Genomic DNA, 54,405 nt, shown 5'->3' on the forward strand with positions numbered 1-54,405 from the left:
ATTTACAAGGAGGACCGGTACTTCCGCTACCATTTCGGGGTGAACCCGGTGGCCATCGTGCAGGCGGCGGGGCGCAACTTGTTCGGGCGCGGGCGCACCACGGGGGCCAGCACCATCACCATGCAGGTGGCCCGCCTGCTGGAGCCCAAGGAGCGCACCTTCGGCAACAAAATGCTCGAAATGCTGCGCGCCGTGCAGCTGGAGGCCCACTACAGCAAGGCCGAAATCCTCCAGCTCTACCTCAACCTGGTGCCCTACGGCAGCAACATTGAGGGCGTGAAATCGGCCGCGCTGCTCTATTTCCAGCAGCCGCCCGACTACCTCTCCCTGGCCCAGACCGTGGCGCTGGCCGTCATCCCCAACCAGCCGCGCGTGCTGGTGCTGGGCCGAAACAACGCGCAAATATTGGCCAAGCGCAACCACTGGCTGCGCCAAATGCAGGCCGCCCACCTCTTTCCCAATCAAGACATCGAGGATGCCCTGGCCGAGCCGCTCGACGCCCGGCGCCACGGGGCCCCCGCCCTGGCCCCGCACCTGGCGCGGCGGCTCGTGTCGCAGTTTCCCGGCCAGGCCATCATCCGCTCCACGCTGCGCCGGGGCCCCCAGGCCAAGGCCGAAGACCTGACGCTGAACTACGTGCGCCGGCTGCGCGAGCTGGGCATCACGCAGGCCGCCGTGCTGGTCGTGAACAACCACACCCGCGCCGTGGAAGCCTACGTGGGCTCGGCCAACTTCCGCGACGCGGCTACCCAGGGCCAGGTGGACGGCGTGCGGGCCGTGCGCTCGCCGGGCAGCACCCTCAAGCCGCTGCTCTACGGCCTGGCCTTCGACCGGGGCCTGGCCACGCCCAAGCTGAAGCTGCCCGACGTGCCCACCAACTTCAACGGCTTTCGGCCCGAAAACTTCGACAAGAACTGCCAGGGCGAAGTCACCGTGGAGCGGGCCCTGGTATACTCGCTCAACATCCCCGCCGTGCGCGTGCTGGCTGAAATGGGTGTGCCGGCCCTCACCGACAAGCTGCGCCAGGCCGGCTTCCGCACCGTGGCCCGCGCCGCCCCGCGCCTGGGCCTGAGCACGATACTGGGCGGCTGCGGGGCCACGCTGGAGGAGCTGACGGGCCTGTACGTGGCGCTGGCCAACGGCGGGCGGTACGGGGCGCTGCGGTTGGCCTCACCCCCCCGGCCCCCCTCTCCGGCGGAGAGGGGGGAGACAACCGGCAGCCGAACGGAATCGTCCTTCTCCCCCCTCTCCGCCGGAGAGGGGGGCCGGGGGGGTGAGGTTTCGTTGCTCTCCCCCGCCGCCGCCTTCCTCGTCAACGAAACCCTGGCCCAGCGCACCCGCCCCGACCTGCCCCTGGGCTACGAGAACGGCCTCCACCTGCCCCGCATCGCCTGGAAGACCGGCACCAGCTACGGCCGCCGCGACGCCTGGAGCCTGGGCTACAACCGCGACTACACCATCGGCGTGTGGGTGGGCAACTTCGACGGCCAGGGCAGCCCGGCCCTCACGGGGGCCGACGTGGCCACGCCGCTGCTGTTCGACTTGTTCAACGCGCTGGCCTACAACTCGCCCAACACCTGGGCCACGCCCCCGGCCAGCCTCGACTTCCGGCTGGTCTGCGCCGAAAGCGGGCTGGTACCGGGCGAGCACTGCCCCAACCAAATCCTGGACTACTACCTGCCGGGCGTGTCGTCGGCCCGGCGCTGCGCGCACCAGCAGGAGGTGCTGGTTTCGGCCGACGGGGCCCTGAGCTACTGCCGGGCCTGCGTGCCGGCCCGCGGCTACCGCCGGCAGCTGTTCCCCAACCCGCTGCCCGAGGTGCTGGCGTTTCGGGCGGCGCAGGGGCTGCCCGCCCCGCGCCTGCCGCCGCACAACCCCGCCTGCCGCCTCGTGCGGGGCCCCGACGACGGCGCGGCCCCGCCCCTGGCCATCACCTCGCCCCTACCCAATGCCGAATACCTGCTCAACCGCGGCGAAAAACAGCAATTACTACTCAGCTGCGCGGCGGGCCCCGAAGTGCGGCGGGTGTTCTGGTACGTGAACGACCGGTTTGTGCAAGCGGCCGGGGCCACCGAGCGGGTGTTTTTCCAGCCACTCCCGGGCCCCGTGAAGGTGTCGTGCGCCGACGACCACGGCCGCAACGTGGACGTGCAGCTGCTCGTGGCCGAGCAGTAGCGGCGGTTGACCGGGGCCCAGGCCCGGCCGGGCGGGCAGCGGCAAACCCCGCCGCAATGGTTCCCGTACTTTGGGGCGCTGGCACGGTGCTTGTAAACGCATTGCCCAGCGGCTACTCTTTCACCAATCCTACACCTTATTTCAAATGAAAAATACGAGCTGGTTATTCCTGATTCCCCTGCTGTTGTTCAGCCTGCTATACAGCCCCCGTGCCCAGGCGCAGCAGCGCAAAGGTTGGAGCCCACAGGCCAAAGACGCCGCCATTGGCGGGGCCGCCGGCATCCTGGGCGGGGCCCTCATCAACAAGCGCAACCGGGCCGTGGGCGGCCTGATTGGCGGCGCAGTGGGCGCGGGCGCGGGCTACGCCATTGGCAAGCACACCGACAACAAGCGCAAGCAGGCCGCCGCCCTGGCCAACGAGCGGGCCGCCGCTAACGAGCGCCTCGCCGCCGCCAACGCCCGCGCCAATGCCGCCGAGCACGCCGCCGCCGAGCGCCACGCGGTGGCCCGCACGCCGGGCAGCCTGGGCCGCGTGGCCGGGGCCTCCACCGCCGTGGCCGCCGCTACGGTCCTGGCTGCCAGCCCGGCGGGCATCACCCCCGCCTCGGGCTACTTCCCCAACCCCGACTACGGCAACGCGCTGACGGCCTACCCGGCCTCGGCCGTGCGCCGCAAGAGCTGGTAGCCTCCTGCCGCACTTTACACCGAACCCCAGGCCCCCAGGCCCCCAGGCCCGGGGTTCACCCGTTTTACTTCACCAAACTTCTTTCGCACCTTCGCTTATCGTGTCATGAAAAATTACCTGTTCGCCCTGGGCACCGCCGCCCTGTTGGCTTCGTGCTCCGGCAACAACGCCCCGGCCGCCACCGGCGCGGCCCCCGCCACCGCTACGGCCAATACCAGCGGCAACGTGAGCGTGTCGGACCTCAACCAACAGTTTCTCAGCGCCTGGAACAGCAAGGACGCTTCCAAAGCCGCTTCTTTCCTGGCCGACGATGCGCAATTTTTGCAGGGCGAAACCCGCTTCAGTGGTAAAAGCGAAATCACCAACAAGTGGATTACGCCCACCATCGGCACCGTTACCAACCTGAAAACCAGCACCGCTAGCACCGGCACCGACGCCAACATGGCCTATGAGGCCGGCACCTTCTCGGTGGACGTGCTGCCCACGGCCACCGAAAAGGAAGCCGGCATTGGCGAAGGCAACTTCCTGCTACTTTGGAAAAAAGGCTCCGACGGCACCTGGAAGCTCAGCTACGCCCAACTCGAAGACCTGCCCGTGCAAGTGAAGAAATAACCGCTGCTTTACAAACGCAAAAAGCCCCGGCAACCGAGTTGCCGGGGCTTTTTGCGTGCGGGGCCCTACGCGGTTTCCAGGTATTCTTCGCCGTTCAGCACCGCGGCCATGTCCTTGGATTCGGCTTCGGTGAACAGCCGCGAGCGGATGAGGAAGCGCACGCCCAGCGGAATTTCCAGCGAGAAGCTGGCCCCCCGGCCCTTCGTGACGTCGATGGTAAGCTGCGTGTGCTGCCAGTACTCAAACTGACTGGTGCTCATGAAGAAGTCGCAGCCGTGAATCTGGCCCAGCCACACGTCGTTGCCCCCAATCCGGAACTCGCCCTTGGTGAAGCACATCGGCGAGGAGCCGTCGCAGCACCCGCCACTCTGGTGAAACATCAGGGGCCCGTGCTCGTCGCGCAGCAAATCAATGGTGGCTTCGGCGGCTTGGGTGGCCAGAACGCGGGGCGTGGGCATGGGCGGGAGTGTAATTATTTAATGGGTTTGATGGGCCGCCACAAGCGGGATTTGGGCGGCGCAGTAGCCCGGCGGTACGTGTAAACGGTGCCGGTGCGCTCGTCGCGCACGGCCACCGACTGGCCGGGGGCCTCGCTGCCGGGGCGGCTCAGCCATTCGTAGGCCAACTGCCGGTCGGCGTCCCACTGGTAATGGCGGTTGCCTGTACTCGAAACGCTCTGCTGGGCAGCGTTGGGCATCCGGTCGTTGCTCAGCAGCGCGGTGGACGGGCCCGCGGTTGGCCGGGCCTCGGTCTTTTCGAGGGACCAATCCGGGTTGCGGGGACCGGGCACGGGCAGGGCCTGAGCCTGGGCCCCGCCGGCAAACCCGGCTATGCCCAGCACCAGCAGGAGCCCGGGCAGCCCTTTTATCGCATTTCGCATGATCATGAAAGAGACTAATGAGATGACCACCGAATATACGGAGCCCGTGGCAACGGGCCGTTAGCAGTCAAGTCGCAACGCAAAAATGGTCCGGCGACCAAGCAGCCACCGGACCATTCCTTCATTCAACCATTGCCCTAAAAGAAGCCTAATTTCTGCTGGCTGTACGAAATCAGCATGTTCTTGGTCTGGCGGTAGTGGGCCAGCATCATCTTGTGGTTTTCGCGGCCGAAGCCCGAGGCTTTGTAGCCGCCGAAGGGGGCCCCGGCCGGGTAGTCGTGGTAGCAGTTCACCCACACGCGGCCGGCCTGGATGGCGCGGGGCATCTGGTACAGCTCGTGGGCGTCGCGGCTCCACACGGCGGCCCCAAGGCCGTAGAGCGTGTCGTTGGCGATTTCGATAGCCTCGGCGCTGTCCTTGAACGTCGTCACCGACAGCACCGGGCCGAAGATTTCCTCCTGGAAAATCCGCATCTTGTTGTGGCCCCGGAACACGGTGGGCTGGATGTAGTAGCCCTCGGCCAGGGCCCCGTCTTCCTGGTGGTAGGCCTCGCCGCCCACCAGTACCTCGGCCCCTTCGGCCTTGCCGATTTCGAGGTAGCTCAGGATTTTTTCGAACTGGTCGTTGCTGGCCTGGGCCCCCATCATGGTTTCGGGGTCCATCGGGTTGCCCAGCTTGATGGCTTTCACCCGCTCAATCACGCGCTCGATGAACTTGTCGTAGATGTCTTCGTGCACGAGCAGGCGCGAGGGACAGGTGCAGATTTCGCCCTGGTTCAGGGCAAACATCACCGCCCCCTCGATGCACTTGTCGAGGAAGTCGTCGTCGTGGTCCATCACCGATTTGGTGAAGATGTTGGGCGACTTGCCGCCCAGCTCCATCGTGACGGGGATGATGTTTTCGGCGGCGTATTGCAGGATGAGGCGGCCGGTGGTGGTTTCCCCGGTGAAGGCCACTTTCTGCACGCGCTTGTTGCTGGCCAGGGGCTTGCCGGCTTCCAGGCCGAAGCCGTTCACCACGTTCAGCACCCCGGGCGGGATGACGTCTTGCAGCAGCTCCATGAGGCACATGATGCTGGCCGGGGTTTGCTCGGCGGGCTTCACCACCACGCAGCAGCCGGCGGCCAGGGCCGGGGCAATCTTCCAGGTGGCCATCAGCAGGGGGAAGTTCCAGGGAATAATCTGGCCCACCACGCCCAGCGGCTCCTGAATCACCAGCGACAGGGTGGTCTCGTTCAGCTCGGTGGCCGAGCCTTCCTCGGCCCGAATGACGCCCGCGAAGTAGCGGAAGTGGTCGATGGCCAGCGGCAAGTCGGCCGCCATCGTCTCGCGAATGGCCTTGCCGTTCTCCACCGTTTCCACCGCCGCCAGGTAGGCCAGGTTGGCTTCCATGATGTCGGCAATTTTCAGCAGCACGTTGCTACGCGTGGTGGCCGAGGCCTTGCTCCAGGTTTTGAAGGCTTCGTGGGCCGCGTCGAGGGCCAGCTCGATGTCTTCCTTGGTGCTGCGGGCCACTTTGCAGAAAGCCTGGCCGTCGATGGGCGACGGGTTGTCGAAGTACTGGCCCTTGACGGGGGCCACCCATTTGCCGCCGATGAAGTTGTCGTAATGCGATTTGAATTGGGGGCGGGCCACGACGGTGGTGGCTTTTTCGAGCACTTCGGCCATAACGGAGGGGGTGGGATTGGTGGAGATTGACGAACGGCCAAAGGTCACATATTAGTAAAACAACCGTTTGCGTTATCGTCGCAGAAAGTGCTGGAATTGTCGCAACTTGCGCCCGCCGGGCGGCGCTTCCTGGCCTTCGTCATTCGCTTCGCTCATGAATCCCCGCATCCATTTGCCCGCCGCCGTGGCCCCGCTGCCAACCGACCAGCTGCTCAGCCTGGTCGAAAACCGGACCACGTTTGCCCTCGACACCTTTGAGCTGAGCATCTTTGAAACCCACCAAAAGGCCCTGCGCGTGCCCCTGCGCCTCGACGGCCTGGCCCTGACCACCATGCTGCGCGGCAAAAAGGTGATGCACCTGCCCGGCCGCCCGGCCTTCGACTACCTGCCCGGCGAGTCGGTGGTGGTGGGCGAGGCCGAGCGGATGGAAATCGACTTCCCCGAAGCCTGCGCCTGCCGGCCTACGCAGTGCCTGGCCGTGGCCATCGCCCCCGATACCATCCGCCACACCGTGGACCTGCTCAACGAGCGCTACCCCCGCGCCGAGGCCCACACCCCCTGGGCCCTGGCCGGCCCCGAGCACGCCCACCTCACCAACACCCCCGAGCTGACCGGGGCCCTGGAGCGCCTCGTGGCCGTGGCCCGCACCCCCGACGCGGCCAAGGACGTGCTGGCCGGCTTCACCCTGCAAGAGCTGCTGGTACGCCTGATGCAGACCCAGGCCCGCGAGCTTATTTTCCACGACTACGCCCGCCACCTCACCACCCACCGCTTCGCCGCCGTGGTGGCCTATATCAAGCAGCACCTGGCCGAGAACCTGTCGGTGGACAAGCTCAGCGCTGTGGCCTGCATGAGCAAGGCCACATTTTTCCGGGTGTTCAAGCGCGAGTTCGGCCTCACGCCGGTCGAGTACATCATCCGCGAGCGGCTGGGCGAGGCCAAGCGCCTGCTCCGCCAGCCCCTGGCCAGCGTGGCCGAGGTGTGCCTGCGGGCCGGCTTCAACAACCTCTCGCACTTCCAGGCGTTATTCAAGAAATACGAGGGCGTGACGCCGGGGACGTATAAGCGGCAGCCGTATTAGGGGGCTGTTCTTGCCCCGGCCCGCCCCGCTCCAACCGCATGAGCAGATTAGTGAGCGTGGGGATGTTGTGGCTGCTGGGCCGCGCCGCGCTGGCGCAAGCGCCGGTACAGGAAGTGATTGTACTGGCCCCGGCCCGCGCCGCCGGGCAGCCGGTGCACGCGGCCTGCTACCAAAAAGTAGAGCTGGCCGTGGCCCTGGCGCCGGCCGTGCAGCGCGAAGTGGCCGGCGGCACCCTCAACCCCTACGACCCGCGCCAGGTCGACCTGACGGCCAAGCTGTACGACGCCGACTCGGGGCAGCCGGTGCAGCCGCCGGTGCTGGGCTTTTACACCGAGCGCTTCCGCACCGATGCCGACGGGCAAGCGGTGGGGCAGCCCCTGGCCAGCGCCCACCCTTGGCACCTGCGCTTCGTGCTGGCCCGGCCGGGGCGCTACCGGCTGCGGCTGCACTGCGCGGTGCGCCAGGCCCCCGACCCCGGCCCCGGCCAGGAAGCCGGCTTCGACGTGGTGGCCACGGCCGCCCGGCCCGGCCAGCACGGGCCCCTGGGGTTTCCGCCGGGCCAGCCCTACCTGCGGTTTGCCGACGGCGCGCCATTTTTTGCCATCGGCGAAAACCTGGCCGACTACTCGGGCACGTCGTCGTTCACCCCCGACGACATCCCGCGCCTGGGCACCAACACCTACCCGCCCTACGCGGTGCGGGCCTACCGCCAGGTGCTGGACTCGCTGCACCGCCAGGGGGGCAACTTCGCCCGCCTGCTGCTGAGCCCGGCCAGCTTCGAGGTGGAGTGGGACTCGGCGGGCTACTACGGGGCCCAGCAAAACCGCGCCCAGGACCTCGACCAGGTGCTGGCCCTGGCCGAGCAGCGCCGGGTGTACTTGCAGCTGGGCGCGTTCCACTACATCGACTACCGCCTGCAAGTGGAGGCGGACCCCACCACGCGGCTGCTGCTCTGGGACCACAACCCCTACCGCCGCCTGCCCGGGGTGCGGCTGCCCATCGACGTGTTCCGGCAGGTGCAGGGCGACAGCTGCGGCCTCAACCCCGACGCCGAGCAGCTCTTTGCCAACAAGCTCCGCTACCTGGTGGCGCGCTGGGGCTACTCGCCCAACCTGGCGGCCCTGGAAATCTTTGCCGAATTCGACAACCTCGACCGCGACCCGGCCCTGGCCCCGGAGGGCTTCTACTGGAGCTGGCGCGGCTGCCCCCGGCCGAACTACTACTACGTCGAGCTGATGCAGCGCCGGCTGGCCGCCCGCCTGCGGGCCTGGTGCCCGCGGCTACTGCTCACTTCGAGCCCGGCCACGTACATCGCCGGGGCGTCGCTGTTCCAGGACTCGGCCATCGCCTTCACGAGCTTCCACTTCTACAGCGACTTGCAAAATTACGGGCAGCTCTACAACTACGTGGTGCGCTGGGCCCAGCACGCGTACCAGAAGCCCGTGCAGGGCGGCGAGTGCGGGTTTTCGGGCGCCTGGTACCAGTCCGACAACCACAGCGAGTTCCGCAACCTGCTGTGGTCGTCGTCGTTTTCGGGCTCGTTCGGCACCGGACTCAACTGGTGGAGCTGGGGCTACCTGCACCACCACTGGCCCGGTTGGCCCCAAGGCGTCGATTACATGAAGTCCGTGGCCCGCTTCTTTGCCCAGAAAGACCTCACGCGCTACGCCTACGAGCCCGTGCGCACGCCGCTGGTGCCCGACTCGGCCGCGCTGCGCCCCTGCCTGCCCGGCGGCGTGGGGCCGCCCGAATGCCTGGAAGCCGGCCGCGCCAACCGCGTCATGCCCGACCCCAACAACGACCCCGCCCTGGCCGCGCCCGCCAGCCTGCTCCCCTCCGACCGCCGCCTCGAAGCCTTCGCCCTGCGCAGCCCCGGGCGGGTGCTGGGCTGGGTGCACCACCGCGACGACTACTGGTACAACCGGCCCCACCAAACCGACCCCGCCCAGCGGGCCCGCTACCTGCACCCCGACGCGGCGGGCCAGGTGCCCGCCACCCGCCAGACGGTGCGCTACGTCACCGACCTGTGCGGGGCCCGGCTCACCGTGGCGGGGCTGCCGCCGGGGGCCCGCTACCGGCTGGAGTGGTGGCAAACGCTGGGCCCCGGGGGCCCCCGGCCGCGCTACGCCTACCCGGTAGCTGCCGACGCGCAGGGCGAAGTGCAGCTGCCCGTGCCCGATTTGGTGGCCGCCGACGCCCGCGGCAACGGCCCCGACTACGCCTTCAAATTGCTGGCGCGGCCGTAGGGGCCGCACACCAAAATTCCGCGGGGCCCCAGGGCGGTGCCGGCCTCCGTTTTTGTGTCGGCAACGGCCCGGGCAGGCCTGCACGCAACCATTGGCCGGCGCGGATGGTTAACGGCACTCGCTCCACAAAGCGTTAAGTGCTCTGCCTGCCTTTGCTATGAATCCATCTTCAGCGGCCACCGCGCCGCTTCCCAAAGCCACTGCCGCTCCCCAACTAGACAACGCGCTGGTTTGGCTCATGGCCCTTACCTGCGGGCTGGTGGTGGCCAACATCTACTACAACCAGCCGCTGCTGGCCGCCATCGGCCGCACGTTTCACGTGCCCGACAGCCAGGCCAGCCTCGTGGCCACGGCCACCCAGGTGGGCTACACGCTGTGCATGCTGCTGGTGGTGCCGCTGGGCGACATGCTGGAGCGCAAGCGCCTGATGCTCGTCATGCTGCTGGGGGCCGCCGCCTGCCTGGGCGGGGCGGCCCTGGCCCCCACCTTCGCCGTGCTGGCCGGGGCCAGCGTGCTGATTGGCGTGTGCTCGGCGGTGCCGCAACTGCTGCTGCCCATGGCCGCCCACCTGGCCCCCGACGCCGACCGGGGCCGCATCGTGGGCCGCATCATGAGCGGCCTGCTCGTCGGCATCCTGCTCTCGCGCACGGCCAGCGGCTACGTGGGGGCCCACTACGGCTGGCGCACGGTGTTCGGGGGCGCGGCCGGGCTGATGGTGCTGCTCATCGGCCTGCTGGCCTGGCGCTTGCCCACCGACCGGCCCCATTTCACCGGCACCTACGCCTCGCTCATGCGCTCGCTGCTGACGCTGGTGCGCGAGCAGCCGGCCCTGCGCCGCTCGGCCCTGGTGGGGGGCGGCGTGTTCGCCGCGTTCAGCGTGTTCTGGACGGCCTTGGTGTTTTACCTGGAGAGCCCGGTCTACGGCTACGGCAGCGACGTGGCCGGTTTTTTCGGGCTGGTCGGGGCTTTCGGGGCCCTGGCCGCGCCGTGGGCGGGCAAAACCGCCGATGCCAAGGGCCCCCGCTTCGCCATCACCGTGGGCCTGCTGCTGGCCCTCAGCGCCTACCTGGTGCTGGGCCTGGGCGGCGGCCACCTGGCCGGCCTGGTGGTGGGCATCCTGCTGCTCGACGTGGGCGTGCAGTCGGCCCATATCTCCAACCAGACCCTGATATTTTCGCTGGTGCCCGAGGCCCGCAGCCGCCTCAACACCGTGTACATGACCGGCTACTTCACGGGCGGCTCGCTGGGCTCCATCGCCGGCGGCCTGGCCTGGACGCACTTCGGCTGGGCCGGCGTGTGCCTGGTAGGCGGGGCTTTTGTAGGGCTGGCCCTGGCGCTGCACCGGTATTACGGGCGGTAATTGCTATTTATTCGCTCAAAATGGGCCGAATAGCTATAATTAACCACTGCCCTTGTTTTCGAGCTAAAATGAAAGATAAGTCTGGACCTTCACTCATTTCACTTTCTTGCCAGTGATAAACCACACGTGCCGTGTCGCCTTTCACTACTACACTTGCCGGCCTACTGCGCAACAATAATTGCACTTGGCTTTCAGCATCTTGAGTATAAAGTATCCGGTCGTAATCTAAGCCAAAGGGCGGACCATCTGTCTGCAAACGAGTTTGCAAGGAGTCTTGGCAGTGTTTAAAATAATCACGTTGTGTCAGTAGGAAAGCAGGTGATAAACTACCGCTACTTTGCAGTTGATGCAAATAGCTCTCAACAACTGCGAAGTCAATAGCATATATATTAACGGTGTCCTTATCATTAGCAGCAGGCACTAATGGCATCGTGTTTAGTTGCTCCTCATGCTGTTTATACCAGCCAAGAAACTGGTGTACGGTGTTAATTGGCGGGGCAGTAACTGGTGCAGCTATAGAAGCTGGTTGATTTTTCGTTTGTTCAGAAGCTACCGGCTCAGTTGAACAAGCGGTAAGCCATAAAAGGCTTCCGTAAAAAGCGTAGTGGCATGTTTTCATAAGTAATTTGAAACGAAAGCATTACTCTAACCGCCCGACACACACCGCCAAACTCGCCCGCCAGTGCGGAATGGCCACCCCAAGCACCGTTTTGGCTTTGGTTTTGTCCATTACTGAGTAAGCGGGGCGGGTGGCTTTGGTGGGGTACTCGGCGGTGCGGATGGGCACGGTTTTCACCGGCGTGCCGCTTAGCTCGAAGATGGCCGTGGCAAAATCGTACCACGAGGTTACGCCTTCGTTGCTGTAATGGTAGATGCCGTGGTGCTGGTTTTGCGTTTCGATGATGGTGAGGACGCAGCCGGCCAAGTCGATGGCGTAGCAGGGCGTGCCGGTCTGGTCCCAGATGATGCGCAGCTCGTCGCGCTCCCGGCCCAGCTTCAGCATCGTTTTCACGAAGTTGTTGGCGTATTCAGAGTACAGCCAACTGGTGCGCAGGATGAAGAACTGGCCCGTGTGGGCCGCAATCACCTGCTCGCCTTCCAGCTTGGTGAGGCCGTAGACGCTGATGGGCGCGGCCTCGTCGGTTTCCACCAGGGGCGTGTTGCCGGTGCCGGCGAACACAAAATCGGTTGAAATCTGGATGAGCGTGGTGCCGAATTCGCCGCAGAGCCGGGCCAGGTTTTCCACCCCGTCGCGGTTGATTTTGCGGGCCAGGTCCAGCTCGTCCTCGGCCTTGTCCACGGCCGTGTAGGCGGCGCAGTTGACGACGTAGGCCGGGCGGTGCTGCTCGAACAGGGCCCGCAGCTTGGCGGGGTTTAGGATGTTGGCCTCGGCCTCGGGCGGAAACACCAGGCCCGGCGTATTTCTTTCCTTGGCCACGTGCGCCAGGCACTGCCCCAATTGCCCGGAGGCCCCAAAAATCAGCGTATTACCCATTAATTGCCTTGTTCGTTGCGGCCGCAAGTTAGCCCCCCCGGCCCGGAGCGGCGGGGCCGGCCCGGCTACTCGGGGCCCGCGGCGGGGCCGGCCAGGGCCCCCGCCGCGCCCGGCGGCCGCTTGTTTTGAATGGGCTGGAAGGGCTGGGCGCGGGGCTGCTTCTCGCTCAGGTACTTCCAGTAGCGCAGGGGCATGTGGCGGCGGTGCAGCTTCAGGTTGCGGCGCTCGGGGATGTTCACATGGTCGAAATACGCCTGCCAGAGCACCTGGAACAGGGGTTCCCGCTCGTCGAGCACGGTGGCGGCCACGGCCCCGGTGGCGTGCGCCGGGGCCCCGGCTTCCTCGAACTGCACCACGTCGGTGCGCGTCAGGTCGTAGTAGAGGCCGTAGCGGCGGCGGCGGTCGTAAATCAGCCAGCGCTGGTCGGCGTAGCGCTTGGTGAAGTGCGCGGCGATGAGCGGCAGCACGTCGTAGTCGGGCTCGACGGTGGCGTGGAACAAGCCGTCCCGGGTTTTCTCGAACCGCACGAAGGCTTCCATGCGGTGCTTCTCGCGGAACATCTGCTGGGCCAGGCGCTGCACCCGGCGCACGGTGGCTTCAACGTAATTTTCGGCAATGTCGCGGCCGGCCCGCAGGGCCAGGTCCACGTAGCGGAAAATCAGCAACTCCCGCTCGGCGTCTTCGCTCAGAAACACGTGGTAGAGGCGGGCGCGGGCCTCGGCGTCCATCGTGCGCAGCAGGCCGTCCCACACCCGGGCGGCCTGGGCCTCGTCGGTTTCGCGGTGGGCCGGCTGGGCAAACAGGCCCGCCTGGGCCGTGGCCGCGGGCTGGATGGAGTTGGGGGCCGCCCGCCAGTCGTACACCGTGAACAGCACCGTCAGCAGGCCCTCAAACGTGCCGTCGTAGGTATAGTCGCGCGGGGCGGCGGTGAGGGCCGGGGCCCCCGCGGGCCGGGCCCCGGCGGGGCTCACGGCGGTGGCCCGGCGGCGCATCAGGGGTTGGCTCATGGGGGGGGGAAGGCTACGGAAACCCGGGAAATACGGCGCGGGCACCCGGCCCTACGCGGCCTGCTGGGCCAGCTGCACGCGGGCCTCGGCCTGGGCGCGGGCCACATCGTGCAGCTGGCGCACCAGCGGCATCAGCTCGCTGATGCGGCAGCAGCACGAGAGGCGCGGGGCTTTGTCGGAACCAGTCGAGGCGAGGCGTTGGGCAACGTTTTGGCGGTGGGAAACTTTCATAACCAAGGCGTTATATGAAGAAAAACTTAGCTGGCTTGGGCAAACAAGTCGAGCTGCTGCGTGACGAGGGCCGAGCGCACCGAGCCGGCCCCGAACAAAATCTGGCGGCGCACCTGCTGCTCGGTCAGCTCGCCGAGGGCGGCCGGCTGCCCGCCGCGGCAGGTGAGGAAATATTTGGCCCGCTTCAGCACCACGCCGAAGCTGTGCAGCAGCTCCATCGTGAGCGGGGCGAAGCGCCGGGCGGCCACGATGCGCTTGGCCGAGCGGGCCCCTACGCCGGGAATCCGCAAAATCATCTCAAACTCGGCCGTGTTCACGTCCACCGGAAACACGTGGCGGTTGCGCAGGGCCCAGGCCAGCTTGGGGTCAATCTCCAGGTCGAGGTGCGGGTGGGCGGGGTCGAGAATCTCGTCGGCGTGGAAGCCGTAAAAGCGCATCAGCCAGTCGGTTTGGTACAGTCGGTGCTCGCGGATAACGGGCGGCTGCGTCACCTGCGGCAGGCGGGCGTCGTCGGTCACGGGCACGTAGCCCGAGTAGTACACGCGCTTCAGCCCGTAGCCCTGGTAGAGCGAGTCGGAGAGCTTGATGATTTCCAGGTCCGTTTCGCCGCTGGCCCCCACGATGAGCTGGGTGGTCTGGCCGGCCGTGGCGAAAGCGGGCACTTTCTTGAACAGCGCCTTCTCCTCTTTATTCTGGATGATGCCGTCCCGAATCTGCGCCATCGGGGTCAGAATCTCCTGATAATTTTTCTCCGGGGCCAGCGTTGTCAGGGCCAGCTCCGAGGGCAGCTCGATGTTCACGCTCAGGCGGTCGGCGTACAGGCCGGCTTCCTGGATGAGTTCTTCGGAGGCCCCGGGGATGGTTTTGACGTGGATGTAGCCGTTGAACTTGTGCTCGGTCCGCAGCTTTTTCACGATGCGCACCAGCCGCTCCATGGTGTAGTCGGGGCTGCTGAAAATGCCGGAACTCAAGAACAGGCCTTCGATGTAGTTGCGGCGGTAGAAGTTGATGGTCAGGTCCACCACTTCGTCCACCGTGAAGGCGGCGCGTTTCACGTCGTTCGAGCGGCGCGACACGCAGTAGGCGCAATCAAAAATGCAGTGGTTGGTGAGCAGGATCTTGAGCAGGCTCACGCACCGGCCGTCCTCGGTGTAGCTGTGGCAGATGCCCATGCCTTCGGCGTTGCCGAGGCCCTTGCCTTCGTTTTTGCGCTTGCCGCCGCTGCTGCTGCACGAAGCGTCGTACTTCGCGGCATCAGCTAATATGCTTAGTTTCTCCTGAATCCGCTCGTTCATCGGGCAAGGCTGCTTTTCGGTGTTAAAAGTACTACGAATCCCGCTAACGGGCAATACTTACTAAGCTAATTTTATTAGAAAAAGTTTCTAAAATTGCTCTTTTAACCTGGCCACAGTTTAGCGCAACGAAGTGCAGCGTAACTGTAGGCCGGCAAACGGGGTGAGTCTGCGACGCACGGCCGCGCAGCGGCCATTGGGGGGGGTGGACTCCCGCGCTGGCCCACGGGGTGCGGCACCGCCAGGCCGCTGCGCAGCCGTGCGTCGCAGACTCACCCCGTTTGCCGGGCCAGCAGTTACGCGCTTCGCGCTAAACTGCGGCCAGCGCGGCGGCGCGTGCCCCCGGACTGGGGGCCTCATCCTGTCCTTCTCTTTTGTAACTTGCCCCTGGCCGCCCACGGCCCCATTATGTCGTCGCGCTTCCTTTTTTTCATCCTATCGATACTGCTGGGGCTGGGCGGCGCGGCGCGGGCGCAGTCGTTCGACCCGCGCTCGGCGGTGCCGCCCGACTCGCTGCGCACCGGCCCGGCGCGCCGCAACGAGCAGCCCGACTCGCTGCGGCGCGACTTCGACGAGCAGCGCCTGCGCCAGCGGCTGCAAGCCTACACGCGCCGCAAAACCATTGCCGGGCGGGCGGCGTCGGCGGTGCTGCGCCTTACCCGGCCCAAGGAGGAAAACGCCGGCCTCGACGCGGCGCTGCTCGACCGGCAGTTCGACCGGCACACGTTCAAAATCGTGCGCCACGTCACCATCCGGCCCTTCGATGCCTTCGGCTACAGCCTCACCGACTCGACGCGGCAGCCCCGCTCGTTCCTCGACCGGACGGGCAATTTTATGCACATCCGCACGGCCCCCTCGCGCATCCGGCAGGTGCTGCTGTTCCGGCCGGGCCAGCCGTTGGCCCCGCAGGCCCTGGCCGAATCGGAGCGCCTGCTGCGCCAGACCGACGAAATCCTCGACGCCCGGGTGCTGGTGAACGAACGCACGGCCACCGCCGACAGCATCGACATCATCGTGCTCACCACCGACGTGTTCAGCATCACGGGCAGCTTCGAGGTGGGGGGGCCCGCCGCGGGCCGCGTCGATTTGAGCGACCAAAACTTCCTGGGCCTGGGCCACCACTTCAACAACACCTACCAGTACGGGCGCAACCTCGACCAGCGCTGGCGCTACGCCGGCGATTACTCGGTGCCGTTCCGCAACTTCCTGCTGGCCCAGGCCCGCTACAACAACGAGTTCCGCGACCGGCACGGGGGCGTGTCGTTGCAGCGCGACTTCTACTCCGTGAACACGCGCTACGCCGGGGCCCTGTCCTTGGACAGCTACGACCAGCAGATTAACCTTACCATCCAGCAGCCCGGCGAAATCCTGCCCTACTACGCGCTGCGCTACAACCGGCAGGACTTGTGGGTGGGCCGCGCCCTGCGCCTGCGCTCCTACGACCTGGGCTACGAAAACCCGGGCCGGCTCATCGTGGCCACCCGCTTCACGCGCACCAATTACACCACCAGCCCCACCCCCGATTACCGCAACACCAACCTCATCCTGGGCACGGTGGGCTACTCGGTGCGCCGCTACTACAAGGACCGCTACCTGTTCGGCTTCGGCCGCACCGAGGACGTGCCCACCGGCACGCTGCTCAGCCTCACGATGGGCCTCGACGCCAACGCCGTGGTGCCGCGCCGCTACTTCGACGTGCGCCTGGCGGCGGCCGTGTTCAGCCAGCGCCACGGCTACCTGTTCGGCAACCTGGAGTTTGGCTCGTTCCAGCGCCTGGCCGATGCCAGCGCCTGGGAGCAGGGCCTGCTCAACGCCCAAACCACGTACTTCACCCGCCTCTACCACGTGGGCAACTACCAGTACCGGCACTTCATCGGCACCACCACCACGGCGGGCTTCAACCGCCGCCCGGGCGAGCTGCTGCAAGGCATTTCCGACGACCGCGGCATCCTGGGCTTTTCGCCCAACGTGCCCATCCTGGCCACCAGCCGCTTTGCCTTCAACTACGAGGCCACCGTGTTCACGCCCCTCTCGCTGCTGGGCTTCCGGGTGGCCGGCGTGGCCTTCGCCGACGCCGCCTGGGTGGGCGAGCACGTGGGCGGCGGCACGCCCTTCGGCAACACCCCGTACACGGGCTTCGGCCTGGGCCTGCGCCTGCGCAACGAGTTCACGGCCCTGCGCACGTTCCAGATTTTGCTCGGCTACTACCCGCGCGGCCTCGTGTCGGCCAGCGGCCTGCGCCTGTTCGAAACGGCCCGCGAAACCGTCCAGTTCACCGACTTCGGCCTCGGGGCCCCCGGCGTCACCATTTACCAGTAGGGCCAGCCGCAGGCACAAAAAAGGGCGAGCCGCAATGGCCCGCCCTTTTCGTATAGTTTTTATAGTTCTGTAATTTTTATAGTTTTGATAACGAATAAAATAGCTCTATTTGCTTTCCTGATAAGGGGTGCCCGGGCGAGCGTAAAGGCCAACGGCTAGCGTTGCGTATCGAAGTTGATGGGGATAGTGCAGGCCGTGCGCACGGGCTGGCCCTGTTGCAAAGCGGGCTGCCAGTTGGGCATCAGCCACACCAGGCGCAGGGCCTCGTCGTTGAGGCCGTAGCCGGGGCCGCGCACCACGTGGGCGTCGGTCACGCGGCCGGTGCGGTCCAGCACGAACGACACGTACACGCGGCCCGACACTTGCTGCCGCAGGGCCGCCTCGGGGTAGTGAATGTTTTTGCGCAGGTAGGCCGTCAGGGCGGCGTCGCCGCCGGCAAAGGCCGGGCGGCTGTCGGTGTTGACGTAGATGGAATCGGGCGAGACGGCCGCGGCCGGGGCCAGGCCGGCCCCGCCGCCGGCGTGCGTGCCCCCGGCCACCACGTCCTGGGCCTGCAGGCGGCTCGCGCCCAGCAGCAAACCCGTCATCAAAAGCAAAAATTGAGTAAAGTTTTTCATGGCGATAGTACTTTGTTGTGAATTACTTGGCCGCTTTTAAATACCATTTCACCAAAGCTACAGCGCATTACACGAACAATCAATACCATAAAATTATATTTTTAGCCAGTCCTGTTTGCCCTTGGAAAATTGCACTTGCGCCGGCCGTAGCTTTGCGCCCCGGGCCTGCCCCGGGCCCTTCCCCCCTTGCCCCCGCCCATGAACCTCGGCGATTACAACGACCTCGAAGTAGCCCGCGAAACCAGCGTCGGCCTCTACCTCACCTCCGACGACGGCGACCTGCTGCTGCCCAACAAGTACATCCCCGAGGGCACCCGGGTGGGCGATGTGCTGCGCGTGTTCGTGTACCGCGACTCGGAAGACCGCCTCATCGCCACCACGCTGCGGCCGCTGGCCCTGGTCAACTCCTTCGCCGCGCTGGCCGTGCGCGACCACGGCCCGGCCGGCTCCTTCCTGGAGTGGGGCCTGGAAAAAGACCTGCTCCTGCCCTTCGACAACCAGCGCCGCGACCTGCGCGTGGGCGAGCGGGTGCTGGTGTACGTGTACCTCGACAAGGAAAGCGACCGGCTGGTGGCCTCCGCCAAGTGGAAGAAGTTCTTGTCCCAGGAGCCGTTCGCCGGCCAGCCCGGCGACGCGGTGCGCCTGCTGGTGGCCGACGAAACCGACCTGGGCTACCCCGTCATCGTGAACGGCACCCACCAGGGCCTCTTGTTCCACAACGAGGTGTTCCGGCCCCTGCGGCTGGGCGAGGCCATCCCCGGCTTCCTGCGCCAGGTGCGGCCCGACGGCAAGCTCGACGTGCGCCTCCAGCGCGAGGGCTACGACGAGGTGGAAACCGCCGCCGCCACGCTGCTCGTGGCCCTGCGGGCGGCCCCCGGCGGCCGGCTGCCCATCGGCGACAAAAGCGAGGCCGACGACGTGTACCGCCGCGTGGGCATGAGCAAAAAAGTATTCAAGAAGGCCCTGGGCACACTGTTCCGGCAGGGGCTGGTGCTATTGGAGCCAACGGCATCGGTGCTCAAATAGCGCAGAGTCCAATGCGGCAGAAAACGGCGATGGATAATTTTTGGGGCATGGAGTTCGACTGGTTTGCCGTTGATGCAGCGGGCAACATCGGAATCTTCAGTTTCGGCGGCTTCGGCTTCATACCCGACGAAGTGTTGGCAAATCACGAGGCCCACACTCAAATTGCTCAGGAAATAGAATTGCCGCACTGGGGCAGTGAGCAGGTTTATGATGACTATGCTGAGTACGGATTATTTGTCTACGACTGGCAGATATATCCTGGGCCGTACCGCCGAATGGCCCTACCCAACTCGCCGCTGAGTGAGGTATCAAGGAACAGAATTTTATGCATCGAAGGACTGCCAACCCTCTGCTACAACTTTTACGATAATGTGACAGTAAGCGAAGCGGAATTAGACCCTTCTTTTATGCCCAAAACTGCCCTCCTGGCTGGGGCCACCGGCCTCATCGGCGCGGCGCTGCTGCCGCTGCTGCTCGCCGATGCCCGCTACGCCAAGGTGGTGGCGGTGGGCCGCCGGCCGGTGGCCCTGGCCCACCCCAAGCTGGTACAGGTCGTCACGGAACTGGACGAGTTGGAAAGTCACCGCCTCCAGCTCATTGCCGACGACGTATTTTGCTGCCTCGGCACCACCCAGAAGCAAGCCGGCTCGAAAGAAGCCTTTTACCGGGTTGATTTCCTGTACGTGGTGCAGCTGGCCGCGCTGGCCGCCAGCAACTTCGCCGGGCAATTCCTGGTGGTATCGAGCCTGGGGGCCGACGCCGCCAGCCGCGTGTACTACCCCCGGGTGAAGGGCGAGATGGAAGCCGCCGTGCGGAAATTGCCGTTTCGGGCCACGCACATTTTCCGGCCCTCGCTGCTGCTCGGGTCCCGGGCCCGGCCGCGCCTGGGCGAGCGGGTAGCGGCCGCCGCGCTGGCCCTGGCGGGCCCCCTGCTGCGCGGCGGCTGGGCCAAGTACCGGCCGGTGGCGGCCAGCGCCGTGGCCGCCGCTATGCTGCACGCGGCTAAAAGCGACGCCACGGGCGTGCGGGTGCACGAGGCCGCCGGCGCGTAGCCCCGGGGCCCCGGCCCGGGCGGGCGGCCCACAAAAAACCCCGGCCGCGAGGGCCAGGGTTTTTCTTTCATAGCATAACCAATAGAAGGGATTCACTAATAGCGCCGACCGTAGTAGCCACGGTACCGGGGCGCGTAGTAGCGGGGGGCGTAATAGGGGCGGCCGTAGTACGGGCGGGCGTAGTACGGGGCCACCACCGGGCCGTAGTACACCGGGGGAGCAATTACCACGGCGGGCCGGGGGTAGTAGCCGCCGCCGTAATAAGGACGGCCGTAGTAGCCCCCGCCGAGCTGCACGCCCACGCGAATCTGGGCGGAAGCCGCGCCGCTGCTCAGCAGCAATAAGAAGAAGGCCGAAGCGAATATCAAAAGCTTGTTACGCATGGGGTTGGAGCGCCGGAGCGCATCGGTTAAAGGTGAAAGTAACGGACCAACGACTGAACAATTTACAAATAGGGTGCCAGATAATACGTCCTTTTGAGGGCTTTTTTTTCGGCGGGTTTAATCGGGAATTGATATTTCCTTTAACGAGGCGGCCACAAAAAAAGTGGCGCACTCGGGAGGTACGCCACTTTTCAGCAATTTGCAGCGCCTTACTTCTTGTACGTCTGGTTGAGGTAGGCGAGCACGGGCGTGGTCAGGTCCAGGTCTTTGCGGCCGTAGGCGATGGTGCCGCTGGGCGCGGCGATGAGGATGAGCTTGTAGCCGTGGGCCTTGCCGTAGGCCTCCACTTTTTTGTTGACGGCCCCGAGCACGGTTTGCGTCAGCTTGGCTTCTTCCTGCTGGGCCTGGGCCTGGAGCTTCTGCTGCTGCTCGCCGGACTGCTGCTGCTGGGCCTGGAGCTTCTGCTCGGTGGCGGCCCGCTGCTCGGGCGTGAGGGTGGGGGCCTGCTTCTGGTAGGCCTCCACGGCCGTGCGGAAACTGGCGACCAGCGCCTGGTTCTGGCCCTCCCAGCCCTTGGCCTTTACCCCAAAGGCCCGGCGGGCGTCCTTCATGCCCTGGTAGCCGTCGAGCAGCTTCGCTTCTTCGATGTAGGCAATCTGGTCGGCGTTGGCGGCGGCTTCGGCGGCGGGCACCACGGGCGGCACCACGGGCTGCTCGGCCACGGCGGGCGCGGCGGTGGCCGTATCGGCGGGGGTGGCGGCAGCGGCCGGGGCTTCGGTGGCGGCGGCCACGGGGGCGGTGGCGGGGGTGGGCTGGCGGAAGTGCAGCAGGTAGAGCACGGCCACGGCCAGCAGCAGCACGGCATTAAAAACTATTTGGAGCGTATTTTTCATGGAAGCGCAAAGTGAAACGATGGGCAAAAGTACGGCCCCGGGGCCCTCAGCCGGGCAGGGCCAGGTGCAGCAGGGCATCGCCCTGGTTTACGACCGGCATGTGATTGAGGCCCACCACGTAGCCGCTCACCGGCGACTCCAGCCGCACGGCCCGCTCGCCGTAGGGGTCGGCCACGGAGCCGTACACCTGGCCTTTTTCCAGGAACACGCCGTTCTGCACGTGGGCCCGGAACAGGCCCGCGAACCGGGCCCGCAGCCAGGTGTGGCGGCGGCACACGATGCTGGGCTGCGCCGGCCCGGGCACCGCCGGGCCCATGCCCAGGTGGTGCAGCACGCGCAGCGTGCCGGCCACGGCCAGCTCAATGCCGGGCTCGTCGAGGCGCAGGCTCTCGCCGGTTTCGAACACCAGCAGGCGCTTGCCCAGCCGCTGGGCGGCCTCGCGCACGGAGCCCGGCCGCAGGCCCGCGTGCAGCGTGAAGGGGGCCCCGAAGGCGGCGGCCAGCGCGTCGGTTTCGGGGTCCACGCCCAGCTCGCAGCGCACCTGCGGGTAGTTGGCCCGGGCCGCGCCGCCGGTGTGGAAATCCACGGCGTAGTCGAGCAGGGGCATGATTTCGCGCATGAAGCGGTGGGCCACCCGGCTGGCCAGCGACCCGCGCGGCGAGCCCGGAAACGCCCGGTTCACGTCCTTGCCGTCGGGCACTTCGCGGCTGAAGTTCAGGAACCCGTAGATGTTGAGGATGGGAATGGCCACTACCGTGCCGCGGGTGGGCATCAGCAGGTCGCGCCGCAGCATGCGCCGGATGATTTCGATGCCGTTCACCTCGTCGCCGTGCATGCCGGCCATCAGCAGCAGCGTGGGGCCGGGCGCGGGGGCCCGCAGCACGTGCACCGGCACGTCGATGAGGGTGCCCGAGGGCAGGCGCGACACCACGAGCCGCGTGAGCACCCGCTCGCCGGGCCAGATGGTGAGGCCGTTGAGGTACAGCGGGTCGGTCGGGGCCATCGGGCAAAGGTAGCCGCCGGGGCCCTAGGGGACGGGCGCGTCGGAGGCTTTTTTGGCCTTGCCCTTGCCCCGCTTCTTGCTCACGAGCGCGGCGGTGTAGTCGATGATGCGGCCGGCGATGTCGAGCTGGGTGGCTTTTTCGATGCCTTCCAGGCCGGGCGAGGAGTTCACTTCCAGCACCAGGGGGCCCCGCTTGCTTTGCAGCATGTCCACGCCCGCAATGCCCAGGCCCAGGGCCTTGGCGGCGAGCAGGGCGGCGGCTTTTTCGGCCCGGCTGAGCTTGACGAGGGTGCCCACGCCGCCGCGGTGCAGGTTCGAGCGGAACTCGCCCTCTTTGCCCTGGCGCTTCATGGCCCCCACCACCTGGCCGTCCACCACGAAGGCCCGCAAATCGGCCCCTTTGCTTTCGGCGATGAACTCCTGCACGATGATGCGGGCCTTGAGGTTGTGGAAGGCCTCGATGACCGACTGCGCGGCCTTGGCGCTTTCGGCCAGCACCACGCCCAGGCCCTGGGTGCCTTCGAGCAGCTTGATGATGACGGGGGCCCCGCCCACTTGCTCAATCATGGCGGGCACGTCCTGCGAGAAGTTGGTGAAGGCCGTTTTGGGCATGCCCAGGCCGGCGCGGCTCAGGATTTGCATCGAGCGCAGCTTGTCGCGCGAGCGCACGATGGCTTGGCTGTCCACGGCGGTGCGCACCTTCATCATCTCGAACTGCCGCACCACGGCCGTGCCGTAAAACGTGACCGAGGCCCCGATGCGCGGCACAACGGCGTCGAAGTGCTCGAGCGGCTGGCCGTGGTAGAGGATGCTGGGCCGGCCCTTTTCCAGCACCAGGTTGCACTGCAAGTGGTCGACCACCACGGCCGCGTAGCCGCGGGCCACCGCCGCTTCGACCAGGCGCTGGGTAGAGTACGATTTGGGTTCCCGCGAGAGGATGGCCAGTTTCATGAGCGGAGGGTTGGGCGGGGCAGCACAAACAGCGGGCGGCGGCTTTGGTTACCGCCCGGGCCGGCGCGGCCCCAAAGCGGGCGCAAAATACACCCTACCCGGCGGGGCGCGCGGCCCGGCGGGCGGCGGCCCGCGCTTCGGCCTTGTGCGAGAGGTTGCGCCGGGCCACGTCCACCACGAAGCGGCCCTGCCGCAGCAGGCTGCGGCCCAGCAGCACGGGGTACTTCATGTCGGAGCGGTCGGAGAGCGAAAATTCCACCAAAAATTCCTGGCCGTACAGCCGCACCGCCGCCCGAATGACGTAGCGCTCCTGCACCTCGCCGTTGGAGGAGCGGATGTCGCGCCGCCCAAACTCCGCGAAGAACAGGTCCTGGCCGTCGAAGCCGGGGTGGTCGGGGTCGAGCAGGCGGCCGTGCAGCCCGGGCTGGCCGCCCGGGCCGGGCCCCACCCGGATGTCGGTGCAGTGCAGGGCGCTGGTGTAGGCCCCGGTATCGACCTTGGCTTCGACGCCGCGCAGGGCAAAAGCCGGAAAATCAACCAGCTCGCGCCGGCCGAGCAAACGCTTGGGAGGGCGGGTTTTCATGGCGGCTAAGGTAGAACGAAATACGCCCTTCCCGGCAGGCGGGAAGGGCGTAGCACGGGCGGAGAAGGCACGGACGGGCTAATAGCGGCCGTCCTGCTGGCGCACCAGCCGCTCGTATTCGCGCTGGGTGCGCTCGGGCCGACCGTGGCCCGCGTAGGCGGCCAGGCCCTGCGTGAGCAGGCCGAAGCCCCAGAAGGCCGACGTCCAGAGGGGCCAGGGCAGCAGCTCGCGGCCGTGGGGCGTGAGGGCCCACAGCAGCCACAGGCCCCCGTTGACGAGGCCGTACACGAGCAGATGCGATTGAAACTTGGTGCGGGCCTTGGCTTTCTGCCAGAGGTAGGGGTCGCGGGGCTGGGTTTGCATGGCGGGGCGAAGGTTAGGGGGAGGCGGTGGATGGATTTGATGCTCAAAACTATCCCGGGGCCCCGGGGCCCACAATTGCCCGTGGCCGAAGCGGCGGCTTCGGTGGACCAAGCGTCGGAAATGACTGCCGAAGCGTGGGGCCCGGCAGCTTTCTGGCCTACATTTCCGTTGGCTTCTATGCCCTTCCGCCCCATGCCCACTCCCCTCGCCGACCTCGCCGCCCGCATTCGCCTCGTGCAGGGCGACATCACCCGCCAGCCCGTGGCGGCCATCGTCAACGCCGCCAACTCCAGCCTGCTAGGCGGCGGCGGGGTCGACGGAGCCATTCACCGCGCCGGGGGCCCCCAGATTTTGGAAGAATGCCGGCATTTGCGCGAACGGCTTTACCCATCCGGCCTTCCGATGGGCCAAGCAGTGGCAACCACTGGAGGAAATTTGCCTGCGAAATACGTCATCCACACCGCGGGGCCAGTTTGGCACGGTGGAAAACAGCACGAGGCAGAGCAATTAGCAGCTTGCTACCAAAGTTGCCTCAAGATTGCTTCCGCGCGGCAACTCGACAGCGTAGCCTTTCCCGGCATCAGCACGGGCATTTACGGCTACCCGAAGGCCGAGGCGGCGGCCGTAGCCGTGCGCGAAGTGCGGGCATTTCTGTCCCAACATCCGGTGCCGGCCACGGTCACGTTCGTGGTGTTTGACGACGAGAGCCGGCGGCTGTACGAGCAGGCGCTGGCCGGGGCGTAGGGCCCCGGGGCCCTACACTAGTTCCCCCATCGACTCCACGCCTTCCGCCACCTGGCGCATCAGCCACAGCGGGGTGCTGGTGGCCCCGCAGATGCCCACGGTAGCGGCCCCCGCAAACCATTCGTCTTGCAGCTCGCCTTCGTTTTCGATGAAGTAGCTGCGCGGATTCACGGCGTTCACCACCGAAAACAGGGCCTTGCCGTTGGAGCTTTTGCGGCCGCTCACGAACAGCACCACGTCGTGCTGGGCAGCGAAAATGGCCAGTTGCGGCTCGCGGTTGCTCACCTGCCGGCAGATGCTGTCGTTGGCATCGAAGCTATCCAGCGTGCCGCCGGCGGCCGCGATGCGGGCCTCCATCAGGGCCTTCATCTTGTAAAAGCCGGCCGTGCTCTTGGTGGTTTGGCTGAAGAGCGTGACGGGCCGCGCGAAGTCAACCTGGTCGAGGTCGGCTTCCGTCATCACGATGAGGGCGCGGTTGCCCGTCTGGCCCGCGAGGCCGGCTACTTCGGCGTGGCCGGGCTGGCCGTATATCACAATCTGGCCGTCCTGGCGCTGGCTCAGGTCGAAGGCGTGCTTCACGCGGTTTTGCAGCTTCAGCACCACCGGGCACGAAGCGTCAATCAGCTCCAAGTTGTTGCGCAGGGCCAGGGCGTAGGTTTCGGGCGGCTCGCCGTGGGCTCGGATGAGCACCTTGCAGTCGTGCAGCAGCTCCAGCTGCTCGCGGTCGATGACGCGCAAGCCCTTCTGGTTCAGACGCTCCACTTCCATGCGGTTGTGCACAATGTCGCCCAGGCAATAGAGCATACCGCCGTGCGCTAATTCGTCCTCGGCCATCTGAATGGCAAACTCGACGCCGAAGCAGTAACCAGAGTTCTTATCGATCGTGACTTGCATATGCTACAATAAAACACCGCGGATAGACCGGAGGTTCGCCGGCCCGGCAAAGGTACGGTGGGCCGGAACGCAGATGCACCGGGCTTGCTCCCACAAGCCGGAACCGTGCCAAACGTGTGCGTTGGATTAAGTTCGGCCCGCCGCGAACAGCGCCGCCGACACTTGGTCGAGCACGAAGTCGACCTGCTCACTGATGGTGATGTGAGTGGTGTCGAGCAGCACGGCGTCGGCGGCGCGGCGCAGGGGGCTTTCGGCACGGGTCGAGTCGATGTGGTCGCGCTTGCGCAGGTTTTCGATAATGTCGGCCAGAGCCACGTGCTCGCCTTTAGCGGCCAGCTCGGCCTGTCGGCGCAGGGCCCGCAGCTCCATGTCGGCGGTCATGAAAATTTTCACCTCCGCGTCGGGAAACACGGTGGTGCCGATGTCGCGGCCGTCCATCACCACGCCGCGCCGGTGGCCCATGCGCTGCTGCTGGGCCACCATGGCGTGGCGCACCTGCGGGATGACCGACACCTCGCTCACGGAGTTGGAAATCCGCATCTGGCGGATGTCGTCCTCGCGGTTCGCGCCGTCGAGAAACAGTTCGTTGCGGCCGGTGGTGGGGTGCCGGCGGAAGCTGACGGTGAGGGCCTTGAGGGCCCGCTCCACGGCGGGCAGGTCGTCGAACGCAATGCCGTGCTCCAGTAGGTAGAGCGTCACGCCCCGGTACATGGCCCCGGTATCGACGTAGGCGTAGTGCAGCAGGTGGGCCACGGCCTTAGCGGTGGTGCTTTTGCCGCACGAGGAGTAACCATCAATGGCGATGACGAGCTGTTTCATAACAAAGCGGGCGGCCATTGGCCCCGCAAGATTACGAAATCCAGCGCTTACGCTCGGGCGGCGGGGCCGCCAGCCGGCCCGGCACCGACGCAAAGAACGCCGCCACCGACGCCGCGTCGCCCCTATCCAACTGCTGGCTAACCAAATAAAACGGGTTGAAAAAAAGCCGCTCCGCCAGCCCCACGCCGGTGCTGCCGTCGGGCCCGGTGGCCCACTCGCCGCCGTAGGTGCGCACCAGGCATTGGCCCAGGTAGCACCCAAACGCCTGCACCACGCCCTGGCGCTGGCTGGCCCCCACCTGCCCCCGCTGGGCGGTGAGAAAATGGTCGAGCCCGGCCACGCCCGCGGCGTCGAAGGCCGCCAGGCCCAGCTGCCGGCGCACGGCTTCGGCGGCGGCTTCGAGGGCGGGCACGGGGTTGGGGGCGGGTTGGTCGGGCATCCTGGGGGTCGAAAAAAGAATGCCGCGCCTGCGCAGCATCGTTCCTAGTTTATTGGCTGATAAGCTAGAAGGCGGCCTTGCCACGCCGGCGGCAATCGGCGTATTCTTGAACAATCTGTACTACCTCTTCGCGACGCAGCGACCCGTCCGTTATCTGCTCGGTCAGGGCTGGGCAATCCTTTACCACCTCCAGCATCGCGGCTTTGAAGCGGGCCTTGCCGGTGGGCAGCAATAACGGCGCGGCATCGGGGCGGCTCAAGATGTAGGTCGCTTTGCTGTTGCGCGGGTATTGGGCCAACAAGCGCACCCCCCGCAGGTTGACGCACGACTGGTAAAAGGCGGGGCCCTCGGCCAGCGACTGGCCCGGCAGCCCCGCCATTACAATGAACGTATCGGCTTTTACTTCCAGCTGGCGAATGGCGTTTGCATCGAAACGCAGCTTGCCAGCCGCGCCGTCTTTAATCACCAGTTTGCTGCCGTCAAACACCATCTTTTCGGACCGCTGCCAACTGCCGTCGGCAAGCTGGTAGCTTCCGGCTCCTTCCCGGTGGGCCAGGTTTTCTCCGTTGCCGAAAGGCCCGTATGGCAGGGGCATGTTGGGCATTGCGGGCGGTGGACTGTAGTGGTAGCTGGGCATTCCTTGCCCGTAACCAGCTGGGCTTAGGCATACCAATCCCAGAGCACTCAACAACAGTAAATAATTGCGCATAAAAGCAGTTATAGTGGGTATAGATACTTGATAACCTAGTGGCCCTCGCAGGGGCAGGGCACGTGCTTGCCGCCGCTGTGGTGCTTGTACCAGCTGGTTTTCTTCTGCATGGCGCTGCGCTGAGCGCAGCCGCCGCTGGCCAGCAGCAGCGGGGCCAGCAGGAGGATAGTGATAATTTTTTTCACGGTATAAGGGCTTGTTTGCCAAATATAAGGTTCTTTGCCGGCCTAAACCCAATTTCCCGGCTCGTCCGTTCCCGCCCATGCCCCCCGATTTTTCCCTGCTCGCCAACGTCGTCGATGTCTTTGCCCGCACCGTGCGCCCCGCCACCCTCCGGGTGGCCGGCGGGCGCGTGGCGGCCATCGAGCCCACGGGGGCCCCGGGCCCCGACGCGGCCCTGCCCTACGCCCTGCCGGGCTTCGTGGACGCGCACGTGCACGTGGAAAGCTCGCTGCTGGTGCCCACCGAGTTTGCCCGGCTGGCGGTGGCCCACGGCACGGTGGCCACCGTGTCGGACCCCCACGAAATCGGCAACGTGCTGGGCGTGGCCGGCGTGCAGTACATGCTGGACAACGCCGCCGCCTCGCCGTTCAAGTTTTGCTTCGGGGCCCCCAGCTGCGTGCCGGCCACGCCCTTCGAGACGGCCGGGGCCGAAATCACGGCCGCCGACATCGCGCAGCTGTTCCAAAACCCCAAAATCGGCTACCTGGCCGAGATGATGAACTGGCCCGGCGTGCTGGGCCGGGACGCCGGCGTGATGGAGAAAATTGCTTTGGCCCAGACAGCCGGCCGGCCCGTGGATGGCCACGCGCCCGGCCTGCGGGGCCCCGACGCGGCCCGCTACGCCAGCGCCGGCATCGCCACCGACCACGAGTGCTTCACCGCCGACGAGGCCCGCGACAAGCTGGCCGCGGGCATGAAAATCCTGATTCGCGAGGGCTCCGCGGCCCGCAACTTCGACGCCCTCATCGAGCTGCTGCCGGCGCACCACGCCAACCTGATGTTCTGCTCCGACGACAAGCACCCCGACACGCTCGTGCTCGGCCACATCGACCAGCTGGTGCGCCGGGCCCTGGCCCTGGGCCACGACGTGTTCGACGTGCTGCAAGTGGCTTGCGTGAACCCCGTGCAGCACTACCGCCTGCCGGTGGGCCTGCTGCGCGTGGGCGACCCGGCCGACTTCATCGTGGTGGACAACCTCACCGATTGCCGGGTGCGGCAAACCTACCTCGACGGCCAGCTGGTGGCCGAAAACGGCCGTTCCCTGTTGCCCGCCGCGCCCATCGCCGCCGCCAACAACTTCCACGCCCAGCCCGTGCAGGCCGCCGATTTCCGGGTGGCCGCGCCCACCGGCCCCCCCACCCTGCGCGTCATCGAGTGCTTCGACGGCCAGCTCATCACCGCCCGCCGCGACCTGCCGGCGCGGGTGGAAAACGGCGAAATCGTGGCCGACCCGGCCCGCGACGTGCTCAAGCTGGCCGTGGTGAACCGCTACCGGGCCCACGTGCCGCCGGCCGTGGCCTTCATCCAGGGCTTCGGGCTGAGGGGCGGGGCCCTGGCCAGCAGCGTGGGCCACGACTCGCACAACATCACCGCCGTGGGCGGCGACGACGCCAGCCTGGCGCGGGCCGTCAACCTGGTCGTCGGGGCCCGGGGCGGCTTAGCGGCCGTGGGCCCCGGCGGCGAAGAGCTGCTGCTGCCGCTGCCCGTGGCCGGCCTCATGTCGGACCAGCCGGGCGCGGACGTGGCGGCGGCCTACGCCGCCCTCGATGCCTTCGCCAAGCGCCTGGGCTCGCCGCTGGGGGCCCCGTTCATGACGCTCTCCTTCATGGCTTTGCTGGTCATTCCCAGCCTCAAGCTCAGCGACAAAGGACTGTTCGACGGCGAGGCCTTCCGGTTTGTAGAGGCGGTGGGGTGAGCGGAAGTTTACGAAACCAGTTATTCTTAAAAACGGTCATGCTTCACTTCGTTCAGCATGACCGTTTCTCTAATGAGGCTTCAAACCGCTCTAAAAGCGCTTTTCCAGCAGCTTTTGCATCTTTTCTTCGGTCAGGGGCTTGGTGAGGTATTCCACGTTGGGATACTCGGCCACGCGGGCGGTGTCGGCTTGGTGCATGGAGGTGGTGAGCACGGCCAGCACCGTTTTGTCCTGCACGAGCTGGGGCAGCTTGCTGTACATTTTCAGGAATTCGAACCCCGACACGCCGGGCATCTTCAGGTCCACGAACACCAGGTCGGGGGCCTCGGCCCCGTCGGCCCACAGCTGCGCAAAGGCTTCGTCGGCGCGGGTGTAGGTGGTCACCTGCCCGGCCAGCGCCAACCGCCCCAGCAGGCGGTTGTTGAGGAAGCTGGTAGTTTCGTTATCGTCTACTAGCACGATGTGATTGAGGGAGGCAGGCATGTGATAAGCGGTGTGCGTAAGCGTTATTTCCACGAAACTACAGCCCTGGGCCCCACGGCACAACCTCGACGGTGGGGCCCGGGGCGGGCCAGTTGCGACCCCCGGCTACAGCCAGCCCTGGGCCCGCATCCAGTCGTCGTTGTAGATTTTGCCCAGGTAGCGGGTGCCGTGGTCGGGCAGGACGACAACCATCGTGTCGGTTTCCTTTAAATGCTCGCGGGCATATTCAAGGGCCCCGAATACGGCCGAGCCGCAGCTCCAGCCCACGAACAGGCCTTCTTCCTTGGCCAGGCGGCGCGTCATCAGGGCGGCGTCCTTGTCGGTCACTTTAATAAATTCATCGATGACATCGAAATTCACGTTTTTCGGCAGAATATCCTCGCCGATGCCCTCCGTTTTGTAGGGGTAAATTTCGTTGGTGTCGAAGACGCCGGTTTCCTTGTACTTCTTGAACACCGAGCCGTAGGTGTCGATGCCGAGCGTGAAAATGGCCGGGTTCTGCTCCTTCAGGTACTTGCTCACGCCGCAGATGGTGCCGCCCGTGCCCACGCCGGCCGCCCAGTGCGTGATTTTGCCCTCGGTACCTTCCCAGATTTCGGGGCCCGTGTTTTCGTAGTGCGCCGCCGTGTTCGACATATTGTCGTACTGGTTGGGGTAGAACGAGTTGGGCGTTTCGGCGTTGAGGCGGCGGGCCACCGAGTAGTAGGAGCGCGGGTCGTCGGGGGCCACGTCCACGGGGCAGACCACCACCTGGGCCCCCACGGCCCGCAGAATGTCTTGTTTCTCCTTGCTTTGCTTGTCGCTCATCACGAAGATGGTACTGTAGCCTTTGGCGATGGCGGCCAGCGCCAGGCCCATACCGGTGTTGCCGCTGGTGCCTTCGATAATGGTGCCGCCGGGCTTGAGCAGGCCGGCCTTTTCGGCGTCCTCCACCATGCGGATGGCCATGCGGTCCTTCACCGAGTTGCCGGGGTTCATATACTCGACTTTGGCCAGAATAGTGCCTTTGATGCCTTCGGTAACCTTGTTGAGCTTAACGAGCGGGGTGCGGCCAACGGCCTCGATGATGTGGTTGTAGTGCATTGCCAACGGTTGGTAGAACGGCCGCAAAGGTACGGCCCCGGGGCCCCCACGCCGGGCGAATGAACGGCGGGCCCGGGATATTTCTGTGCCGCCGCCCGCCGAATTAGCCCTACTTTTGCGGCGGCGCAGGCCACCCCCTTCCCATCGTTTTCATCCCCCAAATCCCCAAGAATGAGCGTTCTGGTCAATAAAAACTCCAAGGTTATCGTGCAGGGCTTCACCGGCTCCGAGGGCTCGTTCCACGCCGGGCAAATGATTGACTACGGCACCCACGTGGTGGGCGGCGTGACGCCGGGCAAGGGCGGCACCCAGCACCTCGACCTGCCGGTGTTCAACACCGTGGCCGACGCCGTGGCCGCCACCCAGGCCGACACCAGCATCATTTTCGTGCCCCCGGCCTTCGCCGCCGATGCCATCCTCGAAGCCGCCCAGGCCGGCATCAAAGTCATCGTGACCATCACCGAGGGCATCCCGACCAAGGACATGATTGCCGTGAAGCACTACCTGAAGGACCGCCCCGAAATCACGATGATCGGGCCGAACTGCCCCGGCGTGATGACCGCCGGCGAGTGCAAGGTGGGCATCATGCCCGGCTTCATTTTCACGAAGGGCCGCGTGGGCATCGTGTCCAAGTCGGGCACGCTCACCTACGAAGCCGTGGACCAGCTCACCAAGGCCGGCCTGGGCCAGACCACGGCCATCGGCATCGGCGGCGACCCCATCATCGGCACCACCACCAAGCAGGCGGTGGAAATGCTGATGAACGACCCCGAAACCGAAGGCATCGTGATGATCGGCGAAATCGGCGGCGGCATGGAAGCCGAAGCCGCCCGCTGGATTAAGGCGACCGGCAACAAGAAGCCCGTCGTGGGCTTCATCGCCGGCCAAACCGCGCCTCCCGGCCGCCGCATGGGCCACGCCGGCGCCATCGTGGGCGGCGCCGACGACACCGCCGCCGCCAAAATGGCCATCATGCGCGAGTGCGGCATCCACGTCGTGGACTCGCCCGCCGAAATCGGCGACACGATGCTGCGCGTATTGGGCGCGAAGTAGAAACATTCAGATACTTTTTGAGCAAAGGAAAAGCGCTTTCATTCGGAAGCGCTTTTCTTTTGCTCAAAAAGTATTCTTGCTGATAAATTACATGGCATTTACTATCTCAACAACTATGAACCGGACGCTGCTTTTCGTTTTTTTACTCGTCGCCTCTTCATTGGCTGCCTGTAAAAAAGAGGTGGAAATTCAAATCAAAGAGGTCGATAAAACGTATAGCTGGGCGGAAATAAAGAGGCTGTACGGTACGGATAAGGTGATTTTAAACACGGGGAAAGATGCTAACTCCGTCTTCATGCAGACCCCGAGCCTACTGGGCATCCTCTCACCCCTAAAAAATCCGCCTGTTAAAAACCGCTTCGGCTATTACATCACGGCGTTTGCGGCTTTGCCCAACGACGTCAGCCTCAAAGTACCCATCGGGCCTGTTTTTCTGACTTTTCCCGCCCGGGACACCCTATTGCAGCTGACCAGAACGACAGAACCCGTCACCAGCAGCTATAATGCGTACATCAACCTGCGACAACTCGACCCGCGGGCTACAAGTATCATCCGAACTTCAACGTCGTGGCTACCCTTCGGGGCCATTAATCGCAACAATACCTTGTTGTTCGGCTACCGTACCCCTACCTTCAACGACTTACGCTTTGTGCTGGCCAAAGTCAATGTCACGGCTGGGGGACCGTTGCAAGCCCAGTCGCGCACCGTCATAATTTCCGCACCCGCCGGGCGGGCATACAGCAGTATCCGATGGATAAAAGCCGTTGATGACTACTTTCTGGTTAATTGCGACGGAGGCTTGTACAAGATTCGGGAAGACGGTTCGGCCAAGCAAGTATTTGGAGCCAACTCAACGGACGATTGCTATAAATGGCAAGGAGTACTTTACGCAGTAGAAGAGTATAATTCCATTTTAATATCCAAAGACGATGGCGAAACCTGGCAGCGTTCCACAGGGGCCCCCGATGCATTCACCTTTACAAGCTACCACGTCATCGGTGACAGTCTGATAGGTGCCGCGCACGGAGCAGGCAGCAATTACTTATTCACGCTGCGCTGGAATGGCCCTAATTACCGCATCCGGGCCCTTAAAAACGATGGCCTGGGCCAGGGTTCCATCAGCGGCATCGAGCAGCTGGGCGATACGGTGTACGTAGGCACCACGAGCGGGCTTTTTAAACGGCCACTGAATGCATTTTTTGAAACCAAGCTGTAATCTGCTTAGCTTTTTATGAAAAAGAGTTAGGCTATTAGTATAGCACGCCGTAGGAGCAGGCGGCGAAGGATTGGGTGTGCCGGGCACGCAGTAGATTCGCGCTTCATCTTCAGTTTAGTAAAAGCTCCGGTACTTACCGGAGCTTTTTTTGAGTCCTTTCCGGCTTCGCATCTACCAAAAATTTAATTCATGCGCCTCACCACCAAATTAATGTTCGCAAGCGCCGTTCTGGCCCTGGCAACGGCCTGCAAAAAGGAAATAGACACCGTTACGGTGCAGGTGGACAAGGTGTACAGCTGGGCGGAAGTGAAGTACCTCATTAACTACCAGCGCAACGTCATCCAGGTAACAACGGGGACGAACACGCTCAACTTGCAGGAAACGGGGAGGTTTGAGGTGCTTTCGCCTATTGCTGGCTCTGCCGAGAAGGCTGCCAATGGCTACTACACGGGCTTCGGCCACACCCTATCCCGTACCTGGGGATTCGACCCGCTACCCTTCGATGTGCGCGATGCCGTTCCGATGAACGCGAATTTCTACGCCAACCCCGGTGGGTACCGGGATGCGAGTTCGGACACGGTTTTAACTATTTACCCCACTGCGTATTTTGACGGCCCTGCTTACCTGCACCTGCGCAAACTTGACCCCCATGCGGTTCAGTTCGAAAATTTTCCGGTTGGTACCATGCATCCATTTGGAGTCATCAATCGAAATGATTACCTGCTATGCAGCTATTACACGGATAATCCCTTCGCAAACACCGGGTTTAATTTGGTGCTGAGTAAGCTCAGTACCGGCCCCGTTAAGCCACCAGTGCCGCAAAGTGGTCCAAATTCGCGAACCCTGGTAGACTCCCGAGTTATCCGCATACCTACTCTTGGTCTAAGTGAGCGCGACTTTAAGGAGTTTTGGGCAATTGACGACTACTTTTTGGTTTGGTGCAATAATGCCGGTCTTTATAAAGTGCGGCAGGACGGCAGCGTGAAACAAATAAACGGCCCGCCCAACTTCACCAGCGGCCCGGTGGCCCCCACCACCATTTATAAATGGAAAGGGACAGTGTATTCCATTCAGCAGAGTTCCGGCGGCGACGCCATTTTTTACACTTCAACAAACGACGGCGAAACCTGGCAGCAAATCAGTGGCTTTAATCAAGCACTTATTTTCTCCACCTTTTATCCAGTGGGCGACAGCCTGGTAGGCATTTCGCATGGCGTCATCACCAACAGCATCTACACCCTGCGGTGGTTAAATGCCAATACTATTCGCCTGCGGGAGTTGAAAAACGACGGCCTGGGCTACGCCGACTTTGCCGACCTTGCCCAGCTCGGCGATACCGTGTACCTGGGCACCACCAGCGGCCTGTTCAAGCGGCCGTTAAATAAATTCTTTGAGGGCAAATAGGTAAGCCGGCGTTAGGGCTGCGGCACCGCGGCCTTGCGGCGGAAGAGCCGGTTGGGGTCAACCGCTATTCCGAGGTTGCACAGGGTGGTGAAGGGGGCGAGGTTTTCGTTGTCGTCGCGCTGGAAATTCTTGTGGACGGGGGCCGAGCACCCCACCGCGCCCAGCACCTGAAATGCCCCGCGGCCCAGAGCTGCCCGCATGAAAACGGTGGGCTCCAGAAAAAACTGGTTGCGCAGGGCCACCGGCTTGCCGGCAAGCACGAGCGAGCGGTAATCTACCCAGGTGCCGCGCACCGACAGCCCGTAGCTGTGCCTGGCGGCCAGGTGCGCCGCGTACACTTGCCCGTAGTAGCGCCGGTAGCTGGCTTCGTAGTGAACATCAGGCCCCGGCAGCGGCAGAATGAACGCCACGACCAGGCTGGGGTAGTACAGGTCGGCGGTGGCGAAGCCCACGCCGCCGATGGCCCCCAGGTACGTCGCTTTGTTTTTGCCCAACAACTGGTACGTGCCGATGCCCAGGCCGCCCTGCCGGTGCCGGCTTTCGTGCGTGGTGGTGACGTTGTTGCGGGTTTGGCTGTCGCTGCTGGCCCGCAGCGCCGCCTCGCCGGTTACCAGCAGGTGGGGCAGCGGAACCCACGCCACGCTGGTTTCCAGGGTGTTGGGGTTGCCCACCGCGGCCGTCACCTCCACGTCGCCCTTGTTGCGCAGCAGCGGCGTGCTGGGCACCGTGGGCACGTACACGGCGCAGCCGCCCAGCAAAGCGGCGCTGGCAACAGCGCTAGCAAAAAAGCAGTGCGACTTCTTCATTACAAAACTGATTAGTAGGCTATTGCGCTACCGCGCAGGCTCAGCTGCGGGGCCTGAGTGCCCTGCTGACACAAAGGAGGCCTACCCGTCCGCCTTCCCAAAACCAATTTTTCGCTTTCGCGGACTTTTCAATCGGTTGGTTTCAGTCCCTCAACTGCTTGGAAAGGCCCTTGCCGTGCATTCTTCCCAACAGCCACCCGCGTTTTAGGGGACTTTACTACCGGCCACAAAAAAGCGGAGGCTCCCGGTGCCGTGGCACCGGAAACCTCCGCTTTCTGCTGACGCGAACAGGCCTTGGCTTAGGCGTTGGTCGTCGTGGTCAGGCTCACTTCGATGTTGCCGCGCGTGGCACGCGAGTAGGGGCACACCTGGTGGGCCTTGGCGACCAGCTCCTCGGCCTGCTTTTGGTCCATGTTAGGGATGTTCACGGTCAGGTCCACGGCCAGGCCGTAGTTCTCGCCGTCTTTGCCGAAGCTCACGGCGGCGGCCACGGTGCTGCCGGTGATGGGGGTTTTGGCCAGGCGGGCCACCAGGTTCAGGGCCCCGTCGAAGCAGGCGGCGTAGCCGGCGGCGAAGAGCTGCTCGGGGTTGGTGGTGTCGGCTTTGCCGGGGCCGCCCATCTCTTTGGGCGTGCTCAGGGGCAGGTCGATGACGTGGTCGGACGAAACGGCGCGGCCGTCGCGGCCCCCGGTGGCTTTGGCGTGGGCGGTGTACAGGCGTTCGATGCTCATGGTATTGGCGACTAAAGTAGGAATTTTGAACACCAAACTGACACAAGTTGCGCAATGTTTAATTGCATACAACCAAACTTTTACCGAATTTAAATACTTTACTTTATCTTCTTGAAAATCAACGTATTTTATTTTTCACCGTCCGCTTACTGCGTACCAGCTTTCCAGGAATTGCTACCCCCCAGGCTCACAATCACGCCCAGCTGAAACACCGAATTGGCGGCTTTCAGGTAAGCGTTGGGGTGAAAGCCGAAGGCCTGGCCGCTCATTAGCTGGAGCTGGAAAGGCCCCGCCAGCTGCACCCGGGTGAAGGTGACGGGCTCAAAAATGACGTTGCCGATGGGGGCCTGGCCCTGGCCGTCGATGCGGAAGTTGTTGAGCTGCACGTAGCTCAGGCGCAGGGCCGTGCCGTAGCTCAGGGGGAAGTCGTGGTGGCCCAGGTGGAGGCTTTTCTTCTTTTTACTGGCGTAGTTCACCTGCACGAATACCTTGGCCAGGCTGCCTTCGAGCCGGCGGGCGGGCACCTGGTCGTCGCTGCGCTCGGTGCGGTCGGTGCTGCCGCCGCCCAGGCCGGCGTACACTTCCAGCACGCGCCGGTCGGGCAGGCGGGTGAAGTAGCCCACGCTGGCCTCGCCAAAGTCAAAGTTTTCGGTTTTGTCGCTCTTGAAGCGGTGCAGCGACGAGAACGTGCCCGCCGCCGCCAGGTGGTCGGCGAAGGCGTAGGCCCCCTGGAAAGCAAAGTTGTTCTGCTGGTTGGTGCTGACGCTGCCGTAAAACTCGCTTTTCTGGGTGAGCAGCGGCGCGTGGGGCGGCGGCGGAAAGTAGAGCGACGTGCAGCCGGCCAAGCCGGCCGCGGCGGGTACACCGCCGCGCAACAAGGCACGGCGCAGGAAACGAAGCGTTTTTTGGGGCGGCACCATGGGTCAACGACGAAGGTAGGGTTTTGTTATTCATCCCCGGCGGGGCCCGGCCCGTATGCCTACCCAAACTCATCCGTTTATGCCCGCTTCCACTAAGTTCGACGCCATTATCATCGGTTCCGGCCAAGCCGGCAACCCGCTGGCCACCGCCCTGGCCGCGGCCGGCCGCAAGGTGGCCCTCATCGAAAAAGCCCAGTTCGGCGGCTCCTGCGTCAACTACGGCTGCGTGCCCACCAAAACCCTGCTGGCCACGGCCGAGCGCCTGCACTTGCTGCGCACCGCCCCCGAAGTGGCCGCCCCGGCCGTGCTTGGCGCGGCCGGCCTGCGGGCAGACCTGGCCGCCGCCGTGGCCCGCAAAGACGCGCTGCTGGCCCAGTCGCGGCAGGGCCTGGAAGCAAGCCTCACCGGGGCGGGGGTGGCGCTGTTCCGGGGCCACGCAGCCTTCACGGGGCCCCGCACCGTGCGCGTGGCGCCGAACGAGGCCCCGCACGCCCCCCGGGACCTCACCGCTCCGCTCGTCTTCATCAACACCGGCACCCGGCCGGCCGTGCCCGACGTGCCCGGCCTGGCCGATGTGCCGTACCTCACCACCACGCAGCTGCTCGACCTCAAGGAGCTGCCCGAACACCTCGTCATTCTGGGCGGTGGCTACATCGGCCTGGAGTTCAGCCAGATGTTCCGGCGCTTTGGTAGCCGCGTCACCATCGTCGAGCACAGCCCCCAGCTACTGGAGCGCGAAGACGACGACGTGTGCGAAGCCCTAAAAGCTGGCCTGGCGGCCGATGGCGTCGAGTTCGTGCTGGGGGCCGAGGCGCACCGCGTAAGCCGGGGCCCCGACGGCCACCTCACCCTCACGGCCCACACCCACCAGGGCGAGCGGCGCGTGCGGGGCACCCACTTGCTGGTGGCCACCGGCCGCCTCCCCAACACCGACGACCTGGGCCTGGGTTTCGCCGGCATTGCCACCGACGAGAAAGGCTTCGTGCAGGTCAACGACTTTCTGCAAACCAACGTGCGCGGCGTGTACGCGCTGGGCGACGTGCACGGCGGCCCCCAATTCACGCACATTTCCTACGACGACTACCGCGTGGTGCGCGACGCCCTGCTGCACGGCAAGCGCCGCTCGGCCCGGCGGCGGCCCCTGCCCTACGGCATCTTCACCGAGCCGCAGGTGGCCCGCATCGGCCTGAGCGAAGGCCAGGCCCGGGAGCAGCAGCAGCCGTACCGGGTGGCCAAAATGCCGGTGGCCAGCATCGGCCGCGCCCAGCAAACGGGCGAGTGCACCGGCTTCTGGAAAGTACTGGTGGGGCCCGACGACCGCATCCTCGGGGCCGCCATCGTGGGGGCCGCCGCGGCCGAAGTCATGGCCATGCTCGAAATTGCCATGGCCGGCCGCTTGAAATACCCGGTGCTGCAAGAAATGATTTTTGCCCACCCCACGTGGTCCGAAGCGCTGAACACCGTGTTCCGGCACCTGAAAACAGCCCGCTGAGCCAGGGCGCGGCCCACCCGCCCCGTTCTACAAGTATTTCTTGTAGAGGCTGTACAGAATCCGCCGGTCGTCGTGGGTCAGCACGGCGTTCACGTCGCTCGGAATGAAGTGCCGCTTAAAGGCTGTGATGGCCGCGTTCAAATCCCGGGTGTCGTAGCCGATGATGCGCAGCGCCGTGCGCGGGTCGAGGGCATCGGCGGGACTCAGGGGGGCCCGGGCGGTGCTGTCGGCCGGGGCAAGCCCGGGCAAGGGCGCAACCTTTAGCACCGGGGTGGCCCGGGGCACGGGCGCGGCCGGAAACACGACGGCCGACGGGGCCACTACGATGGTATCGAGCAGGGCCGTTTCGTCGTACCACAAGCCAAAACCGCTGTCGGCCAGCCGCTTCCAGGGAAAGCTGGCGCTGGGGTCGTTTTTGCGCGTGGGGGCGATGTCGGCGTGGCCGACGAAGTTGGCGGTGGGGATGTTGTAGGTTTTTTTCAGGTACTTCAGCACCACCAGCAGGCTCTGGATTTGGGGCTCGGCGAAGGGCTCGGTGCCGTCGTTGTCCAGCTCGATGCCGATGGACGACGAGTTGATGTCGCTGTCGTTGCCCCAGCGGGCCGCGCCGCCGTGCCAGGCCCGCAGGTAGTCGTTCAGCAGGTGAAACGTGCGGCCGTCGCGCCCGATTACGTAGTGCGCACTCACCTGCGTGCGCGGCAGCGTGAAAGTTTTCAGCGTTTCGTCCGTCGAGTGCTGGGCCGTGTGGTGGAGGACGACCAAGTTGGGCTTGCGCAGGCCGAAATTGGTGGTGCCCACCCAGTACGGGGCCTGGGGCAGGCTGTCGGGCCCCGCGCTCAGCCGGGGTTGGGCCCGCAGGGTGCGGGCGTAGGCCCTGGCCTGCCGCTGGTACGATTGGTTGGTGGCGCGGTACGGGTTGGTGGCGCAGGAAGTGGCCAGGACGGCCGCCAACAGCAGCCTTGGCAGAGAAGAAAACTGTTTCATGGCAAACGAAAAGCGGGAACCGCCCCGCTGTCCGTCAGGGCCGCCGGAACAGGGCGTGCGGGAAGAACCCCAAGCCCACCGTAAAGTAACCGCGCCCCTGCAACACTTCGGCTTCCGGGCTGCCTGCTTGCTGGCCCGCCCCGCTCGGGTTGAGGAGGCGCGAGGCCCCAAAACCAAACTGCGCGTACAGGGGCCGCTCGCCGCGGGGCCCGCTGCCAAACGCGCCCCGCACAAAAAACATGGATTCGCCGCGCAGCATGCGGCGCAAATCAAGCGGTTGCCCCAAGTCGGTCAGGCCGACGAATTGCACCTGGGTGAGCCGATACGCCGCGCCCGCGCTGAAACCCGGGCTGAACTGCACCGCCGCGTAGGCTTCGCCAAAAAATTTGTTGTACCGGGCGTCGAACTGGTACTGCCTCTGATACCCGTAATAGTTGCTGACGCTGTAGCGGGCTTGGCTGCGCGCCCGGCCCGCGCCGCCCAGGGCCCCCACCAGCACCCGCTTGCCCAACGGCCAGTAGGTGCCCACGGCCACTTCGTACTGGCTGCTGCGGTAGTAAGTGCTGTCGTTCTTGTCCTGCTTGCCGTCGGCGGCGGCGCGCACCACCAAGTGCCGCACGGGCGAATAGTTAACGCCCGCATTTAGGCGGCTGTTGAAGTACGCGCTGGCCGTCGCTTCCACCTGCCCCTTGTCCTGCACGGCCGGCGCGGCGCACTGCATGGGCATGTACACGGCGCAGCCCGTGGGCCCCAGGGCCCCGGCCAGCAGCCAGACCAGTTTCGTGAATAGCCGTGTCTTCATGTGGGCAGCGCACCGGCGTGCAGGGTTCAGCAGCAAGATTGGCCTTGGCCAGCGGAAGGTTGCACCCGTCAGTCCTAAAAGTAAAACAAAGGCCCCTCGCAGCCGCAGCTGCAAGGGGCCTTTTTGGGACCAGTAAAAACCGCTACTTGGCGTAGGCCACGGCCCGCATCTCCCGAATCACGGTGATTTTGATTTGGCCGGGGTACTGCATTTCCTTCTCGATTTTCTGCGAAATCTCGAAGCTCAGCTCGGCGGCGCGCTCGTCGGTCACGTTCTCGGCGTCCACCATCACCCGCAGCTCGCGGCCGGCCTGGATGGCGAAGCACTGGTTCACGCCCTTGAAGGCGCTGGCCGTTTCCTCCAGCTGCTTGAGGCGTTTGATGTAGCTCTCCATCATCTCGCGGCGGGCCCCCGGGCGCGAGCCCGAAATGGCGTCGCAGGCCTGCACAAGCGGCGAAATCATGGCCGTCATCTCCATTTCGTCGTGGTGGGCCCCGATGGCGTTCACCACGTCGGGGTGCTCTTTGTACTTCTTGGCCATCTCCATGCCCAGGATGGCGTGGGGCAGCTCGGGTTCCTCGCTGCTCACCTTGCCGATGTCGTGGAGCAGGCCGGCCCGCTTGGCCTTCTTCACGTCGAGGCCCATCTCGGCGGCCATCGTGGCGCAGAGGTTGGCCACTTCGCGGCTGTGTTGCAGCAGGTTCTGGCCGTAGCTGCTGCGGAAGCGCATCCGGCCCACCATGCGCACCAGCTCGGGGTGCAGCCCGTGGATGCCGAGGTCGATGATGGTTTTCTCCCCAATCTCGATGATTTCCTCCTCGATTTTCTTGGTCGTCTTGGCCACGATTTCCTCCACCCGGGCGGGGTGGATGCGGCCGTCCTTCACGAGCAGGTGCAGCGAGAGGCGGGCAATTTCGCGGCGCACCGGGTCGAAGCCCGAGATGATGATGGCCTCCGGGGTGTCGTCCACAATCACTTCCACGCCCGTGGCCGCTTCCAGGGCCCGGATGTTGCGCCCCTCCCGGCCGATGATTTTGCCCTTGATGTCGTCGCTTTCGATGTTGAACACCGACACGCAGTTCTCGATGGCGTGCTCCGAGGCCGTGCGCTGAATGGTTTCGAGCACAATCTTTTTGGCGTCCTTGGTGGCCGTGAGCTTGGCCTGGGCCACGGTGTCCTTCACGAAGGAGCTCGCCTGAATCTGGGCCTCGTTTTTGAGCGAATCCACGAGCTGCTCACGGGCCTCGGCGGCGGTGAGGTTGGCCACGGTTTCGAGCTGCCGCTGCACGGCGTGCAGCTGGGCTTCAGCCTCTTCTTCCTTTTGTTTGAGTTCGGCCACGGCGGTTTCGTGGGCCACGCGGCGCTTCTCGTTCTGGTCCTCCACCTTGTCGCGCAACTGCTGGGTGTCGGCCTGGTTTTTCTCGCGGGCGGCTTCCAGCTCTTTCTCCTTGCGTTGCAGCTGCTCGAGCTGGCGCTGGGTGGTTTCGGTGAGCTTTTTAATGCCCTGCTCCTGCTCCATCACGCCCTGGCGGCGCTGGGCCAGCTCGGCCTCCAGTTCGGCCTTGAGGCGGCGGCTTTCCTGGTCGAAGTCGTTGCGCTGCTGGCGGTTCTTGTCCTTCGACTGCTGGATGCGCTCTTCGCGGATGCGGTTGCCCTTCTCTTCGGCTTCCTGCAAAATTTGCTGGGCCCGCGCTTGCGCCTGGCCCTCGTGGTCCTGCCGGGCTTTGCCGGCCAGCTGCCGGCCCACCGCGAGGCCCGCCACGAGGGCGACCGCCGCGGCCAGCAAACAGTATATGATTATGGTTGACATGTAGTTATGGTTTTTGAAAAGGTTCAAAAACCATAACCGGCAAACTTTCCCCTGCCTGGCCCGGCGCCGCGCGGCCAATTGCCGCGGCTGCGCCCGGTCCGGGCCAACGTGTGCCAGTGCCGCCGGCCGTTAGGCCGCCAGCACCACGCCCGACATCAGCTCGTCGAGGCGAGCCAGGCGCTCGGTCAGCGCCGCGTCGGTACCATCTTTTTCCTTGCTTACTTTCAGTTGGTCGGCCATTGTGGCCAGGGCCACCATCGCCAGCAAGTCCTGCTTGTCCTGGATGCCGTACTGCTCGCGGAATTCGCGGAGCCGGTCGCCTAACTGGCGGCCGGCCAAGCGCAGCCGCTCTTCGTCGGCCACGTCCACCCGCATGGGGTAGTCGCGGTCGGCAATACGGATTTTTATGGCTAACTCGCTCATAAAATGTCAGTTGAGAAAAAACCGAGTTATTCCTTCAAATAGGCAAGGCACTTATCCAGTTCGCGGATGTATTCGTTGAGGCGTTGTTTTAATTCGTTGGCGTGGGTGGGTTCCCCAGCTATGGTTTGCACAAGTTTAACGATATTTTCCTGGTTTTGCCGCTCCTTGAGCTGGCGGTCCCGCTCGCGCACGTCGCCCCGGAGCTGTTGCACGGTGGTGTTGGCGTCGGCCAGCTCCTCGCGCAATTGCTGATAGGCAGCCACTAAAGTGGTCACCTGCCGTTCCAGGCGGTCGAGTTGAGCAAGCTGTTGGGACGAGGCCAAAGGGGTAAGTTTTTTTCGGGACGTAAGGTACAGTGTAGGTCACTTCCGCGCTTGTAGAACGGAGTGGTACTCCGTTTGGATTGCAGGAGGCCAAAAGGCACTTCGTTCCACCATTGCCGGGCAGGAACGGAGTGCCACGCCGTTTTACGCCGCCCTACTTCCGAATCAGGGCCCCGGCCTGCTGCTCGAACTGCGCGATGAGCCGCTGCATCACCTGGTCGATGGCCTGCTCGCTAAGGGTTTGCGTGAAGTCCTGCAAGGCGAAGCTCACCGAGTACGACTTCTTGCCCGCGCCCAGGTTGGGCCCCTCGTACACGTCGAACACGTTCACGCTTTGCAGCAGCTTCTTCTCGGTGCGCAGGGCAATGCGGCACAGCTGGTCGAAGGTCACGGCCTGGTCCACGACCACGCTCAGGTCGCGCCGCACCTCCGGGAACTTGGGCAGCTCGCGGGCCACCAGGGCCGGGCGGTACTTGCGCACGAGGCCGTCCCAGTCCAGCTCGGCGTACCACACGGGCTGGCCCACGTCGAGGCGCTTGAGCAGGGGCGCGGCCACGGCCCCGGCCTGGGCCACGGGCTGGTTGTGGGCCAGCAGGGCCAGGCCGCCGGCCAAGTAGGGGTGGTCGGTGGGCTGCTGGGCGGGCTGCGCGTGGCCCAGGGCCGCCAGCACCTGCGCCACCGCCCCGGCCAGGTCGGGGAAGGCGGCTTTGCGGGCCGGGTATTGCCAGGTTTCGGCCGTGGCGTTGCCCGTCAGGTAGAGGGCCAGCACGTTGCGCTCGTCGGTGCCGCCGTCGGCGCGGCGGTGGTAAGTTTTTCCGAACTCGTAGATCTTCAGGTCTTTCTGGCGACGGTTGGTGTTGTAGCGCACCGTTTCCAAGCCCGAGGGCAGCAGGGAGGGGCGCAGCACGTTCAGCTCCACGCTGTTGGGGTTGAGCAGGCGCACCAGGGCCGGGTCGGGGGCCCCGGGGCCCTCGAAGTAAGCGGCGTTCACCACCGAGTTGGTCAGAATTTCCGAAAAGCCCTGGCCGCTGAGCAGCGCAGCAATCTTCTGGCGCAGCACTTCCGGGTCGGGGTTTGGGAACTTGGCCAGGAACGTGGCCGAGTTGTGGGGCCGCAGCGCCACGTTGTTGTAGCCGTAGATGCGCAGAATCTCCTCGATGACGTCGGCTTCGCGGGCCACGTCCACCTTGTGCGGGGGCACGGCCAGCGTCCACTCTTCCTGGCCCTGCGCGTCGGTGTTTTCGGCGGTGATTTTAATCTCCAAGTCACTCAAAATCTGCCGGATGCGGGCGGGCTCGATGTATTGGCCCACCAGCCGTGCCACGCGGGGCAGGCGCAGGCGCACGGCCGTGGGCCCGATGGGCGCGGGGTATACGTCCACGACGGGCGCGGCGGGCTGGGCCCCGGCCACTTCTTGCAGCAGCAGGGCGGCGCGGTGCAGAGCCGGCAGCACCATCTCGGGGTCGGTGCCGCGCTCGAAGCGGAACGAGGCGTCGGTTTTCAGGCCGTGGGTTTGGCTAGTGCGGCGCACGGCGGCGGGCGCGAAGTAGGCACTTTCGAGGAACACGCGGGTGGTGGCGGGGCCCACGCCCGAGGTTTTGCCGCCGAACACGCCGGCCAGGGCCAGCGGGGCCCCGGTGCCGTCGGCCACCACCAGGTCGTCGGCCGTCAGGGTGCGCTCCGTGCCGTCGAGGGTCACGAACTTCTCGCCTTCAACGGCCCGCTTCACGACGATGCCGTGGCCCGCCAGCTGGTCGGCGTCGAAGGCGTGGAGGGGCTGGCCCAGCTCGTGCAGCACGAAGTTGGTCACGTCCACCACGTTGTTAATCGGCGAGAGGCCGATGCTGCGCAGGCGGCGCTGGAGCCAGTCGGGCGAGGGCCCCACGCGCACGTTGTCCAGCAGCAGGCCGGCGTAGCGGCGGCAGGCGGCGGCATCTTCTACGGTCACGCCGATGGCCTCGCCGCTGGCGGGGGCCCGGAAGCCGCGCACGTCGGGCAAGTGGGCGGGCTGGCGCAGCAGGGCCCGCAGCTCGCGGGCCACGCCGTAGTGCGAGGCGGCGTCAGCACGGTTGGGCGTGAGGCCGATTTCGAAGGCCGTATCGGTGCCCAGGCCGAAGTAGTCGGCGGCGGGCGTGCCGTTGGGCAAGTCGGTGTCGAGCACCATGATGCCGGCGTGCGAGGTGCCCAGGCCGATTTCGTCCTCGGCGCAAATCATGCCCTCGGAGGCCGCGCCGCGGATTTTGCTCTTCTTGATTTTGAACGGCTCGCCGGCCGTGGGGTGCAGCGTGGCGCCCTCCAGGGCCACCACCACGCGCTGGCCGGCGGCCACGTTGGGGGCCCCGCACACGATTTGGCGCGGCGTGCCGTCGCCCACGTCCACGGTGGTCAGGCTGAGCTTGTCGGCGTCGGGGTGCTTGTCGCGGGTGAGCACCGTGCCCAGCACCACGCCGCGCAGCCCGCCCGGGATGCTTTCCAGCTCCTCCAGGCTTTCCACTTCCAACCCGGAACCGGTGAGCAGGGCCCCAATCTCGGCGGCGGTTTTATCGGTGGGAATGAGCGTTTTGAGCCAGTCGAAGGAGATGCGCATGGGGGAATTGTTGAATGGTTGAGGGCTAAATTGTTGCCGCTCAACCCGGGCAAAGGTACGGCGGGGCCGGATGACCGATTCGGGGCCCCGGCGCGTATCTTAGCCCAACACCAACCCCTTCATCCGCCATGAAGCAAGTATCGGAAGCCCCCGTCCCGCGGCCCGACGCGGCCGAAGCCACCGTTTTGCGAGGGGCCCTGATTGCCGGGCTCAGCGACGACGAGTTTTTTCAGTTCTGCCAGGAAAACGACCTCGTTCGCATCGAGCGGACGGCAGACCACGAAATCAGCATTATGCCCCCCGTAGGAGGAGATTCCAGCGCCACCAACGGCGACGTCTATTTTCAGCTGGCCCTGTGGAGCCGCCGGTACGGTGGACGCTCATTTGAGTCCTCCGTGGGCTTTTACTTATCCGAGGGCATCGTGCTGTCGCCGGATGTTTCCTGGGTGCCGGCCGCCACGTGGGCCCGCCTCACGGCGCAGCAGCGAAGGAAATTTCTGCCCGTCTGCCCCGACTTCATCATCGAGGTCAAATCCCCTTCTGACAACCTCAAAACCCTGCAAGCCAAGATGGAGCAGTGGCTGCAACACGGTGTGCGCCTGGGCTTTTTGTTGAACACCGAAACCGAGACGGCCTACGTGTACGCCCCCGGCCAGCCCGTGCAAACCGTGCAGGGCTTCGACCAGGAGCTGAGCGGCGAGCCGGTGCTGCCGGGCTTCCGGCTCGATTTGCGGGAGTTGAAGAGCTGACCACGCGCCGGCTTTCGCGCTTCATTCCACCGTTTATACGCCCGCCTCTCATGCCCTTCGTCAACAAAGGTTTCCACGCCAAGCGGCCCGCCGACGGGGCCCACAAGCTGCCGCCCGGCCAGTACGAAACCCGGGATTTTCCGGTGCTCACGGCGGGGCCCACGCCGCGCATCAACCTGGCCAACTGGGAGTTCCGCCTCGAAGGCCTGGTGGAAACCCCGGTGCGGTGGAGCTGGAACGAATTCAACGCGCTGCCACAGCAGGATTTTAACCCCGACATCCACTGCGTTACGAAGTGGTCGAAATTCGACACCAAGTGGCGCGGCGTGAGCCTGGACACGCTGCTGGAACACGTGCAGCTGAAGCCCGAAGCGGCGTTTGCCCTGGCTTTCTCCTACGGCGGCTACACCACCAACCTGCCGCTGGCCGACCTGCGCAACGCCCAGGCGTTCATTGGCTTGCAGTACGAAGGCAAGCTGCTGACGCCGGAGCACGGGGGCCCCGCGCGGCTGGTGGTGCCGCACCTCTACTTCTGGAAAAGCGCCAAGTGGGTGCAGGGCCTGCGCCTGCTGGGCGTCGACAAGCCGGGCTTTTGGGAGGAGGCGGGCTACAGCATGCACGGCGACCCGTGGAAGGAGCAGCGCTACGGCAGCGACGACGACGAGGCCGACCCCAGCAGTTCGCGCCCATGAGCCGGCTCGATTGGCAAATCGGCACCGTAACAGCCATCACCCCCGACACGCCCCGCGTTAAAACCTTCACCCTCAGCCTACCGCACTGGGCGGCCCACCGCGCCGGCCAGCACTACGACCTGCGCCTAAGCGCCCCCGACGGATACCAAACCGAGCGCAGCTACTCCATCGCCTCGCCCCCGGAACAAACCGGCGAGGTAGCCTTCACCGTGGAGCTGATTGCCGACGGCGAAGTGTCGGGCTACCTACACGAGGGCGTGGCCGTAGGCGACCAGTTGGAGCTGCGGGGGCCCATCGGCGGCTACTTCGTGTGGCCCGCCGGGGCCCCCGCCGCCCCGCTCCTGCTGGTAGCCGGCGGCTCGGGCGTGGTGCCGCTGATGGCCATGCTGCGCCACCGCCAACGCGCCGGGTTGCGCAACCCGGCCGTCCTGCTGTTCAGCGTCCGCGCGCCAGAGGAAGTTATCTATCAGCAGGAGCTGGAGGCCATGGCCCGGGCCGACCCGGCCTTCACGCTGCTGCTCACTTACACCCGCCAAGCCCCCGCCGGCTGGGCGGGCTGCCACCGGCGCGCCGATGCCCCCATGCTGGCCGAGGCCGTGGGCCACCTGCCCGGCCCGCCGCAGTGCTACGTCTGCGGGCCCACCGGCCTAGTGGAAAGCGTCGCCACGCTGCTCCAGGCCCAGGGCCTGCCCGACGAATCCATCCGCACCGAGCGGTTCGGGCCCACGGGGCAATAGGGCCGGGGCCCGTGGGGCTTTAATCATGGAAGGATTTTTCGCCGGCTGGCACGGCCACGCTCAAGCGGTTTTCGGGCGGCGGCACGGGGCAACTGTAGCCGTTGGTGTAGGCGCAGTAAGGATTGTACACCTGATTGAAATCCAGCACGACGGTAGTGGCCCCCTCGGCGGGCACGGCGGCGTCGAGGTAGCGGCCGCCGCCGTAGGTTTCGCGGCCGTTGCTGGCGTCGGTGAAGGGCACGAACAGGGTGGAATCGGTGGTTTTGCGGAACAGGGTAAGCTGCTGGCGCTGGCCGTTCAGCTCGAAAGTGGCCCGGCCCCAGGGCGTGTAGGGCTCAGCGCGGCGGTCGGTCATCTGCATCGCCACCGGGGCCAGGCGGGCCAGGGGCGCGTACTGGGCCGTGACGAGGTACTTCTTATCGGGCGCGAAGTAGTTCAGGCTGTCGAATTGCGGGCGTTGCGCCTCGGTCAGCGGCGACTCGTTGCCGCCTCGGAAGGCGCTGTTCTTGGCCTTCCGCGCCGCTTGCACTCGGGCAAAATACGGGTCGGGGCCCTGGGCAATGTCCAGCACCGAGAAACCTACGACGGCCACCGCGCCGCCAATAATCAAGAGCTTGGTTTTCATGAAACAGGCGCCAGGTTCGCACAGCGCGAACAAAAACAAAAAGGATTTCCCTTGGGTAGGGCCTTCAGGAAAGCGCCTTCTCCTTCCGTTCGCGCAGTGCAAAATTACTCACAGCACGCCCTCGTCGGCGAAGCTGTAGTAGCCGCGGTCGGTGTAAATGAGGTGGTCGAGGACGGGCAAATCGAGGAAATCGCCGGCCTGGCGCAGCTTTTTGGTGAGGGCCAGGTCGGCGGCGCTGGGCTGGCGGTTGCCGCTGGGGTGGTTGTGCACCAGGATGAGGCTGCTGGCCAGCTGCTCCAGGGCCTCCTTGAAAATCATTTTCGGGTCGGCCACGGTGCCGGCCACGCCGCCCTGGCTCACGGCCACCTTGCGCATCACCACGTTGGCGCGGTTCAGCAAAATCACCCAGAATTCCTCGTGCGGCAGGTCCATCAGGTTGGGGCGCACGAGGTTGTAAATGTCGCGCGAGCAGGTGATGGTGGTGCGGGCGGGCGCGTCGGCCTCCTTGCGGCGGCGGCCCAGCTCCAGCGCGGCCACCACGGCAATGGCCTTGGCCTCGCCGATGCCGGGGTGGCGGCAGAGCTGCTTCACGCCCTGGCGGGCCAACTCGTTGAGGTCGTGGCCCACGCCTTGCAGCATGAGCTTGGCCACGTCCACGGCCGAAAGCTTAACGGTGCCCGACCCTATCAAGATGGCAATCAGCTCGGCATCGGACAGCGCGGCGCGGCCCTTGGCCATGAGCTTCTCGCGGGGGCGGTCTTCCTCGGCCCAGCTTTTGATGCCCAGGGCCGCCGGCGCGGCGTAGGCCGGGGCTGATTCTTCGGCCAGATTATCAGTCATATCCATCGTACACGGCGTTATTTCAGAGCCGAAATTTAGCCCTTGGCCAAGCAAAAGCGGCCGGTTTACGTTTAGGAGGCCGGCGCACTTGCCGCGCCGCCCGTATTTATGCGCAACCCCACCATTTTGCTGCTTGTATTGGCCACGGTGCTCCTGGCCGAGTGGTACGGCTACCAGGCCACCCGCACCCTCACCCAACACCTCGACGAGGGGCCCCGGCGCGCGTGGGCCTGGGGCTACTGGCTGCTCACGGCGGCCGTGTGGGGTCTGGCCCTGTGGGCGGGGCCCACCCGGCAATCGGGCAACGCCCTGCTCAAAAGCCGCCTCCTCAGCCTGTTGCTGCTGGTGCTCGTCACCAAGCTGGTGGTGCTGCTCCCGCTGCTGCTCGAAGACCTGACGCGGCTGGGCCGCTGGGCCCTGAGCGCCGCCACGCGGCCGGCCGGGGCGGCGGGCGACGCGGTTTCGCGCAGCGAGTTTTTGGCCAAGGTGGCGCTGGGGCTGGGCGCCGTGCCGTTCGTGGCGCTGCTGTGGGGCGTGGTACGCGGGGCCACCGACTACCAGGTGCGCCGCGTGGTGCTGAAGTACCCGAACCTGCCGCCGGCCTTCGACGGCTTCAAAGTGCTGCAAATCTCGGACTTGCACACGGGCAGCTTCACCTCCACCGAGCCGCTGCAACGGGCCGTGCGCTTCATCAACGCCCAGAAAGCCGACCTGATTCTGATGACCGGCGACCTGGTGAACAACGTGGCCACCGAGGTCGAGCCCCACATTCCGGCCCTGGCGGGCATCCGGTCGGAGTTGCCCATTTTTTCCAGCCTCGGCAACCACGACTACGGCGACTACGTGCCATGGGGAAGCCCCGCCGCCAAGCGCGCCAACCTGGAGCGCCTGATGCAGAACCACGCCAAAATCGGCTGGACGCTGCTCAACGACACCAGCCACACCATTGCGCGCGGGGGTGACAAAATTGCCGTGCTGGGCGTGCAAAACTGGAGCAGCCACGCCAACTTCCCCAAGCACGGCAACTTGCCGCAGGCCCACGCGGCCAGCGGCGACGCGCCGTTCAAAATCCTGCTCTCGCACGACCCTTCGCACTGGGAAGCGCAGGTACTGAACTACCCGGACATCGACTTGACGCTCAGCGGCCACACCCACGGCATGCAGTTTGGGGTAAACCTGCCGTTTTTCAAGTGGAGCCCCGTGCAGTACAGCTACAAGCAGTGGGCCGGCCTCTACGAACAGGGCCGCCAGAAGCTGTACGTGAACGTGGGCCTGGGCTTCCTCGGCTACCCCGGCCGGGTGGGGTTCCTGCCCGAAATCACGGTGTTTGAGCTGCAACGGGCGTAGGGGCCGGGTCGCTTAACTCTGCTTTGACGGGACCTGTATAGCGAACGACGCACCCGTTTAATCCCTTCCCCCACTCCCAGCTACCATGAAAAACTACCTGTTTTTAGTCGCCGGTACGGCCCTTTCACTGGCTTCCTGCTCGCAAATAAAAAAGACGGACACCACGACCACCACGGGCACGCCCGGCGACTCGACGGCCATGAAGTCCACGATGACATCCAACACGATGTACACCGACGAGGCGTACAAAACCCGCTCGCAGCGGATTGCCGACAAGTACGCGGCCGACATGAAGGTGACCGACCCGGCCATGCGCGAAAAAATTCGCACGGCCTACTATAACCGCTCCAAGCGCCTCGGCGAGCTGCACACCAAATACGCTACGGACACCACCGGCCAATCCGCCGCCACCCGCGAGGCCATGACGGCCACCGATACCGAGTTTAAAAGTATTTACACCGACCCGGCGCAGTATAAATCGTACGAGTCGAGCCGCACGAACTACGATGAGACCAACTACATGAGCAACGACGCCGGGGCCTCGTCGGACCTGCCAGCCGACACGTCGGGGGCCAATATCAGCAACAGCACCAACCGCGACAAAAGCAGCGGCAGCGGCAGCGCCATGAGCGGCAGCACGTCCGACAATGCCATGAGCAGCTCGACGAATGCCGCCAGCGGCACCGTTGGCAAGTCGAAAACCAAGCTCACCGACGGCACCAAAATCAAGGTGAAGCCCGACGGCCAAGTAAAAATAAAAGACGGCGACGGCTCCAAAATGAAGCAATAAGCCGGGCGGTTGGCCGGGCGTTCCGGTCCGTTGGTCTACTACAGCCCGCGCCTGCAACGGCGCGGGCTTTTCTTTGCTCTTTGGTAAGCCCGCCGGACGGTTTTTGGCGTTTATAGTTTCTGCATGACGTTGCGATTTTTTGGATGCACGCGCCGCGGCTGGCCTTGGGTGCTGGCGCTGCTGGCCGGGCTGGCCCTGCCGGCCCGGGCCCAGCAAGTGCGCGTGAGCGGCACCATCGCGGCGTTCGATTCGCGCGAGCCCATTCCAGGGGCCACTGTGCGGGTGCAGCGCACCCGGCGCGGCCTGGCGGCGGGGCTCAAGGGCGAGTTTGAGATTGACGTGCTCAACACCGATACGCTGCTGTTCCGGGCCGTGGGCTTCAAGCCACGGCAGCTGCCGCTGGGCGGCATGGGCCTCTCGCAGCTCGTCATTCAGGTGCAGCTCCAGCGCGACAGCGTGCGCCTGGGCGAGGTGCGCGTGAACGGCGACCGCCCCGACCGGGCCATGATTAACCGGGCGCTGCGCAACATGAAGCGGCCCGTGCCCCCGGTGGTGAGCGGGGCCAAGCGCCCGCCCAAGCCCAAACCCCTGTTCCCCGTCGATTCGAGTGCCCCCAAGGCCCCCGTGCCTACCCTCGAAAGCCCCGTGAGCCTGCTTTACGAACAGTTTTCGCGCGAGGGCAAGCAGCGCCGCAAAGTGAAAGAGCTGGAAGCTGCCGACAAGGCCGAGAAGGAGCGCCAGGCCCGCGCCAAGTACAACAAGGCCTTTAAAGACAACCGCGGCTACGAGCCGTAGGGCCCCCGGGCCAACCCCGGCCGGCCGGGCGCGTAAGCACTGGGTATGAAAATCGGTTATCCCTGCGTGAACGAGGCCATGGATTGTAGCGCGGCCAACACCTTCCGCCTGGCCTCGTACTCGGACGAGCGCCTGGTGGCGGCCGTGGCGGCCAACCTGGCCTGCCTGCGCCGCCTGCTCGAATGGAACGTGGCCCAGGGCCTGCTGTTCTTCCGCATGGGCTCGGGCATCGTTCCTTTCGGCTCGCACCCCGTCAACACTTTCCCTTGGCAAACCCGTTTCGGGTCCGAATTCCGGGCCCTGGGGCAGTACATCAAAGCCCACGGCTTGCGCGTGAGTTTTCACCCCGACCAGTTCGTGGTGCTGAACTCGCCCGACGCCCACATCGTGCGGCGTAGCGTAGAAGAGCTGGTGTACCAAGGCTCAATGCTGGACCTGATGGAGTTGGATGGCACCGCGAAGCTGCAAATTCACGTGGGGGGCCTGTACGGCGACCGAGAACTGGCTCTGAGCCGGTTTGCAGCGGTATACGCCACGCTGCCGGCCGCCGTGCGGGCCCGGGTAGTGGTGGAAAACGACGACCGGCTGTTCAGCCTGCGCGACTGCCTGGCGCTGCACCAGCAAACCGGCGTGCCCATCCTGTTCGACAATTTCCACCACGAATGCCTAAACCACGGCGAGCCCATGGCCGACGCCCTGCGCTTAGCCGCCGCCACCTGGCACCCCACCGCCGACGGCGTGCCCATGATGGACTACAGTTCGCAGGCCCCAGCCGAGCGCAAGGGCAAGCACACGGTGTCGCTGGCCGAGGAGCTGTTCCGCGGCTTCCTGGCCGAATTGCACGGGCTGGATTTCGACCTGATGCTTGAAATTAAGGACAAAGAAGCCAGCGCGCTGCGGGCGCTGGCCATTCTGCGCGAAACCGGCCTGGCCGGCCCCGCCCCCACGGGCCCCGTGCCGCCCCTGGCCCTGCCGCCCGCCCCCGGGGCCCCGCCCAAAGGCAAGCGCCAAAAAAATTCCCACGCCGCGTAGCGGCCAACCATTACTTCTCTAAACCCTTCTCTTCTCATGCCCTCCGACCACCTCAACGCCACCGTCAGCGCCCTCAAAAACGGCCTCACCAGCCTGCCCCTGGGCTCGGCCATGGACAACACCGAAACCTGGCAGCAGCAATTTTTGCAGAGCGGCCAGCCCGGCCTGCAAGACATTGCCCGCGAAATCGGCAACCTGCAATCGTTGCTCACCAGCGGCGCGCTCAATACGGCCGCCATCGCCGGCTCGCTGAGCATGCTCGGCGACCAAACCGGTGAGGCCGCTGCCGGGGCTCCCGCCGAATTTAAGAAACCCCTTACCGAACTGGCCGACCTGCTGCGCCGCCACGGCAGCGACTTACAGGCCCACGCCGAGCGCACGGGCGAATAATATTTCGGCCCGAACGGCCCGCCCCCCCGTAACTGCTACGAGGGGGCCGGGCCGTTCGGGCCGATTAGGTTGGACTACGACTAAATGACCCTGCAAAATCTAACGGGTCAGCGTCTACCGGTCAGTAAATCAGTTGGCAGCTAACAAGAGAGCCAATTAATAAATGACCGTCAACAACCAGCGACTTAATACGGCGTTTTGCTGCTGCGGCTGCTCGGGTCCCGGCTTGGCACTATGTCCGTCGATTCGCGGCGCGGCTGCTCCCGAATCAGAGGCTGCTCGCGCACGTCGGGCACAGCGGTAGGCGAACCCTCGGGCGACGCGGGCACGAAGCCCGTTTCCGGGTCGAGGCGCGAAGGCTGGGCGTCGCGGTTGGTGAGTGTACGCTGCACCTCCGGCGGCCCCTGAATGGTGCTTTGGTTGAGGCCCGGGTTGGCGGGCGGCACCGTGGTTTGGCCCTGGTTACCGGCCCGCACGGGGGCAGTGGGGTCGAGGGGCACAGTTTGGGCCTGTGCCACTGCCGCGGTTAGCAACAAGCTCGCGGCGAGTAAGATGGCTTTCATGGCGGGAATGGAATAAGTATTTTAAAGCAAAATGACGGCTGCTTCTAAGCGAAACAGCCGTCATTCAAGCATTTGGCCTCGCGGCCAAGGCAGCTTTAGTTCATCGGGGTTGTCGTCGTGCTCGACTTCATTTTGCCCTTACCGTTGCGCTTCATGCCTTTGGACTTGGTGCCCGTCGACATTTTGTCGGCACCCATCGTACCCGACTGGTCGCTCATGGTGCCCGTGCCCATCGTGCCGGTGGCCGGCATGGTGCCCATCGTGCCGGTAGTGGTGCCCGTGCC

General features: G+C 65.2%; 57 protein-coding genes and 1 pseudogene (2 of these 58 running past the window's edge). 23 read left to right on the forward strand and 35 right to left on the reverse strand.

Going from position 1 to position 54,405, the window contains the following annotated elements:
• The 3 genes from pbpC to HNP98_RS13385 form a co-directional block, all read left to right on the forward strand.
• A protein-coding gene (gene pbpC / locus HNP98_RS13375; RefSeq protein WP_173810582.1) for a penicillin-binding protein 1C crosses the window boundary here: on the forward strand, nt 1–2,175 show its 3' portion. The gene continues 249 nt to the left of window position 1, outside the view; only the last 2,175 of its 2,424 coding nucleotides appear in the window; its start codon lies off the left edge, out of view; its stop codon occupies nt 2,173–2,175.
• A gap of 145 nt (nt 2,176–2,320) precedes the next feature.
• The gene (locus tag HNP98_RS22245) at nt 2,321–2,860 is read left to right on the forward strand and encodes a glycine zipper domain-containing protein (RefSeq protein ID WP_173810583.1); all 540 of its coding nucleotides are present in this window, start codon (nt 2,321–2,323) and stop codon (nt 2,858–2,860) included.
• Between the two features lie 105 nt (nt 2,861–2,965).
• Nucleotides 2,966–3,472, forward strand: coding sequence for a YybH family protein (locus tag HNP98_RS13385; protein ID WP_173810584.1), 507 nt, complete (start codon nt 2,966–2,968; stop codon nt 3,470–3,472).
• 65 nt (nt 3,473–3,537) lie between these two features.
• Here HNP98_RS13385 and HNP98_RS13390 read toward each other — a convergent pair whose 3' ends face one another.
• The 3 genes from HNP98_RS13390 to HNP98_RS13400 form a co-directional block, all read right to left on the reverse strand.
• A complete protein-coding gene (locus HNP98_RS13390; RefSeq protein WP_173810585.1) occupies nt 3,538–3,930 on the reverse strand; it encodes a DUF779 domain-containing protein in 393 nt (130 codons plus the stop codon).
• A gap of 14 nt (nt 3,931–3,944) precedes the next feature.
• On the reverse strand, nt 3,945–4,352 hold the full coding sequence (locus tag HNP98_RS13395) for a hypothetical protein (RefSeq protein WP_173810586.1): 408 nt from the start codon (nt 4,350–4,352) through the stop codon (nt 3,945–3,947).
• Nucleotides 4,353–4,489: 137 nt separating this feature from the next.
• Nucleotides 4,490–6,019, reverse strand: a complete 1,530-nt coding sequence (locus tag HNP98_RS13400; protein ID WP_173810587.1) for an aldehyde dehydrogenase family protein — start codon at nt 6,017–6,019, stop codon at nt 4,490–4,492.
• A gap of 154 nt (nt 6,020–6,173) precedes the next feature.
• On the opposite strand from HNP98_RS13400, the gene HNP98_RS13405 reads away from it, so the two are divergent.
• From HNP98_RS13405 to HNP98_RS13415, 3 genes are all read left to right on the forward strand, one after another.
• Nucleotides 6,174–7,100 carry an AraC family transcriptional regulator gene (locus HNP98_RS13405; RefSeq protein WP_173810588.1) on the forward strand — a complete coding sequence of 309 codons (927 nt, stop codon included), beginning with the start codon at nt 6,174–6,176 and terminating at the stop codon, nt 7,098–7,100.
• 38 nt (nt 7,101–7,138) lie between these two features.
• Nucleotides 7,139–9,346 carry a hypothetical protein gene (locus tag HNP98_RS13410; RefSeq protein ID WP_173810589.1) on the forward strand — a complete coding sequence of 736 codons (2,208 nt, stop codon included), beginning with the start codon at nt 7,139–7,141 and terminating at the stop codon, nt 9,344–9,346.
• Between the two features lie 157 nt (nt 9,347–9,503).
• A complete protein-coding gene (locus HNP98_RS13415) occupies nt 9,504–10,706 on the forward strand; it encodes an MFS transporter (RefSeq protein WP_173810590.1) in 1,203 nt (400 codons plus the stop codon).
• Nucleotides 10,707–10,713: 7 nt separating this feature from the next.
• Here HNP98_RS13415 and HNP98_RS13420 read toward each other — a convergent pair whose 3' ends face one another.
• The 5 genes from HNP98_RS13420 to HNP98_RS13440 all read right to left on the reverse strand — a co-directional run bounded on the left by HNP98_RS13420 (nt 10,714) and on the right by HNP98_RS13440 (nt 14,734).
• Nucleotides 10,714–11,325, reverse strand: a complete 612-nt coding sequence (locus HNP98_RS13420; RefSeq protein WP_173810591.1) for a hypothetical protein — start codon at nt 11,323–11,325, stop codon at nt 10,714–10,716.
• Between the two features lie 21 nt (nt 11,326–11,346).
• Nucleotides 11,347–12,201 (reverse strand): dTDP-4-dehydrorhamnose reductase, encoded by an 855-nt coding sequence (rfbD, locus tag HNP98_RS13425; RefSeq protein WP_173810592.1) that lies wholly within the window; start codon nt 12,199–12,201, stop codon nt 11,347–11,349.
• Nucleotides 12,202–12,266: 65 nt separating this feature from the next.
• On the reverse strand, nt 12,267–13,208 hold the full coding sequence (locus HNP98_RS13430) for a TIGR03915 family putative DNA repair protein (RefSeq protein ID WP_173810593.1): 942 nt from the start codon (nt 13,206–13,208) through the stop codon (nt 12,267–12,269).
• A gap of 51 nt (nt 13,209–13,259) precedes the next feature.
• Nucleotides 13,260–13,439: a hypothetical protein gene (locus HNP98_RS13435; RefSeq protein WP_173810594.1), complete on the reverse strand. Its 180-nt coding sequence runs from the start codon at nt 13,437–13,439 to the stop codon at nt 13,260–13,262.
• A 26-nt stretch (nt 13,440–13,465) separates the two neighbouring features.
• Nucleotides 13,466–14,734: a putative DNA modification/repair radical SAM protein gene (locus HNP98_RS13440; protein WP_173810595.1), complete on the reverse strand. Its 1,269-nt coding sequence runs from the start codon at nt 14,732–14,734 to the stop codon at nt 13,466–13,468.
• A 378-nt stretch (nt 14,735–15,112) separates the two neighbouring features.
• Here HNP98_RS13440 and HNP98_RS13445 point away from each other — a divergent pair, with 378 nt between their 5' ends.
• Complete coding sequence (locus HNP98_RS13445) at nt 15,113–17,050, forward strand: BamA/TamA family outer membrane protein (RefSeq protein ID WP_173810596.1); 1,938 nt, start codon at nt 15,113–15,115, stop codon at nt 17,048–17,050.
• A 155-nt stretch (nt 17,051–17,205) separates the two neighbouring features.
• Here the strand turns inward: HNP98_RS13445 and HNP98_RS13450 are convergent, their stop codons facing one another.
• Nucleotides 17,206–17,637, reverse strand: a complete 432-nt coding sequence (locus HNP98_RS13450; protein WP_173810597.1) for an energy transducer TonB — start codon at nt 17,635–17,637, stop codon at nt 17,206–17,208.
• A 228-nt stretch (nt 17,638–17,865) separates the two neighbouring features.
• Between HNP98_RS13450 and HNP98_RS13455 the strand changes: the two genes are divergently transcribed.
• Nucleotides 17,866–18,693 (forward strand): CvfB family protein, encoded by an 828-nt coding sequence (locus tag HNP98_RS13455; protein ID WP_173810598.1) that lies wholly within the window; start codon nt 17,866–17,868, stop codon nt 18,691–18,693.
• Nucleotides 18,694–19,100: 407 nt separating this feature from the next.
• Nucleotides 19,101–19,745, forward strand: coding sequence for an NAD-dependent epimerase/dehydratase family protein (locus HNP98_RS13460; protein ID WP_173810599.1), 645 nt, complete (start codon nt 19,101–19,103; stop codon nt 19,743–19,745).
• A 95-nt stretch (nt 19,746–19,840) separates the two neighbouring features.
• Here the strand turns inward: HNP98_RS13460 and HNP98_RS13465 are convergent, their stop codons facing one another.
• From HNP98_RS13465 to HNP98_RS13490, 6 genes are all read right to left on the reverse strand, one after another.
• The gene (locus HNP98_RS13465) at nt 19,841–20,128 is read right to left on the reverse strand and encodes a hypothetical protein (RefSeq protein ID WP_173810600.1); all 288 of its coding nucleotides are present in this window, start codon (nt 20,126–20,128) and stop codon (nt 19,841–19,843) included.
• Between the two features lie 209 nt (nt 20,129–20,337).
• The gene (locus tag HNP98_RS13470) at nt 20,338–21,021 is read right to left on the reverse strand and encodes an OmpH family outer membrane protein (RefSeq protein ID WP_173810601.1); all 684 of its coding nucleotides are present in this window, start codon (nt 21,019–21,021) and stop codon (nt 20,338–20,340) included.
• A gap of 46 nt (nt 21,022–21,067) precedes the next feature.
• Complete coding sequence (locus HNP98_RS13475) at nt 21,068–22,024, reverse strand: succinylglutamate desuccinylase/aspartoacylase family protein (RefSeq protein ID WP_173810602.1); 957 nt, start codon at nt 22,022–22,024, stop codon at nt 21,068–21,070.
• A gap of 24 nt (nt 22,025–22,048) precedes the next feature.
• Entirely contained in the window at nt 22,049–22,975 is a 927-nt protein-coding gene (rimK, locus tag HNP98_RS13480) for a 30S ribosomal protein S6--L-glutamate ligase (RefSeq protein WP_173810603.1), read from the reverse strand.
• 94 nt (nt 22,976–23,069) lie between these two features.
• Nucleotides 23,070–23,558: an ATP-dependent zinc protease family protein gene (locus tag HNP98_RS13485; protein ID WP_173810604.1), complete on the reverse strand. Its 489-nt coding sequence runs from the start codon at nt 23,556–23,558 to the stop codon at nt 23,070–23,072.
• A gap of 78 nt (nt 23,559–23,636) precedes the next feature.
• Complete coding sequence (locus HNP98_RS13490) at nt 23,637–23,921, reverse strand: 2TM domain-containing protein (protein WP_173810605.1); 285 nt, start codon at nt 23,919–23,921, stop codon at nt 23,637–23,639.
• Between the two features lie 192 nt (nt 23,922–24,113).
• On the opposite strand from HNP98_RS13490, the gene HNP98_RS13495 reads away from it, so the two are divergent.
• Nucleotides 24,114–24,665 carry an O-acetyl-ADP-ribose deacetylase gene (locus HNP98_RS13495; RefSeq protein WP_173810606.1) on the forward strand — a complete coding sequence of 184 codons (552 nt, stop codon included), beginning with the start codon at nt 24,114–24,116 and terminating at the stop codon, nt 24,663–24,665.
• A 12-nt stretch (nt 24,666–24,677) separates the two neighbouring features.
• Here the strand turns inward: HNP98_RS13495 and HNP98_RS13500 are convergent, their stop codons facing one another.
• From HNP98_RS13500 to HNP98_RS13520, 5 genes are all read right to left on the reverse strand, one after another.
• A complete protein-coding gene (locus HNP98_RS13500; RefSeq protein WP_173810607.1) occupies nt 24,678–25,559 on the reverse strand; it encodes a 4-hydroxy-3-methylbut-2-enyl diphosphate reductase in 882 nt (293 codons plus the stop codon).
• A 126-nt stretch (nt 25,560–25,685) separates the two neighbouring features.
• On the reverse strand, nt 25,686–26,378 hold the full coding sequence (cmk, locus tag HNP98_RS13505; protein ID WP_173810608.1) for a (d)CMP kinase: 693 nt from the start codon (nt 26,376–26,378) through the stop codon (nt 25,686–25,688).
• A gap of 31 nt (nt 26,379–26,409) precedes the next feature.
• Nucleotides 26,410–26,817: a hypothetical protein gene (locus HNP98_RS13510; protein WP_173810609.1), complete on the reverse strand. Its 408-nt coding sequence runs from the start codon at nt 26,815–26,817 to the stop codon at nt 26,410–26,412.
• 64 nt (nt 26,818–26,881) lie between these two features.
• Complete coding sequence (locus HNP98_RS13515; RefSeq protein WP_173810610.1) at nt 26,882–27,526, reverse strand: hypothetical protein; 645 nt, start codon at nt 27,524–27,526, stop codon at nt 26,882–26,884.
• A gap of 35 nt (nt 27,527–27,561) precedes the next feature.
• Nucleotides 27,562–27,711, reverse strand: coding sequence for a hypothetical protein (locus HNP98_RS13520; RefSeq protein ID WP_173810611.1), 150 nt, complete (start codon nt 27,709–27,711; stop codon nt 27,562–27,564).
• 77 nt (nt 27,712–27,788) lie between these two features.
• Here HNP98_RS13520 and ade point away from each other — a divergent pair, with 77 nt between their 5' ends.
• Nucleotides 27,789–29,444: an adenine deaminase gene (gene ade / locus HNP98_RS13525; protein WP_173810612.1), complete on the forward strand. Its 1,656-nt coding sequence runs from the start codon at nt 27,789–27,791 to the stop codon at nt 29,442–29,444.
• A gap of 90 nt (nt 29,445–29,534) precedes the next feature.
• On the opposite strand, the gene HNP98_RS13530 is transcribed toward ade, so the two are convergent.
• Together HNP98_RS13530 and HNP98_RS13535 are read right to left on the reverse strand one after the other, a co-directional pair.
• Nucleotides 29,535–29,927 carry a response regulator gene (locus HNP98_RS13530; protein WP_173810613.1) on the reverse strand — a complete coding sequence of 131 codons (393 nt, stop codon included), beginning with the start codon at nt 29,925–29,927 and terminating at the stop codon, nt 29,535–29,537.
• Nucleotides 29,928–30,035: 108 nt separating this feature from the next.
• A pseudogene (locus HNP98_RS13535) lies at nt 30,036–31,010 on the reverse strand (PLP-dependent cysteine synthase family protein); the annotation flags it as partial.
• Between the two features lie 171 nt (nt 31,011–31,181).
• On the opposite strand from HNP98_RS13535, the gene sucD reads away from it, so the two are divergent.
• The 3 genes from sucD to HNP98_RS13550 all read left to right on the forward strand — a co-directional run bounded on the left by sucD (nt 31,182) and on the right by HNP98_RS13550 (nt 34,683).
• The gene (gene sucD / locus HNP98_RS13540) at nt 31,182–32,063 is read left to right on the forward strand and encodes a succinate--CoA ligase subunit alpha (protein ID WP_173810615.1); all 882 of its coding nucleotides are present in this window, start codon (nt 31,182–31,184) and stop codon (nt 32,061–32,063) included.
• Between the two features lie 91 nt (nt 32,064–32,154).
• Nucleotides 32,155–33,279 (forward strand): hypothetical protein, encoded by a 1,125-nt coding sequence (locus tag HNP98_RS13545; RefSeq protein WP_173810616.1) that lies wholly within the window; start codon nt 32,155–32,157, stop codon nt 33,277–33,279.
• A gap of 189 nt (nt 33,280–33,468) precedes the next feature.
• Nucleotides 33,469–34,683, forward strand: a complete 1,215-nt coding sequence (locus HNP98_RS13550) for a hypothetical protein (protein ID WP_173810617.1) — start codon at nt 33,469–33,471, stop codon at nt 34,681–34,683.
• Nucleotides 34,684–34,694: 11 nt separating this feature from the next.
• On the opposite strand, the gene HNP98_RS13555 is transcribed toward HNP98_RS13550, so the two are convergent.
• The 3 genes from HNP98_RS13555 to HNP98_RS13565 form a co-directional block, all read right to left on the reverse strand.
• Entirely contained in the window at nt 34,695–35,489 is a 795-nt protein-coding gene (locus HNP98_RS13555) for a hypothetical protein (RefSeq protein ID WP_173810618.1), read from the reverse strand.
• 299 nt (nt 35,490–35,788) lie between these two features.
• Complete coding sequence (locus HNP98_RS13560; RefSeq protein WP_173810619.1) at nt 35,789–36,220, reverse strand: organic hydroperoxide resistance protein; 432 nt, start codon at nt 36,218–36,220, stop codon at nt 35,789–35,791.
• Nucleotides 36,221–36,366: 146 nt separating this feature from the next.
• On the reverse strand, nt 36,367–37,140 hold the full coding sequence (locus tag HNP98_RS13565; RefSeq protein WP_173810620.1) for a hypothetical protein: 774 nt from the start codon (nt 37,138–37,140) through the stop codon (nt 36,367–36,369).
• Nucleotides 37,141–37,219: 79 nt separating this feature from the next.
• Between HNP98_RS13565 and HNP98_RS13570 the strand changes: the two genes are divergently transcribed.
• Nucleotides 37,220–38,632 (forward strand): mercuric reductase, encoded by a 1,413-nt coding sequence (locus HNP98_RS13570; RefSeq protein ID WP_173810621.1) that lies wholly within the window; start codon nt 37,220–37,222, stop codon nt 38,630–38,632.
• A gap of 27 nt (nt 38,633–38,659) precedes the next feature.
• On the opposite strand, the gene HNP98_RS13575 is transcribed toward HNP98_RS13570, so the two are convergent.
• The 6 genes from HNP98_RS13575 to pheT form a co-directional block, all read right to left on the reverse strand.
• Complete coding sequence (locus HNP98_RS13575) at nt 38,660–39,616, reverse strand: N-acetylmuramoyl-L-alanine amidase (protein ID WP_173810622.1); 957 nt, start codon at nt 39,614–39,616, stop codon at nt 38,660–38,662.
• A gap of 34 nt (nt 39,617–39,650) precedes the next feature.
• Entirely contained in the window at nt 39,651–40,418 is a 768-nt protein-coding gene (locus tag HNP98_RS13580; RefSeq protein WP_173810623.1) for a hypothetical protein, read from the reverse strand.
• A 142-nt stretch (nt 40,419–40,560) separates the two neighbouring features.
• Nucleotides 40,561–42,228: a ribonuclease Y gene (gene rny / locus HNP98_RS13585; protein WP_173810624.1), complete on the reverse strand. Its 1,668-nt coding sequence runs from the start codon at nt 42,226–42,228 to the stop codon at nt 40,561–40,563.
• 129 nt (nt 42,229–42,357) lie between these two features.
• Nucleotides 42,358–42,651: a cell division protein ZapA gene (locus HNP98_RS13590; RefSeq protein ID WP_173810625.1), complete on the reverse strand. Its 294-nt coding sequence runs from the start codon at nt 42,649–42,651 to the stop codon at nt 42,358–42,360.
• 26 nt (nt 42,652–42,677) lie between these two features.
• Nucleotides 42,678–42,974, reverse strand: a complete 297-nt coding sequence (locus HNP98_RS13595; protein WP_173810626.1) for a hypothetical protein — start codon at nt 42,972–42,974, stop codon at nt 42,678–42,680.
• A gap of 154 nt (nt 42,975–43,128) precedes the next feature.
• A complete protein-coding gene (gene pheT / locus HNP98_RS13600) occupies nt 43,129–45,561 on the reverse strand; it encodes a phenylalanine--tRNA ligase subunit beta (RefSeq protein ID WP_173810627.1) in 2,433 nt (810 codons plus the stop codon).
• A 128-nt stretch (nt 45,562–45,689) separates the two neighbouring features.
• Here pheT and HNP98_RS13605 point away from each other — a divergent pair, with 128 nt between their 5' ends.
• Genes HNP98_RS13605 through HNP98_RS13615 form a run of 3 tightly spaced genes read left to right on the forward strand, consistent with a single transcriptional unit; the run spans nt 45,690 to nt 47,739 of the window.
• Nucleotides 45,690–46,310, forward strand: coding sequence for a Uma2 family endonuclease (locus HNP98_RS13605; RefSeq protein ID WP_173810628.1), 621 nt, complete (start codon nt 45,690–45,692; stop codon nt 46,308–46,310).
• Nucleotides 46,311–46,360: 50 nt separating this feature from the next.
• A complete protein-coding gene (locus tag HNP98_RS13610) occupies nt 46,361–47,002 on the forward strand; it encodes a sulfite oxidase-like oxidoreductase (protein WP_173810629.1) in 642 nt (213 codons plus the stop codon).
• Complete coding sequence (locus tag HNP98_RS13615; RefSeq protein ID WP_173810630.1) at nt 46,999–47,739, forward strand: ferredoxin reductase; 741 nt, start codon at nt 46,999–47,001, stop codon at nt 47,737–47,739. The genes HNP98_RS13610 and HNP98_RS13615 overlap by 4 nt, the downstream gene beginning before the upstream one ends.
• Nucleotides 47,740–47,758: 19 nt before the next feature.
• Here HNP98_RS13615 and HNP98_RS13620 read toward each other — a convergent pair whose 3' ends face one another.
• Nucleotides 47,759–48,364, reverse strand: a complete 606-nt coding sequence (locus HNP98_RS13620) for a DUF1684 domain-containing protein (RefSeq protein ID WP_173810631.1) — start codon at nt 48,362–48,364, stop codon at nt 47,759–47,761.
• Nucleotides 48,365–48,472: 108 nt separating this feature from the next.
• Nucleotides 48,473–49,204: a RadC family protein gene (gene radC, locus HNP98_RS13625; RefSeq protein WP_246275133.1), complete on the reverse strand. Its 732-nt coding sequence runs from the start codon at nt 49,202–49,204 to the stop codon at nt 48,473–48,475.
• A 108-nt stretch (nt 49,205–49,312) separates the two neighbouring features.
• Here radC and HNP98_RS13630 point away from each other — a divergent pair, with 108 nt between their 5' ends.
• The 5 genes from HNP98_RS13630 to HNP98_RS13650 all read left to right on the forward strand — a co-directional run bounded on the left by HNP98_RS13630 (nt 49,313) and on the right by HNP98_RS13650 (nt 53,558).
• On the forward strand, nt 49,313–50,551 hold the full coding sequence (locus tag HNP98_RS13630; protein ID WP_173810633.1) for a metallophosphoesterase: 1,239 nt from the start codon (nt 49,313–49,315) through the stop codon (nt 50,549–50,551).
• A gap of 85 nt (nt 50,552–50,636) precedes the next feature.
• Nucleotides 50,637–51,341 carry a hypothetical protein gene (locus HNP98_RS13635; protein WP_173810634.1) on the forward strand — a complete coding sequence of 235 codons (705 nt, stop codon included), beginning with the start codon at nt 50,637–50,639 and terminating at the stop codon, nt 51,339–51,341.
• A 123-nt stretch (nt 51,342–51,464) separates the two neighbouring features.
• On the forward strand, nt 51,465–52,136 hold the full coding sequence (locus tag HNP98_RS13640) for a carboxypeptidase-like regulatory domain-containing protein (protein WP_173810635.1): 672 nt from the start codon (nt 51,465–51,467) through the stop codon (nt 52,134–52,136).
• Between the two features lie 45 nt (nt 52,137–52,181).
• A complete protein-coding gene (gene uvsE / locus HNP98_RS13645; protein ID WP_173810636.1) occupies nt 52,182–53,168 on the forward strand; it encodes a UV DNA damage repair endonuclease UvsE in 987 nt (328 codons plus the stop codon).
• A gap of 36 nt (nt 53,169–53,204) precedes the next feature.
• Complete coding sequence (locus tag HNP98_RS13650) at nt 53,205–53,558, forward strand: hypothetical protein (RefSeq protein ID WP_173810637.1); 354 nt, start codon at nt 53,205–53,207, stop codon at nt 53,556–53,558.
• Between the two features lie 185 nt (nt 53,559–53,743).
• Here the strand turns inward: HNP98_RS13650 and HNP98_RS13655 are convergent, their stop codons facing one another.
• Together HNP98_RS13655 and HNP98_RS13660 are read right to left on the reverse strand one after the other, a co-directional pair.
• Entirely contained in the window at nt 53,744–54,121 is a 378-nt protein-coding gene (locus HNP98_RS13655; protein WP_173810638.1) for a hypothetical protein, read from the reverse strand.
• Between the two features lie 95 nt (nt 54,122–54,216).
• Nucleotides 54,217–54,405, reverse strand: the 3' portion of a protein-coding gene (locus tag HNP98_RS13660) for a hypothetical protein (protein ID WP_173810639.1). It continues 156 nt past the right edge of the window; only the last 189 of its 345 coding nucleotides appear in the window; the start codon falls outside the window, past its right edge; the stop codon is at nt 54,217–54,219.

The organism is Hymenobacter caeli (genome assembly GCF_013294115.1).
In the GTDB taxonomy this organism is placed as follows: domain Bacteria; phylum Bacteroidota; class Bacteroidia; order Cytophagales; family Hymenobacteraceae; genus Hymenobacter; species Hymenobacter caeli.

Bases quoted from the DNA above. Each gene is read 5' to 3' on its own strand.
- HNP98_RS13515 (WP_173810610.1), bottom strand. From the start codon at position 27,526: ATGCGCAATTATTTACTGTTGTTGAGTGCTCTGGGATTGGTATGCCTA.
- radC (WP_246275133.1), bottom strand. From the start codon at position 49,204: ATGACTGATAATCTGGCCGAAGAATCAGCCCCGGCCTACGCCGCGCCG.
- HNP98_RS13650 (WP_173810637.1), top strand. From the start codon at position 53,205: ATGCCCTCCGACCACCTCAACGCCACCGTCAGCGCCCTCAAAAACGGC.
- HNP98_RS13545 (WP_173810616.1), top strand. From the start codon at position 32,155: ATGGCATTTACTATCTCAACAACTATGAACCGGACGCTGCTTTTCGTT.
- HNP98_RS13410 (WP_173810589.1), top strand. From the start codon at position 7,139: ATGAGCAGATTAGTGAGCGTGGGGATGTTGTGGCTGCTGGGCCGCGCC.
- rfbD (WP_173810592.1), bottom strand. From the start codon at position 12,201: ATGGGTAATACGCTGATTTTTGGGGCCTCCGGGCAATTGGGGCAGTGC.
- HNP98_RS13610 (WP_173810629.1), top strand. From the start codon at position 46,361: ATGCCCTTCGTCAACAAAGGTTTCCACGCCAAGCGGCCCGCCGACGGG.
- HNP98_RS13570 (WP_173810621.1), top strand. From the start codon at position 37,220: ATGCCCGCTTCCACTAAGTTCGACGCCATTATCATCGGTTCCGGCCAA.
- HNP98_RS13635 (WP_173810634.1), top strand. From the start codon at position 50,637: ATGAAAAACTACCTGTTTTTAGTCGCCGGTACGGCCCTTTCACTGGCT.
- HNP98_RS13590 (WP_173810625.1), bottom strand. From the start codon at position 42,651: ATGAGCGAGTTAGCCATAAAAATCCGTATTGCCGACCGCGACTACCCC.
- HNP98_RS13530 (WP_173810613.1), bottom strand. From the start codon at position 29,927: ATGCCTGCCTCCCTCAATCACATCGTGCTAGTAGACGATAACGAAACT.
- HNP98_RS13580 (WP_173810623.1), bottom strand. From the start codon at position 40,418: ATGAAGACACGGCTATTCACGAAACTGGTCTGGCTGCTGGCCGGGGCC.
- sucD (WP_173810615.1), top strand. From the start codon at position 31,182: ATGAGCGTTCTGGTCAATAAAAACTCCAAGGTTATCGTGCAGGGCTTC.
- pheT (WP_173810627.1), bottom strand. From the start codon at position 45,561: ATGCGCATCTCCTTCGACTGGCTCAAAACGCTCATTCCCACCGATAAA.
- HNP98_RS13435 (WP_173810594.1), bottom strand. From the start codon at position 13,439: ATGAAAGTTTCCCACCGCCAAAACGTTGCCCAACGCCTCGCCTCGACT.
- HNP98_RS22245 (WP_173810583.1), top strand. From the start codon at position 2,321: ATGAAAAATACGAGCTGGTTATTCCTGATTCCCCTGCTGTTGTTCAGC.
- HNP98_RS13420 (WP_173810591.1), bottom strand. From the start codon at position 11,325: ATGAAAACATGCCACTACGCTTTTTACGGAAGCCTTTTATGGCTTACC.
- HNP98_RS13550 (WP_173810617.1), top strand. From the start codon at position 33,469: ATGCGCCTCACCACCAAATTAATGTTCGCAAGCGCCGTTCTGGCCCTG.
- HNP98_RS13430 (WP_173810593.1), bottom strand. From the start codon at position 13,208: ATGAGCCAACCCCTGATGCGCCGCCGGGCCACCGCCGTGAGCCCCGCC.
- HNP98_RS13460 (WP_173810599.1), top strand. From the start codon at position 19,101: ATGCCCAAAACTGCCCTCCTGGCTGGGGCCACCGGCCTCATCGGCGCG.
- HNP98_RS13490 (WP_173810605.1), bottom strand. From the start codon at position 23,921: ATGCAAACCCAGCCCCGCGACCCCTACCTCTGGCAGAAAGCCAAGGCC.
- HNP98_RS13575 (WP_173810622.1), bottom strand. From the start codon at position 39,616: ATGAAACAGTTTTCTTCTCTGCCAAGGCTGCTGTTGGCGGCCGTCCTG.
- HNP98_RS13555 (WP_173810618.1), bottom strand. From the start codon at position 35,489: ATGAAGAAGTCGCACTGCTTTTTTGCTAGCGCTGTTGCCAGCGCCGCT.
- HNP98_RS13495 (WP_173810606.1), top strand. From the start codon at position 24,114: ATGCCCACTCCCCTCGCCGACCTCGCCGCCCGCATTCGCCTCGTGCAG.
- HNP98_RS13450 (WP_173810597.1), bottom strand. From the start codon at position 17,637: ATGACGGGTTTGCTGCTGGGCGCGAGCCGCCTGCAGGCCCAGGACGTG.
- uvsE (WP_173810636.1), top strand. From the start codon at position 52,182: ATGAAAATCGGTTATCCCTGCGTGAACGAGGCCATGGATTGTAGCGCG.
- HNP98_RS13500 (WP_173810607.1), bottom strand. From the start codon at position 25,559: ATGCAAGTCACGATCGATAAGAACTCTGGTTACTGCTTCGGCGTCGAG.
- HNP98_RS13405 (WP_173810588.1), top strand. From the start codon at position 6,174: ATGAATCCCCGCATCCATTTGCCCGCCGCCGTGGCCCCGCTGCCAACC.
- HNP98_RS13620 (WP_173810631.1), bottom strand. From the start codon at position 48,364: ATGAAAACCAAGCTCTTGATTATTGGCGGCGCGGTGGCCGTCGTAGGT.
- HNP98_RS13400 (WP_173810587.1), bottom strand. From the start codon at position 6,019: ATGGCCGAAGTGCTCGAAAAAGCCACCACCGTCGTGGCCCGCCCCCAA.
- HNP98_RS13385 (WP_173810584.1), top strand. From the start codon at position 2,966: ATGAAAAATTACCTGTTCGCCCTGGGCACCGCCGCCCTGTTGGCTTCG.
- HNP98_RS13615 (WP_173810630.1), top strand. From the start codon at position 46,999: ATGAGCCGGCTCGATTGGCAAATCGGCACCGTAACAGCCATCACCCCC.
- HNP98_RS13560 (WP_173810619.1), bottom strand. From the start codon at position 36,220: ATGAGCATCGAACGCCTGTACACCGCCCACGCCAAAGCCACCGGGGGC.
- HNP98_RS13510 (WP_173810609.1), bottom strand. From the start codon at position 26,817: ATGCCCGACCAACCCGCCCCCAACCCCGTGCCCGCCCTCGAAGCCGCC.
- HNP98_RS13465 (WP_173810600.1), bottom strand. From the start codon at position 20,128: ATGCGTAACAAGCTTTTGATATTCGCTTCGGCCTTCTTCTTATTGCTG.
- rny (WP_173810624.1), bottom strand. From the start codon at position 42,228: ATGTCAACCATAATCATATACTGTTTGCTGGCCGCGGCGGTCGCCCTC.
- HNP98_RS13655 (WP_173810638.1), bottom strand. From the start codon at position 54,121: ATGAAAGCCATCTTACTCGCCGCGAGCTTGTTGCTAACCGCGGCAGTG.
- HNP98_RS13395 (WP_173810586.1), bottom strand. From the start codon at position 4,352: ATGCGAAATGCGATAAAAGGGCTGCCCGGGCTCCTGCTGGTGCTGGGC.
- cmk (WP_173810608.1), bottom strand. From the start codon at position 26,378: ATGAAACAGCTCGTCATCGCCATTGATGGTTACTCCTCGTGCGGCAAA.
- HNP98_RS13640 (WP_173810635.1), top strand. From the start codon at position 51,465: ATGACGTTGCGATTTTTTGGATGCACGCGCCGCGGCTGGCCTTGGGTG.
- HNP98_RS13390 (WP_173810585.1), bottom strand. From the start codon at position 3,930: ATGCCCACGCCCCGCGTTCTGGCCACCCAAGCCGCCGAAGCCACCATT.
- HNP98_RS13605 (WP_173810628.1), top strand. From the start codon at position 45,690: ATGAAGCAAGTATCGGAAGCCCCCGTCCCGCGGCCCGACGCGGCCGAA.
- HNP98_RS13455 (WP_173810598.1), top strand. From the start codon at position 17,866: ATGAACCTCGGCGATTACAACGACCTCGAAGTAGCCCGCGAAACCAGC.
- HNP98_RS13475 (WP_173810602.1), bottom strand. From the start codon at position 22,024: ATGGCCCCGACCGACCCGCTGTACCTCAACGGCCTCACCATCTGGCCC.
- rimK (WP_173810603.1), bottom strand. From the start codon at position 22,975: ATGAAACTGGCCATCCTCTCGCGGGAACCCAAATCGTACTCTACCCAG.
- HNP98_RS13565 (WP_173810620.1), bottom strand. From the start codon at position 37,140: ATGGTGCCGCCCCAAAAAACGCTTCGTTTCCTGCGCCGTGCCTTGTTG.
- HNP98_RS13440 (WP_173810595.1), bottom strand. From the start codon at position 14,734: ATGAACGAGCGGATTCAGGAGAAACTAAGCATATTAGCTGATGCCGCG.
- ade (WP_173810612.1), top strand. From the start codon at position 27,789: ATGCCCCCCGATTTTTCCCTGCTCGCCAACGTCGTCGATGTCTTTGCC.
- HNP98_RS13485 (WP_173810604.1), bottom strand. From the start codon at position 23,558: ATGAAAACCCGCCCTCCCAAGCGTTTGCTCGGCCGGCGCGAGCTGGTT.
- HNP98_RS13630 (WP_173810633.1), top strand. From the start codon at position 49,313: ATGCGCAACCCCACCATTTTGCTGCTTGTATTGGCCACGGTGCTCCTG.
- HNP98_RS13470 (WP_173810601.1), bottom strand. From the start codon at position 21,021: ATGAAAAATACGCTCCAAATAGTTTTTAATGCCGTGCTGCTGCTGGCC.
- HNP98_RS13415 (WP_173810590.1), top strand. From the start codon at position 9,504: ATGAATCCATCTTCAGCGGCCACCGCGCCGCTTCCCAAAGCCACTGCC.